Annotated in this window: 57 protein-coding genes, 3 tRNA genes and 2 pseudogenes (2 of these 62 only partly in view); 30 read left to right on the top strand and 32 right to left on the bottom strand. The window is 43.7% G+C overall.

Annotated features, from left to right (window positions below; genetic code table 11):
- The 4 genes from dnaJ to BMX02_RS01500 form a co-directional block, all read right to left on the bottom strand.
- A protein-coding gene (gene dnaJ, locus BMX02_RS01515) for a molecular chaperone DnaJ (protein WP_091688440.1) crosses the window boundary here: on the bottom strand, nucleotides 1–1,036 show its 5' portion. The gene continues 164 nt to the left of window position 1, outside the view; the window shows 1,036 of its 1,200 coding nt (coding positions 1–1,036); the start codon lies at nucleotides 1,034–1,036; the stop codon falls past the left edge of the window.
- A 66-nt stretch (nucleotides 1,037–1,102) separates the two neighbouring features.
- Nucleotides 1,103–2,962, bottom strand: a complete 1,860-nt coding sequence (gene dnaK / locus BMX02_RS01510; protein ID WP_091688438.1) for a molecular chaperone DnaK — start codon at nucleotides 2,960–2,962, stop codon at nucleotides 1,103–1,105.
- A gap of 96 nt (nucleotides 2,963–3,058) precedes the next feature.
- Nucleotides 3,059–3,625 carry a nucleotide exchange factor GrpE gene (grpE, locus tag BMX02_RS01505; protein WP_091688436.1) on the bottom strand — a complete coding sequence of 189 codons (567 nt, stop codon included), beginning with the start codon at nucleotides 3,623–3,625 and terminating at the stop codon, nucleotides 3,059–3,061.
- Nucleotides 3,626–3,778: 153 nt separating this feature from the next.
- Complete coding sequence (locus tag BMX02_RS01500; protein ID WP_091688434.1) at nucleotides 3,779–4,192, bottom strand: heat-shock protein; 414 nt, start codon at nucleotides 4,190–4,192, stop codon at nucleotides 3,779–3,781.
- A gap of 137 nt (nucleotides 4,193–4,329) precedes the next feature.
- Between BMX02_RS01500 and BMX02_RS01495 the strand changes: the two genes are divergently transcribed.
- The 11 genes from BMX02_RS01495 to BMX02_RS01445 all read left to right on the top strand — a co-directional run bounded on the left by BMX02_RS01495 (nucleotide 4,330) and on the right by BMX02_RS01445 (nucleotide 11,700).
- Nucleotides 4,330–5,253, top strand: a complete 924-nt coding sequence (locus BMX02_RS01495) for an ATP-grasp domain-containing protein (protein WP_091688432.1) — start codon at nucleotides 4,330–4,332, stop codon at nucleotides 5,251–5,253.
- Entirely contained in the window at nucleotides 5,250–6,227 is a 978-nt protein-coding gene (locus BMX02_RS01490) for a hydantoinase/oxoprolinase family protein (protein ID WP_091688430.1), read from the top strand. Before BMX02_RS01495 ends, BMX02_RS01490 begins: the two co-directional genes overlap by 4 nt.
- Before the next feature lie 16 nt (nucleotides 6,228–6,243).
- Complete coding sequence (locus tag BMX02_RS01485) at nucleotides 6,244–6,876, top strand: amino acid kinase family protein (RefSeq protein WP_091688428.1); 633 nt, start codon at nucleotides 6,244–6,246, stop codon at nucleotides 6,874–6,876.
- 101 nt (nucleotides 6,877–6,977) lie between these two features.
- The gene (locus BMX02_RS01480; protein WP_091688426.1) at nucleotides 6,978–7,142 is read left to right on the top strand and encodes an HVO_2753 family zinc finger protein; all 165 of its coding nucleotides are present in this window, start codon (nucleotides 6,978–6,980) and stop codon (nucleotides 7,140–7,142) included.
- Nucleotides 7,143–7,151: 9 nt separating this feature from the next.
- Nucleotides 7,152–7,421, top strand: a complete 270-nt coding sequence (locus BMX02_RS01475; protein WP_091688425.1) for an elongation factor 1-beta — start codon at nucleotides 7,152–7,154, stop codon at nucleotides 7,419–7,421.
- Between the two features lie 88 nt (nucleotides 7,422–7,509).
- A tRNA-Ala gene (locus tag BMX02_RS01470) sits at nucleotides 7,510–7,581 on the top strand.
- 230 nt (nucleotides 7,582–7,811) lie between these two features.
- Entirely contained in the window at nucleotides 7,812–8,786 is a 975-nt protein-coding gene (locus BMX02_RS01465) for a DUF4198 domain-containing protein (protein WP_244625116.1), read from the top strand.
- Nucleotides 8,787–8,907: 121 nt separating this feature from the next.
- Nucleotides 8,908–9,528: a cobalt transporter CbiM gene (gene cbiM, locus BMX02_RS01460; RefSeq protein ID WP_091688423.1), complete on the top strand. Its 621-nt coding sequence runs from the start codon at nucleotides 8,908–8,910 to the stop codon at nucleotides 9,526–9,528.
- A gap of 2 nt (nucleotides 9,529–9,530) precedes the next feature.
- Entirely contained in the window at nucleotides 9,531–9,977 is a 447-nt protein-coding gene (locus BMX02_RS01455) for a carboxypeptidase-like regulatory domain-containing protein (RefSeq protein WP_091688421.1), read from the top strand.
- A 38-nt stretch (nucleotides 9,978–10,015) separates the two neighbouring features.
- Nucleotides 10,016–10,777: a cobalt ECF transporter T component CbiQ gene (gene cbiQ / locus BMX02_RS01450; protein WP_091688419.1), complete on the top strand. Its 762-nt coding sequence runs from the start codon at nucleotides 10,016–10,018 to the stop codon at nucleotides 10,775–10,777.
- Nucleotides 10,777–11,700 (top strand): energy-coupling factor ABC transporter ATP-binding protein, encoded by a 924-nt coding sequence (locus BMX02_RS01445; RefSeq protein WP_091688417.1) that lies wholly within the window; start codon nucleotides 10,777–10,779, stop codon nucleotides 11,698–11,700. The genes cbiQ and BMX02_RS01445 overlap by 1 nt, the downstream gene beginning before the upstream one ends.
- A gap of 17 nt (nucleotides 11,701–11,717) precedes the next feature.
- Here the strand turns inward: BMX02_RS01445 and thiI are convergent, their stop codons facing one another.
- A complete protein-coding gene (gene thiI / locus BMX02_RS01440) occupies nucleotides 11,718–12,896 on the bottom strand; it encodes a tRNA uracil 4-sulfurtransferase ThiI (RefSeq protein WP_091688415.1) in 1,179 nt (392 codons plus the stop codon).
- A gap of 270 nt (nucleotides 12,897–13,166) precedes the next feature.
- Between thiI and BMX02_RS11750 the strand changes: the two genes are divergently transcribed.
- Nucleotides 13,167–13,304 (top strand): hypothetical protein, encoded by a 138-nt coding sequence (locus BMX02_RS11750; protein ID WP_167879302.1) that lies wholly within the window; start codon nucleotides 13,167–13,169, stop codon nucleotides 13,302–13,304.
- 9 nt (nucleotides 13,305–13,313) lie between these two features.
- Nucleotides 13,314–13,466 (top strand): hypothetical protein, encoded by a 153-nt coding sequence (locus BMX02_RS11745; RefSeq protein ID WP_167879301.1) that lies wholly within the window; start codon nucleotides 13,314–13,316, stop codon nucleotides 13,464–13,466.
- On the opposite strand, the gene BMX02_RS01430 is transcribed toward BMX02_RS11745, so the two are convergent.
- On the bottom strand, nucleotides 13,454–13,930 hold the full coding sequence (locus tag BMX02_RS01430) for a toprim domain-containing protein (protein WP_091688411.1): 477 nt from the start codon (nucleotides 13,928–13,930) through the stop codon (nucleotides 13,454–13,456). The two genes, BMX02_RS11745 and BMX02_RS01430, sit on opposite strands and share 13 nt — an antisense overlap.
- A gap of 147 nt (nucleotides 13,931–14,077) precedes the next feature.
- Between BMX02_RS01430 and BMX02_RS01425 the strand changes: the two genes are divergently transcribed.
- The gene (locus tag BMX02_RS01425) at nucleotides 14,078–14,284 is read left to right on the top strand and encodes a hypothetical protein (RefSeq protein ID WP_091688409.1); all 207 of its coding nucleotides are present in this window, start codon (nucleotides 14,078–14,080) and stop codon (nucleotides 14,282–14,284) included.
- A gap of 82 nt (nucleotides 14,285–14,366) precedes the next feature.
- Here the strand turns inward: BMX02_RS01425 and BMX02_RS01420 are convergent, their stop codons facing one another.
- From BMX02_RS01420 to BMX02_RS01380, 9 genes are all read right to left on the bottom strand, one after another.
- The gene (locus tag BMX02_RS01420) at nucleotides 14,367–14,657 is read right to left on the bottom strand and encodes an acylphosphatase (protein WP_091688407.1); all 291 of its coding nucleotides are present in this window, start codon (nucleotides 14,655–14,657) and stop codon (nucleotides 14,367–14,369) included.
- Nucleotides 14,658–14,678: 21 nt separating this feature from the next.
- Nucleotides 14,679–16,586 carry a threonine--tRNA ligase gene (locus BMX02_RS01415; RefSeq protein ID WP_091688403.1) on the bottom strand — a complete coding sequence of 636 codons (1,908 nt, stop codon included), beginning with the start codon at nucleotides 16,584–16,586 and terminating at the stop codon, nucleotides 14,679–14,681.
- 106 nt (nucleotides 16,587–16,692) lie between these two features.
- A complete protein-coding gene (locus BMX02_RS01410; protein ID WP_091688401.1) occupies nucleotides 16,693–17,787 on the bottom strand; it encodes an AI-2E family transporter in 1,095 nt (364 codons plus the stop codon).
- Nucleotides 17,788–17,864: 77 nt separating this feature from the next.
- Nucleotides 17,865–19,895, bottom strand: a complete 2,031-nt coding sequence (locus BMX02_RS01405; RefSeq protein ID WP_091689062.1) for a phosphoadenosine phosphosulfate reductase domain-containing protein — start codon at nucleotides 19,893–19,895, stop codon at nucleotides 17,865–17,867.
- Between the two features lie 157 nt (nucleotides 19,896–20,052).
- Nucleotides 20,053–21,423 (bottom strand): NADPH-dependent glutamate synthase, encoded by a 1,371-nt coding sequence (gene gltA, locus BMX02_RS01400; protein ID WP_091688399.1) that lies wholly within the window; start codon nucleotides 21,421–21,423, stop codon nucleotides 20,053–20,055.
- Nucleotides 21,414–22,265, bottom strand: coding sequence for a sulfide/dihydroorotate dehydrogenase-like FAD/NAD-binding protein (locus tag BMX02_RS01395; RefSeq protein WP_091688397.1), 852 nt, complete (start codon nucleotides 22,263–22,265; stop codon nucleotides 21,414–21,416). Before BMX02_RS01395 ends, gltA begins: the two co-directional genes overlap by 10 nt.
- A gap of 236 nt (nucleotides 22,266–22,501) precedes the next feature.
- A tRNA-Asp gene (locus BMX02_RS01390) sits at nucleotides 22,502–22,574 on the bottom strand.
- A gap of 79 nt (nucleotides 22,575–22,653) precedes the next feature.
- A tRNA-Tyr gene (locus tag BMX02_RS01385) sits at nucleotides 22,654–22,762 on the bottom strand.
- Nucleotides 22,763–23,017: 255 nt separating this feature from the next.
- Nucleotides 23,018–24,223 (bottom strand): methionine adenosyltransferase, encoded by a 1,206-nt coding sequence (locus BMX02_RS01380; protein WP_091688395.1) that lies wholly within the window; start codon nucleotides 24,221–24,223, stop codon nucleotides 23,018–23,020.
- Between the two features lie 316 nt (nucleotides 24,224–24,539).
- On the opposite strand from BMX02_RS01380, the gene hisG reads away from it, so the two are divergent.
- The 3 genes from hisG to hisB are packed head-to-tail and all read left to right on the top strand — an operon-like array spanning nucleotide 24,540 to nucleotide 26,747.
- Nucleotides 24,540–25,394, top strand: coding sequence for an ATP phosphoribosyltransferase (gene hisG, locus BMX02_RS01375; RefSeq protein ID WP_091688393.1), 855 nt, complete (start codon nucleotides 24,540–24,542; stop codon nucleotides 25,392–25,394).
- A 12-nt stretch (nucleotides 25,395–25,406) separates the two neighbouring features.
- Nucleotides 25,407–26,147 carry a 1-(5-phosphoribosyl)-5-[(5-phosphoribosylamino)methylideneamino]imidazole-4-carboxamide isomerase gene (hisA, locus tag BMX02_RS01370; RefSeq protein WP_091688391.1) on the top strand — a complete coding sequence of 247 codons (741 nt, stop codon included), beginning with the start codon at nucleotides 25,407–25,409 and terminating at the stop codon, nucleotides 26,145–26,147.
- A 24-nt stretch (nucleotides 26,148–26,171) separates the two neighbouring features.
- Nucleotides 26,172–26,747 carry an imidazoleglycerol-phosphate dehydratase HisB gene (gene hisB / locus BMX02_RS01365; protein ID WP_091688389.1) on the top strand — a complete coding sequence of 192 codons (576 nt, stop codon included), beginning with the start codon at nucleotides 26,172–26,174 and terminating at the stop codon, nucleotides 26,745–26,747.
- 50 nt (nucleotides 26,748–26,797) lie between these two features.
- Here hisB and BMX02_RS01360 read toward each other — a convergent pair whose 3' ends face one another.
- The 11 genes from BMX02_RS01360 to BMX02_RS01310 form a co-directional block, all read right to left on the bottom strand.
- Entirely contained in the window at nucleotides 26,798–28,900 is a 2,103-nt protein-coding gene (locus BMX02_RS01360; RefSeq protein ID WP_091689060.1) for a MutS2 family protein, read from the bottom strand.
- 23 nt (nucleotides 28,901–28,923) lie between these two features.
- Nucleotides 28,924–29,757 (bottom strand): DUF4130 domain-containing protein, encoded by an 834-nt coding sequence (locus BMX02_RS01355; protein WP_091688387.1) that lies wholly within the window; start codon nucleotides 29,755–29,757, stop codon nucleotides 28,924–28,926.
- Entirely contained in the window at nucleotides 29,754–30,893 is a 1,140-nt protein-coding gene (locus tag BMX02_RS01350; protein ID WP_091688385.1) for a helix-hairpin-helix domain-containing protein, read from the bottom strand. Before BMX02_RS01350 ends, BMX02_RS01355 begins: the two co-directional genes overlap by 4 nt.
- A 77-nt stretch (nucleotides 30,894–30,970) precedes the next feature.
- Nucleotides 30,971–31,486: an ArsR family transcriptional regulator gene (locus BMX02_RS01345; RefSeq protein ID WP_091688383.1), complete on the bottom strand. Its 516-nt coding sequence runs from the start codon at nucleotides 31,484–31,486 to the stop codon at nucleotides 30,971–30,973.
- An 87-nt stretch (nucleotides 31,487–31,573) separates the two neighbouring features.
- Entirely contained in the window at nucleotides 31,574–32,299 is a 726-nt protein-coding gene (locus tag BMX02_RS01340; RefSeq protein ID WP_091688381.1) for a sugar phosphate isomerase/epimerase family protein, read from the bottom strand.
- A gap of 161 nt (nucleotides 32,300–32,460) precedes the next feature.
- Nucleotides 32,461–33,660: a DUF7289 family protein gene (locus BMX02_RS01335; RefSeq protein ID WP_091688379.1), complete on the bottom strand. Its 1,200-nt coding sequence runs from the start codon at nucleotides 33,658–33,660 to the stop codon at nucleotides 32,461–32,463.
- A complete protein-coding gene (locus BMX02_RS01330; RefSeq protein ID WP_091688377.1) occupies nucleotides 33,653–34,078 on the bottom strand; it encodes a type IV pilin N-terminal domain-containing protein in 426 nt (141 codons plus the stop codon). Before BMX02_RS01330 ends, BMX02_RS01335 begins: the two co-directional genes overlap by 8 nt.
- A 10-nt stretch (nucleotides 34,079–34,088) precedes the next feature.
- Nucleotides 34,089–35,897, bottom strand: coding sequence for a type II secretion system F family protein (locus BMX02_RS01325; RefSeq protein WP_091688375.1), 1,809 nt, complete (start codon nucleotides 35,895–35,897; stop codon nucleotides 34,089–34,091).
- 15 nt (nucleotides 35,898–35,912) lie between these two features.
- Nucleotides 35,913–37,616, bottom strand: a complete 1,704-nt coding sequence (locus BMX02_RS01320; protein ID WP_091688373.1) for a type II/IV secretion system ATPase subunit — start codon at nucleotides 37,614–37,616, stop codon at nucleotides 35,913–35,915.
- Between the two features lie 75 nt (nucleotides 37,617–37,691).
- The gene (locus BMX02_RS01315) at nucleotides 37,692–38,201 is read right to left on the bottom strand and encodes a type IV pilin domain-containing protein (protein ID WP_091688371.1); all 510 of its coding nucleotides are present in this window, start codon (nucleotides 38,199–38,201) and stop codon (nucleotides 37,692–37,694) included.
- A gap of 1 nt (nucleotide 38,202) precedes the next feature.
- Nucleotides 38,203–38,826, bottom strand: a complete 624-nt coding sequence (locus BMX02_RS01310; protein WP_091688369.1) for a type IV pilin domain-containing protein — start codon at nucleotides 38,824–38,826, stop codon at nucleotides 38,203–38,205.
- Nucleotides 38,827–39,287: 461 nt separating this feature from the next.
- Here BMX02_RS01310 and BMX02_RS01305 point away from each other — a divergent pair, with 461 nt between their 5' ends.
- From BMX02_RS01305 to BMX02_RS01275, 8 genes and pseudogenes are all read left to right on the top strand, one after another.
- On the top strand, nucleotides 39,288–40,388 hold the full coding sequence (locus BMX02_RS01305) for an ABC transporter substrate-binding protein (protein WP_167879299.1): 1,101 nt from the start codon (nucleotides 39,288–39,290) through the stop codon (nucleotides 40,386–40,388).
- Nucleotides 40,389–40,416: 28 nt separating this feature from the next.
- Nucleotides 40,417–41,580, top strand: a complete 1,164-nt coding sequence (locus BMX02_RS01300; RefSeq protein WP_091688365.1) for a FecCD family ABC transporter permease — start codon at nucleotides 40,417–40,419, stop codon at nucleotides 41,578–41,580.
- Nucleotides 41,573–42,376, top strand: a complete 804-nt coding sequence (locus BMX02_RS01295) for a heme ABC transporter ATP-binding protein (protein WP_091688363.1) — start codon at nucleotides 41,573–41,575, stop codon at nucleotides 42,374–42,376. The genes BMX02_RS01300 and BMX02_RS01295 overlap by 8 nt, the downstream gene beginning before the upstream one ends.
- On the top strand, nucleotides 42,373–42,516 hold the full coding sequence (locus BMX02_RS11740; RefSeq protein WP_167879298.1) for a hypothetical protein: 144 nt from the start codon (nucleotides 42,373–42,375) through the stop codon (nucleotides 42,514–42,516). The genes BMX02_RS01295 and BMX02_RS11740 overlap by 4 nt, the downstream gene beginning before the upstream one ends.
- Nucleotides 42,517–42,672: 156 nt before the next feature.
- Entirely contained in the window at nucleotides 42,673–44,448 is a 1,776-nt protein-coding gene (locus BMX02_RS01290; RefSeq protein WP_135644026.1) for an outer membrane protein assembly factor BamB family protein, read from the top strand.
- Between the two features lie 59 nt (nucleotides 44,449–44,507).
- Entirely contained in the window at nucleotides 44,508–44,732 is a 225-nt protein-coding gene (locus BMX02_RS01285) for a hypothetical protein (RefSeq protein WP_091688359.1), read from the top strand.
- 389 nt (nucleotides 44,733–45,121) lie between these two features.
- A pseudogene (locus BMX02_RS01280) lies at nucleotides 45,122–45,317 on the top strand (ISL3 family transposase); the annotation flags it as partial.
- Nucleotides 45,302–45,769: pseudogene (locus BMX02_RS01275) on the top strand (transposase); the annotation flags it as partial. The pseudogenes BMX02_RS01280 and BMX02_RS01275, both read left to right, overlap by 16 nt.
- A gap of 173 nt (nucleotides 45,770–45,942) precedes the next feature.
- On the opposite strand, the gene BMX02_RS01270 reads toward BMX02_RS01275, so the two are convergent.
- From BMX02_RS01270 to BMX02_RS01245, 6 genes are all read right to left on the bottom strand, one after another.
- Nucleotides 45,943–47,289, bottom strand: a complete 1,347-nt coding sequence (locus BMX02_RS01270; RefSeq protein ID WP_091688357.1) for an ADP-dependent glucokinase/phosphofructokinase — start codon at nucleotides 47,287–47,289, stop codon at nucleotides 45,943–45,945.
- Nucleotides 47,290–47,298: 9 nt separating this feature from the next.
- Nucleotides 47,299–48,759: an ADP-specific phosphofructokinase gene (gene pfkC, locus BMX02_RS01265; RefSeq protein ID WP_091688355.1), complete on the bottom strand. Its 1,461-nt coding sequence runs from the start codon at nucleotides 48,757–48,759 to the stop codon at nucleotides 47,299–47,301.
- A gap of 38 nt (nucleotides 48,760–48,797) precedes the next feature.
- Entirely contained in the window at nucleotides 48,798–49,982 is a 1,185-nt protein-coding gene (argJ, locus tag BMX02_RS01260) for a bifunctional ornithine acetyltransferase/N-acetylglutamate synthase (RefSeq protein WP_091688353.1), read from the bottom strand.
- Nucleotides 49,983–49,992: 10 nt separating this feature from the next.
- Entirely contained in the window at nucleotides 49,993–50,457 is a 465-nt protein-coding gene (locus tag BMX02_RS01255) for a CBS domain-containing protein (RefSeq protein ID WP_091688351.1), read from the bottom strand.
- Between the two features lie 23 nt (nucleotides 50,458–50,480).
- Entirely contained in the window at nucleotides 50,481–51,494 is a 1,014-nt protein-coding gene (gene argC / locus BMX02_RS01250) for an N-acetyl-gamma-glutamyl-phosphate reductase (protein WP_091688349.1), read from the bottom strand.
- 158 nt (nucleotides 51,495–51,652) lie between these two features.
- Nucleotides 51,653–52,975, bottom strand: a complete 1,323-nt coding sequence (locus BMX02_RS01245) for a PGF-pre-PGF domain-containing protein (RefSeq protein ID WP_167879297.1) — start codon at nucleotides 52,973–52,975, stop codon at nucleotides 51,653–51,655.
- A 302-nt stretch (nucleotides 52,976–53,277) separates the two neighbouring features.
- On the opposite strand from BMX02_RS01245, the gene BMX02_RS01240 reads away from it, so the two are divergent.
- The 5 genes from BMX02_RS01240 to BMX02_RS01220 all read left to right on the top strand — a co-directional run.
- Complete coding sequence (locus BMX02_RS01240; RefSeq protein WP_091688345.1) at nucleotides 53,278–54,162, top strand: DUF1616 domain-containing protein; 885 nt, start codon at nucleotides 53,278–53,280, stop codon at nucleotides 54,160–54,162.
- Entirely contained in the window at nucleotides 54,163–55,140 is a 978-nt protein-coding gene (locus tag BMX02_RS01235) for a CPBP family intramembrane glutamic endopeptidase (protein ID WP_091688343.1), read from the top strand.
- Nucleotides 55,141–55,200: 60 nt separating this feature from the next.
- On the top strand, nucleotides 55,201–55,452 hold the full coding sequence (locus tag BMX02_RS01230) for a hypothetical protein (protein WP_091688341.1): 252 nt from the start codon (nucleotides 55,201–55,203) through the stop codon (nucleotides 55,450–55,452).
- Nucleotides 55,453–55,963: 511 nt separating this feature from the next.
- On the top strand, nucleotides 55,964–56,848 hold the full coding sequence (locus BMX02_RS01225; protein ID WP_091688339.1) for a DUF1616 domain-containing protein: 885 nt from the start codon (nucleotides 55,964–55,966) through the stop codon (nucleotides 56,846–56,848).
- A 1-nt stretch (nucleotide 56,849) separates the two neighbouring features.
- Nucleotides 56,850–57,671, top strand: partial view of a CPBP family intramembrane glutamic endopeptidase gene (locus BMX02_RS01220; protein ID WP_244625113.1) — the 5' portion only. It continues 9 nt past the right edge of the window; only the first 822 of its 831 coding nucleotides appear in the window; its start codon is at nucleotides 56,850–56,852; its stop codon lies beyond the right edge, outside the window.

Here is a 57,671-nt window from a genome sequence, read left to right as displayed (position 1 = left end):
GTGTCTCAACAACGACCTTCACAAGCTGGTCACCCTGGCCATGTCCATGAAGATGTGGCATTCCCTTGCCTTTCATACGTAGTATTGAATGTGTCTGGGTTCCTGCTTTGACCTTCATCTTGACCTTGCCATGAAGCGTCGGGACCATTACTTCAGAGCCAAGAGCTGCCTGAGAGAACGTAATAGGGACCTCATAGACAATATCATCACCTATGCGATCGAACTTCTCATGAGGTTTTATATGGATCACAACATAAAGGTCACCCGATGGTGCACCCGGACTTCCTGCTTCACCCTCCCCGCTGATCTTCAGACGCAGACCGGTATCAGCACCTTTTGGAACTCTTACTTCGATCTTGCGTACTTTCTTCTGCTTACCTGAACCTTTACAGACAGGACACGGAGATTCGATGATCTGACCCCTACCGTGACAATTGTCACATGTAGTAGTAGTCATGAAGTTACCAAGTGGGGTTCTTCGTGAATGGGTCATCTGACCGCTGCCACGACATTTCGGACAGGTGGTCGGACTTGTGCCCTCCTTCGCACCCGTACCTCCACAGGTCTCACAGTTCTCTGCTCTTGGAACATTGATCTTCACCTGTTCACCGAAAGCAGCCTGCTCCAGAGTTACGGCCAAGTCATATCTAAGATCAGAGCCCCTTGTCGGACCCTGCCTGCGACGACCTCCACCGCCAAAGCCACCGAAACCACCAAAGCCGCCTCCGAAGATACTGCCAAAGATATCACCAAGGTCTTCGAAACCGCCAAAATCAGCATTCCTGAAAATATCTTCTGTGCTATATCGACCGTCTATACCCGCATGGCCAAACCGATCATACTGTGATCTTTTCTCATCATCGGACAGCACAGCATAAGCTTCGGATATCTCCTTGAACTTCTCTTCAGCACCATCATCCTTGTTCTTGTCAGGATGGAATTTCATCGCAAGTTTGCGATATGCTTTCTTGATATCAGTCTCAGAGGCATCCTTGGCTACACCAAGTATTTCGTAATAATCACGTGTGGTCGACATTAAATCTCCTTTATGGATAAATTAAAGTGCAGATGGGAAGCATCTGCACCTATACCTTCAAGATATTTATTTGTCTTCGTCGACAACCTCATAGTCCGCATCGACAACAGTTTCATCGGATCCGGAGTCTGAAGTGGATGCCCCTGCATCTTCGGAAGCTTCAGCACCTGCAGCTGCTTCCTGCTGTGCCTTCTCGTACATTGCAGCGGAGACCTTGTAAACAGCTTCCTGTAATGCTTCGGTCTTAGCTTTGATAGCTTCGATATCTTCGCCTTCCAGAGCCTCTTTAAGATCAGCCATAGACTTTTCGATCGTGGCCTTCTGTTCGTCGGTTGCGACATCTCCAGCCTCTTTCAGGGTCTTCTCAGAAGCATTGACAAGAGATTCTGCATTGTTCCTGATCTCTACCTCTTCCTTACGTGCCTTGTCCTCTTCTGCATGGGATTCAGCATCCTTCACCATCTGGTCGATCTCCTCGTCGGACAATCCACCAGGCTTCTGGATAGAGATAGACTGTTCTTTACCGGTACCAAGGTCTTTTGCATTCACATGAAGGATACCATTGGAATCAATGTCAAAGGTCACTTCGATCTGTGGCATTCCCCTTGGTGCAGGTGGTATGCCATCCAGTACAAAACGACCAAGGGTCTTATTAGCAGAAGCAATTCCTCGCTCACCCTGCAGGATGTGGATCTCCACAGATGGCTGGCTGTCTGCAGCAGTTGAGAATATCTGGCTCTTCTTTGTAGGAATGGTAGTATTCCTTTCGATCAGCGGTGTTGCAACGCCTCCAAGGGTTTCGATACCGAGTGAAAGAGGAGTAACATCGAGCAACAGAACATCATGGACCTCTCCACCAAGTACACCTGCCTGAATGGCTGCACCGACTGCAACTGCCTCATCAGGATTGATGTTCTTGTATGGGTCCTTTCCAATGAAATCCTTCACAAGATTATATACCGCAGGGGTTCTGGTAGAACCACCGATAAGAAGCACTCTGTCAATGTCCTTTGGAGTTACTTTTGCATCACTAAGAGCCTGTTTCATGGAAACAAGTGTCTTCTCCACAAGATCTTCGGTCATCTTCTCGAACTGTGCCCTTGTAACATCAATATCAATGTGTTTTGGCTGGCCGTTAGAATCTGCTGTAATGAAAGGCAGGTTCACGTTAGTTGAAGCAACGCCCGAAAGCTCGATCTTTGCCTTCTCAGCAGCATCATTAAGGCGCTGGAGTGCAGCCTTATCATTTGACAGGTCGATACCTTCAGCTTTCTTGAACTCACCGATCAGGAATTCAGTGAGCCTGTGATCAAAGTCATCGCCACCAAGATGTGTGTCTCCACTTGTGGAAAGTACTTCAAAGATACCGTCTCCAAGCTCAAGAACGGATACATCAAAAGTGCCTCCTCCGAGATCGTACACAAGGATCTTGTGGTCGCCTTCCTCTTTGTCAAGACCGTATGCGAGAGATGCAGCTGTAGGTTCGTTGATGATCCTCATTACCTCAAGTCCGGCGATCGTACCGGCATCCTTGGTAGCCTGCCTCTGGGAATCATTGAAGTAAGCAGGTACAGTTATAACAGCCTGTGTGATGGTCTCACCAAGATATGCTTCAGCGTCATCCTTGAGCTTGCGAAGGATCATTGCAGAAACTTCCTGTGGAGTGTAATCCTTATCGTTCAGATTTACTTTATAGTCTCCCTCACCGATGTGACGCTTAATGGAGCTTACACTGTTATCAGGGTTGGCGATCATCTGTCTTTTTGCGACCTGTCCTACAAGCTTTTCCCCTTTCTTGGAAAAACCAACTACTGAAGGAGTGGTCCTTGCGCCCTCTGCATTAGGGACAACGGTAGGTTTTCCGCCTTCGATAACAGCCATACATGAATTAGTAGTTCCAAGATCAATACCTAATATCTTTCCCATGATAATACCTCACTTGTCTTTGATTATTAAATAGTTAATAGCAATTTGGTTTTCTTTATGATATTACTAAAGAGATATACCCCATAATATCAAATGTTAGTTCTCATCCGGATTATCTGCAATTGTTACCATTGCATGACGTATGACCTTCGAGTTCAGTTCATATCCGGGTTTACAGACATCAACAACATGGTTGTCAGGATGTTCTGAGGTCTGGACATGCATCATTGCTTCATGAAGGTGCGGGTCGAATTCTTTACCGGTGCAATCGATCTTTTTCAGGCCTTCCTTTTCAAGTATAGAGACGAATTGTCTGAATACCATCTCAACACCTTCAATAACTGAATTCACGTCATCAGCCTTTTTTGAAGATTCAAGAGCACGCTCAAAGTTATCATATACTTCCAGCATTTCGACCATCATATTCTCCAGAGCGAACTTGCGGAACTCTTCCTTCTCGCGCATGCTTCGCTTTCTGAAGTTCTCGAACTCAGCCCTCTGGCGAACCAGTTGTTCTTTAAGTTCCATGATATCAGAATCCGCAGGAGTGCCATCTTTATTTTGGCCACCGGCCAGGTTTTCCGACAAATCGTCGCCTTTACAGCCAGTACACGAATCCTTCTCTTCTTTAGTTTTAGATTTCTTTCCAGATTTACCTGCCATTGATCACGACTCCGCCATAATTTATCAGCGGTATAACATAACAGCAGATGATTGTTTGAAGTTCTATAAATACGTTACGGTTTTGTGTGCATGCTACACTAAAAAAGAACAGACCAAAAACAAGCTCCAACAAGCGCCTTTGGCCAAAATGGCTCAGGCATATTCTGCCTGCATCTTATAGGAAAGCAATTTGACAAGCAACATGCTTGCTATCATACAGATCGCAAGTGCTGACACCAGCCGATCCCATCCCAATACACTGAGACCGTCCTTCAGGACAAAATCAACGCCTCCAAAGAACGAAAAGATAGAGATGGTAGCTGCAAGTGACACGACACATCCACCGATAAGCGCACCGATCTGGTCGGCACCCCTCTTCTCAAAGAATACCGAACCCACTATGAAAACCACAGCAAAGATCAGCAATATGACAGAAGAAGGCATTGGACTGATGCCGCTAGAAAGAATGTTCATAACTCCAAGAGCCATACCTATCATAAAAATGGACATGGTACCTGAAACAGCAAGCGCCTGTAAAAAAGGATTATCTGAAATTTCCGCATTCATCCTTTGTATCCCTCGCGTTGTAATTTGTATTGCTGATATATATAGTAATTGTCGAGGACACACAATAAATAAAGAATATATTCAGGTCACCATGATCCACAGTAAATAACAAATAAGATGATAGAATCTCACCTTACATGAAAATACTTCTTTCGGAATATGCTGTCAGCACCGGCATGGGTGGAACCTACCTATTAGAAGGTAAAGCAATGCTCCACACCCTGGCATCAAGTTTTTCACGCCTTGGCCATGAGATGATATACACATCGTCCGGACCATCGATAGAATATGGCAGTTCTGTTGCTTCCAGCGAGGACAGTATCAATGAAATTCTGGAGAAACAGGCAAAAGATTGCGATGCAGCCCTTGTGATCGCACCTGAAGAGCTTTTACCCGGGATCACAGCCATAATCGATGATAACACACTGAACCTCGGCTGCTCCTTTGAGTCAGTAACTATTTGCTCGGATAAACTGGAATGTACCAGAAAACTGGAAGCCGCATCAATTGCGATCCCGGGAACTTATTCTGCTGACCAAGCAATACCAAAAGGTAAACGCTGGATCGTTAAGCCAAGATACGGCTGTGCATCAGAAGATACATTCGTATGCCACGACCCGAAATTGGAAGAAGGACAGATCGCAACGGAGTATATCGAAGGAGAACACCTAAGTGTCAGCCTAATCTGTGGAAAGGAGACACTCCCATTAACAGTGAACAAGCAGATGATAGATATCGATCCCGAGAGGGATGCATCTTCTGTTGTTTACTGCGGCTGTACGACGCCATACCCTACCGAAAGGGAGCAGGAGCTTTATGAAACAGCCATCGAGGCAACCAGAATACTTGAATGCAATGGATATACCGGAGTGGACATAATACTGGGAGACAGGCCATATATAATAGACATAAATCCAAGACCCACAACGTCCCTTGTGGGTATTACTAAGATAATGGACAGGGAGATAGCAGAACTTCTGATAGCTAATGCTCTTGGGCAACCACTCCCACAGATAAATATTACAGGAAATTACTCGTTCACCAAAGAGGAATTGATATGAGATATATTGGAATAGACATTGGTGGAGCTAACACAAAGGTCGCCTCCTCTGATGGAGAAATCAAAGAACTGCTCTACATCCCTTTATGGAAGGACACCACACTTCCATCAGCCCTTAAGGACCTATCAAAAAGACTCAAACCCGATGCTCTGGCTGTTGTGATGACAGGAGAACTTGCAGACTGTTTTGCGGACAAGGATGAGGGGGTCAGCTTTATTATGAACGCTGTGAACAACGCTTTCGACTGCAAGATAGAATACGTGAACAACAGTGGACACTTCCAGGACACCACCCGGAACACAAGGGACCTTGCTGCTGCCAATTGGGCTGCATCTGCCCGCCTGATAGGAAAAGAGGTCGGAGATTGCATTTTTGTGGATGTGGGTAGCACCACCAGTGATATAATTCCTATTAAGAACGGCAAACATGTGGCAGGATATACCGATTTTTTCAGGCTGCTTCGCAGTGAGCTGGTATATGCAGGAACCTTGCGCACGAACCTTGCGGCCCTGCTTAAGACCGTAGAACTGAAGGAAGGAACATGTCGCGTCTCTTCCGAACTTTTTGCCACCACTGCTGATGCATACATGCTTCTTGGCGATATAGACAGGGACCTGTTCACATGCGAGACCTCAGATGGTGCCGGCAGGGACAGAATCGACTGCATGCGAAGACTTGCACGTGTCGTATGTGCCGACCTTGCAGAGATCTCTGAAGAAGACCTGCTAATGATAGCAAAAGATGTGAAAGAAACACAGATATCCCTGCTTTGTGAAGCTATATCCACCGTGGCTGAGAAGAACGGTCTTGACACTATTGTCTCCGCCGGACTGGGAGAATTCATGATAGAAGAAGCTGCAATGCGTCTTGGCCTTGATTGCTTCTCCACTTCCGACAAGTGGGGACCGGAGATCTCAAAGGTTTTCCCTGCTTACGCTGCTGCAAAGTTGCTTGAAGAAGAAAATGTGAACTAAGATCCTGCGATAAGAAATGAAAGTAGTCCTTAAGATCGGTGGAAGCCTGATAGAACAAGCCGATGGTCTGTTAAAAGCAGTCACGGAACACATTGCCAGCACAGGAAGCAAAGTAAAGATAGTGGTCGTGCCAGGAGGAGGTATCTTTGCCAATGGCATTAGAGAAGCAAGCAGGACACATTCGATCGGTGATGAGGCTGCCCACTGGATGGCTGTGGCAGCAATGGAACAATATGCATACTTTCTTATGGACAAGAGCGGGGTGCCTTTGATAGATGATACGGATGATGTGCCTGAAGGAATATCCATCCTGCTGCCATACCAATTGCTAAAGACCACTGACGAACTCGAACATTCATGGGATGTCACATCAGACACCATAGCTGCGTGGGCTGCGCATCGAATCGATGCAATACTTGTCAAAGCCACAGATGTTGATGGCGTGCTAAATGAAGGTGAACTTATCGAAGAGATCACTGCTAAAGAACTTGAGAGCATGGGTGAGACATGCACTGACCGGATACTACCACATATATTGGACAAATATGGTATGGACTGTGTCATCGTTAACGGAACCTGTCCTGAAAGAGTGGTTGCTGCTATCGAAGGGAAAATGGTAAGGAGTACACACATCAAGGGGAATATTTAAATTATATACCGCGTATGTACAGAAACCGTTATAGCTTATCGCGACACGAAGCGTTTCGTTCAAGCATTATACATATTTACAGAATCAAAAGGAGTATTACAATGGCAAAAGTTGAACAATGCACATCATGTGGAGTTCGCCTTGTTGAGAAGGGATTCACAAGATTCCCATGCCCAGCATGTGACACCGAGCTTGGAAGATGTACCAAGTGCAGACAACAGAGCAACCCTTACACATGCCCTAAATGCGGCTTTGTAGGACCCTGAGGGACCAATATGGGAGAAGTAGCAGCAACAATGAAGATCATGCCAGCAGGCGTCGAGACCGACCTGGATGACCTGAAGAACAAACTCGAAGCAGCATTGCCAGAAGGTTCATCGATCTATGCATCAGAAACAGAACCAATTGCTTTTGGATTAAAGGCACTTAAGGTAGTAGTTCTTGTAGGCGACCTTGAAGGTGGCACAGAACCTGTAGAAGAAGCTTTTGCAGCTGTCGAGGGTGTCGAGAGCGTGCAGGTTACCGAATTGGGCAGACCTGTATAATCGCAAAGAACTTTTTCTTTCCTCTTTTTTCTTTTTTCTTTTCTTTTGATTTCCCTTAATTTCTAGTAATTTCTTTAAATATCATCACGGGCTCGTAGATCAGGGGGAGATCGTTACGTTCGCAACGTAAAGGCCGCGGGTTCAAATCCCGCCGAGTCCATCTTGGACTAGCATAAAATTTCTGCATTAACAAGTTAATTTTATTTTTTTATTCAATAGCTGTTTTATACTATAGATGTGGCAAATACAATACTTCAGAATTTAAAAAAGTAAAATAATTCACATGAAATGATAACAAAATAAACACATATTGGGCTAAATAATCACAATTTATTTAAAGTTCGTGTTACTTCATGTTTATGAGGATTCATACTAAAAGGAGGATGAAACATGAAGAAAACAATAATTATCGGATCAATTATTGCACTTATCTGCCTTACAGGCCTTTCAAGTGCACATTTTACGATGATATTTCCAAGTGACAGTGAAGATAGTGTATGGGATATCACCCCGGAAGACTACATTGCAGAACTTGGCGATACAAAGACCATCTATGTAATGTGGGGACATCCTTATGAACACATCTCATTTGACATGTCAGACGTACCTGAGATCAAGGTAACAAAACCTGACGGTGCAGTCGAAGTTCTCACTCCGGAAGAAGTCATGATGGACAGCATGGATGAGGAAGGTAACATGGGGACTTTCCTTTCATACAAAGCATCATTCACAGTCGACCAGTATGGCGACACTGTTGTATCAGTCAAGTATAAAGATGCGGACGAAGACATGATCGATTACACCAAAGCAGTAATCCACTGTGGAGAAGAAATGTGGTTCGGCTGGGATTCAATGGTTGACCAGCAGACAGAGATCATCCCATACATGCGCCCATATGGTATGGAAGAAGGATTCGTCTTTGCAGGAAAAGCACTTTACAATGGTGAACCCCTGGCAGACGCCGATGTTGAGGTTGAGATATACCACGACCTTGAAGCAGGAATTGAGATCGTAGAACAAGCAGAAGAACTTTACCCATATGATGCGCCAATGGTATTCACAAGGCTCACAAGATCTAATGCTGACGGAGAGTTCATGTACACTCTCGATGAACCTGGCATCTGGTTCGTTGGTGCTACCATGGAACCTGAAGAAGGACAACCTGTAAGAGGAGTGTTCATAATTCCGGTACTTGAAGAATTCCCTGCAGAAGAGACAGAAATTGCAGTTAGCGAAGAACCTGAAGAAGAAGAAGAAGAAGAAGAAGAAGAAGAAGAAACTACACCAGCCACACCCGGATTTGAATCTGTGTTCGCAGTTGCCGGACTTCTTGCAGCATTGTTTATCGCAGGAAGAAAATTATAAAATTAATCATGGGGATGACTTCCCCATCAATCTTTTTTTATATTTGATTATCAGTCATCCATATTAAATTAGATAAAACACAAAACTCGTTATAACAAATATTACAAAGGAGAAAACAAGTATGCATATATCTGACGGCGTACTATCCCCCGCAGTGATAACTGCAGGTTGGGCAATAACGGTCCTTCTGCTTCTTGCAACCCTCTGGTGGGGCAAAAGGGATGTAGACATCGCCGAGGAGATACCAAAGATCTCTGTCATGACAGGAGCTTTCTTTGTGGCATCTCTGATACATGTATCCATCGGACCTACCAGTGTACACCTTGTGCTCAACGGGCTTCTTGGAGTGGTCCTCGGAACCCTCGCATACCCTGCGATCTTCATTGGTCTTGTCCTTCAGGCGCTATTGTTCCAGCATGGAGGCATAACAAGTATTGGTGTCAACGTCATCAATATGGGCATACCTGCACTGATCGTCTACGGGGTATTCAAAAAAGGGTATTCGACTGGGATCAACCCCTCCATACTTGGCACAATTTGCGGTTCAATGGCAGTACTGATCTCTGCAATAATGCTCGCCATCGTGCTCATATCCACAGGAGAAGAATTCACAGAGGTTGCCTACGCGGCTGCTGCTGCCAACATACCGATAATGATAATCGAAGGAATATTGACAGGATCTGTAGTCACATTCCTCCTGAAGGTCAGGCCTGAACTGCTACCCATCAACAAGGAGAAATAAAAATGGCCAATTATAAGATAATATGGGCACTGGCATTTGCATGTGTTCTTTTAACAGTAATTGCACCTGCTGCGTCCGCACACCGCGTCTATGCACAGGAGCAAGTAACTGAGGTACAAATACGATCATGGTATGGAGGCGGAGACCCAATGCCAAATGCCGACATCAACATTTATGCCATAAAGAACGGCGAGGAAGATCTTTATATCACAGATGTGACCGATGAGGAGGGACTATACTACTTCGAACCAAAACTTGGTGTTGTAGAATATAGAGTAGTGGTCTCCCAAAGCGGACACCAGAAAGAGATCACTTTCAACGTTGCAGGTTCTGAAGGCTCTGGAGAAGAAGCTGAACTCCCACTCTCAGCAAGAATTGTAGCAGGGTTTGGGTACCTTGTGGGGCTTGCTGGTTTTGGAATGTACCTGTCAGCGCGCAAAACAAAATAAAGAACAACTACTAAAAAACGATACAGGAGAATAACACATTGGACTACCCCGAAATAGACAGGTATGCTTCAATTGATTCACCCATACATAATTTCGACCCGCGTGCTAAGATCATTACGTTCATGGTAATGATATTCTCCTTTGTTTTTTTGGACAGCATTACAAAAGCCCTTGTTGGCCTGGGGATAGCCAGCCTGATATACATTATAGCAAAACTTCCAAAAGCATTTGTAATACATCGCCTGAAAGTTGTTTTCCTGTTCCTGTTCCCCCTACTTATTATCATGCCACTTACCGTTGACGGACAGGCCATCGCACAGTATCACAGCATAACGATCACACTGGAAGGATTCCAGTACTCCTCCCTGGTCATAATAAGGGCACTTTCAGCTGTTACACTTGCACTTATAATGCTTGGGACCACACGTTTTGACATCACGATCAAGGCACTCTATATGCTCAAGGTACCGGGAACGCTCATACAAATGTTGATGTTCACTTACAGATACATATTCGTGATAATGGATGAGTTCCAGAGAATGTGGAAAGCCATGGAATCAAAAGGATTCAAACTTAAAGCGAACAGGTATGGGCTATCCGTTCTCGGGAACATGATAGGGATGCTGATCATAAAAAGCTATGACAGAGCACAGCGTGTTTACCAGTCAATGATATCCAAAGGCTATACTGGTAACCCCGGGACAATAGTGAACTTCAAACTGCAAGCAAAGGACTATGCTATCGCCCTGCCCATGATCCTAATTGCACTTTTTATGCATACCTATCACCTGGTGTTATAATGAAAGAAGCGATTTGTGTAAAAGGACTTACATATTCATACCCTGACGGAACCCCTGCACTGGGAGACATTAACATCACCATCAATGAAGGGGAAAAGATAGTGATCATCGGACCAAATGGTGCTGGGAAGACCACTTTCTTCTTACATCTTAATGGGACTCTCAAAAGCCAGGATAACAGGATACTGATAAAAGGAAAAGACATAAACGGAATGAGCAATAGTGAAAGGATCCGAAAAGTAGGGATCGTATTCCAGGATCCTGACGATCAGCTATTCATGCCAACAATATTCGATGATGTTGCTTTCGGACCCATAAACATGGGGATGCCTGAAGAAGAAGTTAAAGAGAGAGTAAAGAAGGCACTTTCGAAAGTAGGGCTTGAAGGATTTGAAGAAAGAGTTCCACACAACCTGAGCTACGGGCAGAAAAAAAGGGCAGCACTTGCAGCAGTCCTTTCAATGGAACCGGAAATACTAATCCTTGATGAACCTACTGCAAATCTTGACCCGAAGAGCAGGGCAGACTTTATCAAAGTTATCAACAACCTGAACAAAGAAGGAATTACTACAATGATCGCGATGCATGATGTTAATGCATTACCCGATCTTGCAGACAGGGTCTATGTGCTCAACAAGGGCATCATTGCTGAAGGTTCACCAATGGAAATATTCTCTGATTGGGACCTGCTGAAAGATAATAACCTCGAGGCTCCGGATATTTTTAAATTCTTCAAGGTTCTGGGATGTTTCGGATACAATTGCGAAGACCTGCCACTCTCACTTGATGAAGCTGTAGAGGTACTTGCCAGAACCATTGAAAAAGAGAACGGACATGTGCATCTGCATATCCATGAGCATACACATGCAGAAGTAAAGGATGTTATGCACTCATACAACCATCATACAACATGGCATGAGTGAAAAAAAATAAAAGCCGGTCACTCATCGCCTATGAAGAAAGATCTTGCGTTCGTAACCGCATCCATTACCATTTCTTCAATATCAAGCTTTTCTTCTTCCCTGACAATTAGATCGAATGCAGCATTGATCTCCGGGCGTGCAGGAACTGCACCACATCCGGATGTCGGCATAATGGAGACATCATAGGTACCAATACGCCTTGCAAGATCAATGATCTCAGTCTTGTCAAGTCCGATCAAAGGATGATAAAGAGGTATTCCAAGGCCGTATATCTCAGCATGCATGTTAGCAGCTGTCTGTGAAGCGACCTGCCCGATGGAAGAGCCAGTAACAATGCCGTCAGCGCCTTCTTTTTTCATTATTTCATATGCCATGCGATACATAGTGCGCTTGCACAGAAGGCAGGTGTTCTTCTCATTACATTTTTTAATGATTGTGTCAAGATTCTTGCCATGTGGAACATCATACATCTTGATACGATCTGCAGGAGACCACCTCTGTAACACTTCCACACATTTCCTCGCCCTTTCATGCGCACTTTCCTCAGCAAAAGGCTCATTGTTAGCATAAACAGGTATTATCTTCACACCCCGCCTCATCATAAGCCAGGCTGCTACCGGAGAATCAATGCCTCCAGACATTAGAACGATCATCTTACCCTGAGTCCCAAGAGGTAATCCACCCACACCTTTCACGATGTCAGTGAATACATATGCCCTGTTCTGCCTCATTTCAACGAAGATCTCACGATCCGGATCAGAAAGGTCCACTTTCGGAGTCCTTCCAAGAGATTCCAGGCGACCCCATACCGCATCTCCACAAAGGCGTCCAATATCAGTGGATGAAAGACCAGTTTTACCCGAGCGGCGTGCACGAATGCCGAATGATTCGCCATCTTTGATCCGATCAGCACCAATATCGGCACACACCTTTGCCGCGACATCAATATCAGCTTCGACCTTTGCAGCAGACGAAGCGGACACGACTCCAAAAACATCTGCGGCTGCCTTTGCGGCGGCAGGATCATCAGATTCGATAAAAATACGGCCCCATTCCCTGTAGACCCTGGAGAACGATATATTCTCCTGCTTCAGCATGGCTTCAAGGTTACGAACCAGAACCCTCTCATACAGATTCCTGACACCCGGACTCTTGAGAGCCAATTCGCCATATCTTACAATAACCACGTCATACATGAGGCATACTTATTCATACATCTTTTTTAAGCTATTTGGTAAAGGCAAAAGTGACCAAAAAAATCAAAATGCCGAAAACTATATATATTGATGAGATGATTATATAGGTTTACTGTCCTACCAGAAATGTGGGGCACAATGTCAATTTCGGCATCAGAAGAGATATGGGCGTGTTTGGGGAGTGGGAAACTCAACACAACATTTAGAGTAATCTTTGTAGATCAGATCCTGCGGTGTGAAATGAATTTGAAATTAGGGGGAAAACGTAACATGAAAACATTACACAAATGTCCAAAATGTAGTTCAAGATTGGAATTGAAAGGGGAAAACATACAGGTTTGCAGTGTCTGTAAATACTGGACAGAAGCAGGAACTGCAAGACTTGACTCCATTACAATTCTTGAGTGAGGTGAGATCTTGGAAATTACTTTAAAATGCCACATGTGTGATGTTGACCTGAAGATCATGAGGATTGGCGACAACGCAATGTATTATTGCCAGAAATGTGGAAGAACGACATCCATTGACGCTACCTACAATATTTCAGAACAATCCGCTTATACCGCCTGATGTGAACTGCCTGCGATCTTCCTCAATTTCGTAACATAGGAATAAAGGCTTTCCACATCTTTAATCTCTTTTTTTACCATTGAACTCAAGCGTTCACGCATATACATATCTACATCAATACCAAAATACCGGAGGTCTTCCGAGATCTTTGATGCCAGTAAGTCACCACGACGATCCCAGTCGGTCAGGATTATTACCCTTTTACCAGTATTAACGATCCTTGCAGAAACCTCTGTAAGAGGCCGGTGGGTTGCAAGTTCAATAGCCCCATGAAAGCCTAACTTTCTCAAAGAAATGACATCCCTTTTCCCTTCAACAACAATAAGATCACCTTTATTCGAACATTCCAGCATCTCATCAATAAGTTCCTCGATCCGTTCAAGCTTTCGTTGGTATACAAAAATAGGTGCTTTCAGGTGAGGCCTGCCCACTGGCACATTTCCAGTCTGCTCATGTTCTGACATTAAGATAGAATATTGGAACTCAAACCTAAATAACCATCCCACAAAAATAAGGCTCCGCACACCATACACATCGATAATGTTATATACAAATGTCTATTAAACTTTATACAGATGGTATGATCGACCAGGCCATCAAGGAGTGTATACATGGTTTGCATCTTTTGTGGAAAGGTTTGTACAGAAGCCGGAGTGGAAGGCGAATATGGGAAAGAGGTTGCTGAAGGTCGCATCGTCGGGCATACTCACATTTGCCTGGATTGTCTGGCAGAGTTAAAAGAGATCCTTGATATTGAAGAAATTGAAAAGAAGCTCGCTGAGACCGAATACGAAATTTTTGAAGAGACCACACACTGAAAGACATTAATTGCTTAGCATAAATTAATAAAAAGAAGACAGTCCAGGCAGTTTCAACTGTATGGAACTATCAAGAAGAAAATCATCTTTTAATAAAGAATTCAGTGAATTCATCAGAAGCATCGATCCAGTCAACATCGATGCCTTCAACGTTGGAAAGCTCAGGTCCGATACTCAGATTGTCCAATAGCTCCGATATAAGAGATCTTTTACCCTGTGCAATGACCTTTACACGCCCATCAGGTAAATTCTGGGCGTATCCGACCAGACCCAATCTGGTCGCCACCTTCTGAGTAAAGCCCCTGAAATACACACCCTGAACCCTGCCGGAAACATACATCTCCGCACAGACGTTATCACTATTTTCTGACATAATTCACTTTCTATTACTGTCTTAGAGGAACTTCGGCCTCATGGAAAGCAACTTCGCAAGAGGTAAACTGCGGTATGGCATATCGCCTATCTCGGAAAGAACCCGTTCATTGAGCTCCTCAGCAGTCATTTCGACCTTCTTTGGCTTCTTTGGTTCGGACTCAGCACGGATGGTCACGTTGACATTACCACTTTCCACTTCAGAATCACCGATAACTGCTACGTATGGAACCCATTCCCGGCCTGCATCGCGTATCTTCTTACCCACGGTTTCCTCACGGTCATCAATATCCACACGACACTGAAGAGCATCTGCAACCTCATTGGCAAATCCCATATGCCTTTCAGCAATAGGAATAACACGGACCTGTGTTGGGGACAGCCATACAGGGAAGTTTGGAACCTTACCAGCTTCTGTATCCATTGCTGCCTTTTCAAGGAGGGCATATATACACCTCTCAATTGCCCCGCTTGGGCAGCAGTGGAGGACAACAGGATGCTGCATCTCACCATTGGAATCAGTGTAATTGATATCATAGCGCTCTGCATTTTCCACATCGATCTGCACGGTAGACAATGCACTTGCCTTTGCTGTAGCATCCACGAAATTGAACTCGAACTTAAGGACGAAATAGAAGAACCTTGTATCCCACATTTCCACAAGGACAGGCTTGTCAACCTTTCTTGCAAGGTCTGTGATAAAGTCCTTGTTGCCTTCATAGAAGTCACGTGTAAAGCGGATAGCAACTTCAAAGTCACTTACATCAATACCGATCTTGTTCAGCGTATCAATGCACATGCTATACTGCTCACCGAACTGGGACACAGAACCTTCCATGTCCGGACAGAGCGTGTGCATGTCCGGCATTGTGAAAGCACGCAATCTTCGAAGTCCCACGAGCTCACCACGCTGTTCCTTCCTGAAACTGTATCTGGTAAGCTCGATCATCTTAAGAGGAAGATGCCTGTAGGAGATCGTCATGTCATGGTTCATCAGGAACTGACCGAAACAGGCAGCAAACCTGAGGAACATGTGACGTTTGTCGGACTCAATAGAATACTGACGTGCAGGGAACCTGTCAAGATACTTCTTCAAAGTAGGATGGTTCATATCATACATCAGCGGGGTTTCTACCTCCATTGCACCGATCTTTGCAGACTCATCGAGAACGAAATTCTCGATAAGTGACTTCATCAACCTTCCCTTTGGATAAAAACGCATATTACCGGAATCAGAACCTGGCTCATAATCTGCGATCTCAAGCCTGCGCATCAGCTCCACATGAGGTGGGGCCTTATCGATATTCCTGTTCTTGGTAATTTCATAATCCACAAATTTTTTGAGATTATCGTAGCCAGTAAAATCAAAGCCTTCTGCTTCATGAAGCTCTCCATCAGGAGTAAGGATGCGCCAGTAGGACTTTGCGGTGCTTTCTGCTTTCAGTGCTTCAGAGACAACTTCATCCTTCTTCTCTTCAACTACAACCGCTTCACCGCAGGTCGCAGACTCTTCCGGCCTGATAGTACGAGAAAGTTCAGAGAGCGGATGGCCTTTACAGCTGATACTGAATGCCTTATACCAGCCGAATGGGGCCCTCATGACATTATACTTGCCAGAAAGCTCTTTTTCGATGCTCTTGAGCACAGAGACCGCTACCTTCGGAGATGAAAGATCGGAGCTCAAGTGTGCATAAGGATAGACCATCACACTTTCAGCTTTTACCTGAACTGCTACCTTCTCTATTTCAGCAACAGCACGCTCAACTACCTGCTGCGGATCAGCCTCATCGAAACTCTCAACGGCCATGAATGCCGTAAGTGCTTCCTCAAGACGGCCCTGCTTGAAGGACTCCTCGATCTTTTCGGCCACAGGAGTGCTCTTTTTTACCTCATATTCAATGTAATCTGAATGGATAAGTAATAACTGCATGATCTCACCGGTTGAATAATCCTGTGCTTTAATTAAACCAATCCTTATTAACCTTTTTCAAGTAAGTGGCTCGGAAACAAAACTTGAATAAAAATTAAAGATGGATTTACTCTTCTTCTGTCTGTTCTTCTTCAGCTTGCCTTATGCCTACTTGCTCAGCTTCAGCCTTATCCTGACACTCCACATAGACGCGGTAGGCTGCCACCAATGAGCCCAGAAGTATCGGGGCTGCAAAGAAACCGGCAATTCCCCCGACAAATGCACCACCAAGGAATGTAACCATAATAAGGAACGGATGAATGTGAGATTTTATACCTGCAAGATATGGACGCAGGAACAATTCAGGTGGTACATAGATGACGATCGAACATATAACAAAGAATGTCAGAGCACTCTCAAGTCCAAGGTTGAAATAGCGTACAATGGAAAGAACTACCAGTACCATGTAACCGGCAAACATAGGTATCGCAGATGCAACGAAGATAAGGGTTGCCAGCGCAAGAACATGTGACAGACCAAATGCATAGAACACGATAACAGAAAGCGTACTTACTGAAAGTGCAGCATACGCATTGCCAATGAACACACCGCTAAGGATCACATCCATGTGATGGACATACCTTTTGACAACATTCTGATCCCCGTCCGGAACGATCCTGAGCATTGAACGGTAGAGCGCATCACCGTCTGCAAGAAGGAAGAAGCACATAAAAATCGCGATCAAAAGATTGATCATGAACATAGCGATCCCACGCGCATAGGAAACAAATACAAGATTGCCAAGAAGAGGCAGGACAGAGAGAGATGAATCCCATATAGTCTGCTGTATCTGTTCATAGTATGCCTGAGGTATATTGAGATTGCGTACAAAATCGAACAGAGATCCAAGTACAGCAGATTGATTCTCGGTTATCCAGATTATCTGGTTAGCGATCTCGACAATACCCATACCAAGTATCAGAATAATAGGTGCCACAATGAACATCGTAGCAATGAAAGCACCCATATGACGTTTCTTCTTCAATGGCATATAGATAGGACGTGCTATATATGCAAACACAAGGCCAAGCATTATACCATCAGCAAGCGGCAGTAAGATATAAACAAAAGTGGAAAAAAGTATAACTAAAGCTATGATTACAAGGACCTTCCATCTGGAACCGATCTGCCGGGACAGCTCATTCGATATATCTGTGACCATCAAACACACGTACAGTAATTTTAACGAATAATAATATTATTTAGCATATAATATAACTGTAACACACTATTAATACTTCACTCAAAAGACGTTCTTCTTGCTGACCTTCCATCCAGTTTAAGAATATCGGAGAGAAGCCTGTCCGAATATTTCAGGACAACACAGGCATCCGTACACCTGCCACACCGTATGCAAGCATCACTTATGAACAACTTCCCCTTTTCAGATCCAAGAGTAATGGCATTCACAGGACAGACCTTCAGGCATATGCCACATTCCGTGCACTTGTTTATGCGCATCAGTTGTTCTGCTGTCCTTTTGAGATATTCCCTTGCATCATCCTCAGTTCTTGCAGTAACCTTGAGACTTCCGGAAGAGAAGAATTTTATCGAATCCCTGCCCGTCCTGACAAGCAACATGCCAAGATCTTCTGAGAGAACTGTGGTCCCAATTATATTCAACACTGCAGCAGCCTCGCTTAAAAGCACTCCACTGACAGCTGCTTCAACGGTGTAACCGCCTTCCCTGCAAGGAGAAAAACCTGAAGTGAGAATGATAGCAAAATCCTCATCCACCCGGACCTGTTCAGTCTCAATTCCAAGCTCCTTAGCAAGATTTACCATCTTAGGTGGTAACTCCTTCCAGCGCCACAACCCATGCTTCACATAATCGTCCGAAAGGCCTCTGGAACGTGCCCATTTCAATAGATAGTCGTTCCACCTACCATACATCGAGGGATGGATCTCACGCAATCTTTCATACTCTGCAGAAAGTTCCGCAGGGCACAGGTAGCAGCCCACCCGCTCAAAGCCTGTATCGTAGAGAGGATTGTACTCCAGCCCGCGCCAGTGTATGTAGAGCCATACCTCAATAGCACGCCAGTCCCTTATCGGGAAAATGTTCAGCTGGTCGGGAACAAAGGGATTCTTTTCACTGGCAGCAATATTGGCCCTTGAGAACGACTCATGTTTGCGCTTTCCATCAATGGTCAGGCACACACTACCATTTTCAGTACAACGATCGATTATACTTCCGGCAGGAGCAAGTTTACAGACCTTGCAGCACCAGCGGAAATCTTTTGCAGGAGGACCGAAACTTTCAAGATTGTCCCAGAAAGCATTTCCTGCTTTTGCTTCGATAAGTTCGATACCCCGTTTTTCACAGTGGTCGTGCACAAAATCTACTGTTTCCGGAAACTCTATCCCCGTGTTCAGGAAGAAAGCGCTCACATCCCGGTTCTTAAGAGCACTCAATGTAAGGTCCAGGACCACAAGACTATCCTTTCCTCCACTGAAAGACACATGTACAGGTAGATCGCGGTATTCTTTCTGGTTTGCAATACCCTTGATGGTGTTCATTGCATTTTTCCCAAACTGCCTGAGGTGAGGCAGATTGGCCTTTATCACATCATCCATCACGGATATCCTTTGATTCAGCACCATAGTGTTGGTCAGGATCTTTCTTACCCGAATAACCGGACCTTCGATATGCCCCATGTCATCACTGTTGCACAAAGCAATACCAGAACCAACGAGATTACCTGACACCACAATGACAGGATCGCCTTTTTTGATGTCATTACTAAAGTGCTCCAGCATCTCTGCCTGCACTTTCTTGCCATTGAGATGGGACCTCGTCTTCTTCAGAATAACCGTCCTGCTACCGGTCACCGAATGCAGTAACTGTGCACCAGTTGCAGATGGCTCGAATCGATAAGCCATCACATGCATGTCATAGAACAACACACCAATTTTCAGCCCGTCAACGATCACCTCATCAGTCTTATCGTCCCCGGGGATCTTGTTCAAAAGGACCATATGAAGACCAATGGGATCACAATCATATTCGGACAACAGCAGACCCCCAAGTACCTCACGTTCATAGGGCGAACAGAAACGTATGTCACCTGAACCTGAAAGTTTCACTTCAAGTATCTCACCATCACATGAATCACATTTTGGTTTGATAAGGGGTATATTACATTCCTTACACCAGAAGATACGAGGATTATCGTGCCCGGCAGGTTTCCTGAAACCCTTTTTATGATCTCGAACACCTTTTTTAGAAGGACTTTTGTGCATCCGGGAATCGGCCTTTTTTAAGTGCATTGCCATAAAAATAGGACTTGATGTTCATAAATACTTCCATGAAATATCCATAAGATCGACACTTGAAAGATATCCAAATCTACAATTCTCGATCGTTGACAATGACAGAAATTAAAAAGAGAAAATGCAGATCAGTATGACCTGCTGCAAATTTTCCTTATTTTGAAAGGTGATCGTCGATGGTCTGTGCAGCCAGTTTGCCTGCACCCATTGCACTGATAACTGTAGCCGCACCGGTCACAGCATCTCCACCTGCACATACACCTTCAAGGGATGTCATACCAGCCTCGTTCACAACAATGGTACCCCATGGGGTGACCTCGAGACCTTTTGAACCGTCGAAGATTATCGGGTTAGGTGAAGTACCGATCGCAATTATCACGATGTCTGCATCGATCACATGTTCGGAACCTTCCACCGGCACAGGTCGCCTGCGGCCTGATTCATCCGGCTCGCCAAGCTCCATCTTTATACATTCCACACCATTGATGGACATGTTCTCACCCTCAAGGATGCGAACAGGGTTGTTCAGAAGACGGAAGACGATACCCTCTTCCTTTGCGTGCTCGATCTCCTCGCGCCTTGCAGGAAGTTCTTCATCACTGCGCCTGTAAACAATGCTGACCTCATCAGCACCAAGTCTTAAAGCACTGCGTGCTGCATCCATTGCAACATTACCCCCACCTACTACGATGACATGGCTGCCGCACTTGATAGGAGTGTCAAATTCAGGGAAACGGTATGCTTTCATCAGGTTCACACGTGTCAGGAACTCATTTGCGGAGTAAACACCATTCAGGTTCTCTCCTTCGATACCCATGAACTTTGGAAGACCTGCACCGGTTCCAAGGAAAACTGCATCAAACTCATCCTCGAGCTGGTCAAGGGTCTTTATGCGACCGATCACATAGTCGACCTTAAGCTCTGCTCCGAGCTTCATGATGTATCCGACCTCTTCCTTCACGATCGCCTTTGGAAGCCTGAATTCAGGGATACCATAGATCAATACGCCGCCGGCCTCATGCAAAGCTTCGAACATGGTTACAGAATAACCTGCCTTTGCAAGATCTGATGCTGCAGTAAGCCCGGCAGGACCGGTACCTACGATAGCCACTTTCTTGCCGGTTGGCTCAGCAACAACTGGATCCTTTACACCAGACTCACGTTCACGGTCCGCACAGAACCTTTCAAGGCGTCCAATAGAAATAGGTTCGCTCTTCTTGCCGAGGATGCAAAGCTTCTCACACTGCTCTTCCTGAGGGCAGACACGGCCGCATACTGCAGGAAGGGTGTTCGTTTTCTTGATCACACCGATAGCTTCCTCGAAATTACCTTCTTTCATCTTTGAGACAAAACCAGGAATGTCGATGTTCACAGGGCAGCCTTCCACACACTTTGGTTTTTTGCATTCGAGGCAACGTTCTGCTTCAAGGATAGCCTGCTCTTCGGTATAACCTAATGCAACCTCCTCAAAGTTATGGATGCGCTCATCAGCAGGCTGCTCCGGCATTTCCTGTGTTACTGACATTTGCAATCATCCCCGCAACCTTTTTTGTAATTCTCAAGAGAGTCCATTTCCTCTTTGCGATACAGTGACAAACGGCTCATGAGAAGGTTGAAGTCCACATCCTTTGCATTGAACTCAGGACCATCCACACATGCGAACTTGGTCTCACCGGCAATGTTCACACGGCATCCGCCGCACATACCGGTACCGTCCACCATGATCGGGTTAAGGCTTACAATGGTCTCCACATCATAAGGATCGGTGACACCTGCAACTGCACGCATCATAATAGGAGGACCAATAGCTACTATCCTGTCGATCTTCTCATCACCGTCGAGAAGTTCCTTGACAAGGTCTGTGACAAAACCGTGGTGACCTTTAGAACCATCGTCCGTTGCCACAAGAAGTTCGTCACTTACAGCCTTCATCTCATCTTCGAGGATAAGCAGGCCCTCATTGCGTGCGCCAATTATGGAGATCACCTTGTTGCCGATCTCACGGTATGCCCTGGCCTGAGGATAAACAGGAGCAATGCCAACTCCCCCACCTACAAGAACTACAGTGCCGATCTTCTCGATCTCGGATGCTTTTCCTAAAGGACCTACGAAGTCCTGAAGCTCATCCCCTGCAGCCATCTTAGCAAGCTGTTTTGTTGTTTTCCCCATCTCCTGGAAGATAATGGTGACAAAACCCTTGTCGGTATCATAATCTGCAATTGTCAGAGGGATCCTTTCGCCCTCTTCATCAATACGAAGAATAATGAACTGACCGGCCTTTGCAGCCGCAGCCACATCAGGAGCCTCGATGTTCATCAGGTGCACATCCGGCACCAACTGACGTTTCTCTACTATTTTGTATGCCATTAGATCACTTTCATAATACAATAGGAAGTACGCGTACTTTTCACCAATATATTAATGTTACCCAAGAAATATTCATCTTATTTTAAGTTTTCGGTCCAAAACAGAAAACATAACCAGAAGGCGTGTTCTTGAGAGAATTACAAGATGAGCTGGAGTTAGCTAACGGTCATCTAAAGTTAATAAACATTTGTAAAAATTAGAAATTTTTACCGGCATAATTTGCCGGTAAAATTGTACGCCCGAACCGGGATTCGAACCCGGGTCGGAGCCTCGACAGGGCTCCATGATAGGCCTCTACACTATTCGGACATTGCGTTTGATTGCTGTTGTGAGCACACCCTAATACGCTGCCAGGTATATAAGCCTTTCGCGATTTTAGGATGTTTAGTCCCGCCTCCCAGACTCGAACCGGGGACATCGCGGTGCCTGCGCGGTATGTGCGACAAGTCGCATGAACCATACTACAGCCGCGCACTCTACCACTGAGTTAAGGCGGGCCTTCCGCTGAATACAGCATCCATTACACCCCACCACTGTGAGATGCAACCCCTCCATATCCATAATGATACTTATTCTTTTCGCCGCCTGAGCAAAAACAAAGCAAAGAATGGGGTAAATAGCAATGAAAATTACCAAAAAAGAGTGTTAAGTACAAAAGAAAAGAATGCAAAATACAAAAAATGAAAAAAAATGGCAGTTACAAAGCCTGTTCCCGGTAACTGCCCACTTGTAAAAGACTTATCCAGTCCTTCTCAGAAGGTCATGACGTCGCCGTTGACGACCATATCAGTGATCTTTGTGATGTTCTCAAGCCAGTCATCAATGACAACTTCTGCCTCAGACCTTATGTTAGCGAAGTTTGCACCTTCTTCAGGGATAATACGGGCATTTGCAACCAATGGCTGGTCAATGGGCTGCCCTATCTGAGAGAGCAACTTCACATGAACATCGCTGATCTCATCCACTGCACTTACGACATCTCTTGCCATCTGTGTGGACAGGATGTTGTAGATCTTACCAATGTGATTGATCGGATTCTTACCACTTGTTGCTTCCATGCTCATTGGCCTGTTTGGAGTGATAAGACCGTTAGAACGGTTACCACGTCCTACTGAACCATCATCACCCATCTCTGCAGATGTTCCTGTAACGGTAAGGAAAACACGATCGCATCCACCTTTGACATCATCTGCAGTATTGATCTGGGCGAATACATTCCTTTCAGTGTACTTGGTAGCAAGGTCCAGCACATACTCGGTCATCTCTTCCTTTGCACTGATATAATGGTCCATGTCATCAATATGCTTGCCCACCATACCACAGCAGATGGTAAGGGAAATATCGTCTTTGTCCCTCAGGCCCATTACCTTGATATCCTCTCCGATGCCCGGGATCTTCTTCCTTTTGAGATCTGTAAGAAGCTGCCTCTCGGTATTGTAAACGATCTGCTCAAGTTCTGAAAATGGAGCATGCCCTACACCAAATGATGTGTCGTTCGCCATAGGCACGTGGTCCCTCTGGAAAACGTCCCTGAGATCAGAAGAACCGGTTCCAAGCTTACAGTCGATGATCATATCGCGCTCCATATCCATATCAACGATAGTGTTTCGGACATAGTCACGAGCGGCTTCAAGAGCAACTGCCTCAACGGGGATCTCCATACCATCGAATGTCTTGGTTGCTCTTCCTACAAGGAGAGTGTAGATCGGCTTGGTGACCTCTCCACCACCGAACTGAGGGTTGGCCCTTCCTGCAACGATCTGCGTCTCATCGGTGTTGTGGTGAAGGACTGCGCCACACTTGTTGATGTATTCTTTACAGAGGGCACGGCTTACAGCCTCTGCCAGACCGTCACTGATACTGTCCGGATGGCCCATACCTTTTCTTTCTACAAGCTCGATTTCCTGCTTCTCGATGGGGGTCTCGTGAAGGTGTTCAACTTTGATATTTCGCATCATTTTTAGCCTCATTTAATAAGTTTAAGACGAACAAGATTGAGATCCATATAAATTGAATGGTCTTTGGAATTAGCCTATAAGATGAATAAATTATATATAATCGTTACTACTCGAGTTTCATTTAATTACCTCCAGTTATAAAGTCGCGCATGTACAAGAATTATAACAAATGAAAGAACCAAGAAAGGAAGGAAGGAAGGACCATCCATGCAATACTTATAAAGGATAAATGTATTTCAGAACATAATTCCAAAAAAGTTAGACTAATCATCGGCCATCAAAACACCGATCGTTCTGATCTTCAGAAGGACTTCAAATGATACGCATTGCAATACCCAACAAAGGAAGATTACACGACCCCACAGTGGAACTGTTCAAAGAAGCAGGCCTTCCGGTACTCGGAGGATCTAACAGAAAACTGTTCGCAAAGACCACAGACCCGGAGATAACATTCCTTTTCGCAAGGGCTGCAGACATCCCCGAATATGTACAGGATGGTGCCGCAGACGTAGGTATCACCGGACTGGACCTCATATCAGAGACAGATTCCGATGTCGAGATCCTGCTTGATCTGAAATATGGAGGAGCAGACCTTGTACTCGCGGTTCCGGAAGATTCGGAGATCGCATCTTCAAAGGACCTCGAAGGTATGCGGGTCGCAACCGAGTTCCCTGTGATCACAGCCAGATATTTTGAGAACATGGGAGTAAATATAGATATTGTAAAGGTTAGCGGCGCCTGTGAAATGACACCACATGTCGGCATCGCAGATGCAATTGTGGATATTTCAAGTTCCGGAACCACACTAACCATGAATCATCTGAAGATGATCGAAAAAGTATTTACTTCATCCATCTACCTCATAGCCAACCATAAGACTCTGGAAGCAGAGGAGAAGATCCAGCACATCAAGACAGCTCTTGAAAGCGTTCTCCATGCCAAGCAAAAGAGATACCTCATGATGAACGTGCCTTCTGACAAACTTGATACCGTAAAAGAAGAACTTCCGGGACTTGCCGGCCCTACGGTGATGAAAGTGGAATCCAAGAAGGATATCATGGCAGTCCATGCTGTAGTCGATGCCGACATAATATTTGCCACCATAACCCGGCTCAAGGCAGCAGGTGCGTTTGACATACTGGTCGTGCCTATTGAGAGAATGATCCCCTGATGAGGTTACAAGATGAGCTTTGAAGTTATCCCCGCAGTTGACATGAAAGGTGGAAAATGTGTCCAGCTTGTCCAGGGCGTTCCTGGAAGCGAGATGGTTTCCCTTGATGACCCCGTACAAGTTGCTCTTGATTGGGTATCACAGGGTGCAAAGACACTGCACCTTATCGACCTTGACGGTGCGATCGAAGGAACGCGCACAAATGCGCCCATCATCAGGAACATCGTGGAAAAATGCAAGCCTCAGGGGATCTATATACAGGTTGGCGGAGGCATACGTTCCTTTGAGGACGCTGCTGCACTACTTGAGATCGGTGTTGACAGGGTTATCCTTAGCACTGCTGCATTAAAGGATCCAGAACTTATCAACAGGCTTTCCAATGAATTTGGAAGTGATCGCATCAATGTGGCTCTGGATTCAAAGAATGGAAAGATCTCAATTGAAGGCTGGACAAAAGAATCCGAACATACAGCAGTTGAGATGGGATCCATGTTCGAAGATAAGGGAGCAGGCACTATACTGTTCACCAACATCGACACAGAAGGGCTTTTGAGCGGAGTTGACCCAAAACCTACTGAAGAGCTTGTAAATACAGTTAATATACCAGTGATCGCGTCTGGCGGGGTCACAACACTTGAGGACATCGTGACCCTTAAAGACACAGGAGCCAGTGGGGTTGTTGTCGGAAGTGCCCTCTACAAGAAAAAGTTCACATTGACGGAAGCAATAAATACGATCACTGATGAAGTTTAAATACAGATCGGCAAGAGGAACACTATGAGAAATGCAAAGATCGCACGAAAGACAAAAGAGACGGACATTCGGATGGAACTTGACCTGGACGGTAAAGGATCATCAGAGATCAATACCGGGATAGGATTCCTTGATCACATGCTCACGTCCTTTGCAAGGCATGGAAACTTTGATCTGAAGATCGATGCAACCGGTGATCTGATAGTTGATGAGCACCACCTCATAGAAGATACTGCCATTGTTCTGGGCCAGGCGATCGCAAAAGCACTCGGCGATAAGAACGGGATCGCAAGATTCGGAGAGGCACGCATACCCATGGACGAAGCCTTGGCAGATGTGGTCCTTGATCTGGGCGGTCGAAGTTACCTTGTGATAAATGCTGAATTTGGATCACCACGCGTGGGTGAGATGAATACACAGCTGGTCAGGCATTTCTTTGAGTCTTTAACAGAGAATGCAAAAATGAACTTGCATGCAACTGTTACAGGCTACAATGATCACCATAAGATAGAGGCACTTTTCAAAGCCTTTGCCTATGCACTACGCCGTGCAGTAAAAATAGAAGGCGAAGGCATCAAAAGCACAAAAGGTGTGCTTTAAAATCTAACTATTAAGATTTAATTTCCGGGTAAGCCCTGAAGAACAGAGGCTTACTGGAACTTTTCCTTTAACTTTCTGTAGAACTCCTGTTCAATACCCTCGGACCTTCTTGACAGTCTTTCAACTATGAGCTCAGGGGTGCTCTTTGCCACATAGTTATATCTTGGAGTCCTCTCCACGATCAAATTAAGGTCCTTGTCAAGACCACTTGCCTCAATTCCATCAACACGCACAGAGCATTTTGTATTCTCAAGAATTAGCTCCGATAGATGGGATACGAATATAGAGGTACTATTGCTGTTCTCTGAAAGGACCTCAAGAATACCGCCTATTATCTTTGCAGAAGCACCCGGCTCGGTAATGGATTCAAGTTCATCTGCAAGCACGATCTTTGGAGAATCGTTAGCTACTACCGAAAAATCAACAAGTGTGGTTTCAAATGCACCTGCATCCAGTGTTCCCTTGGATTTTCCGAAATAATAGAAACCTTCTGTCAAACCGATCTCAAGATACTTTGCCGGAGTTGGGAAACCCATATGAGCCAGAATTATGCATTGTGCCACCAACTCGAGCATAGACGTCTTTCCACCGGAATTCACACCACTCAATAATACAACACCGCTTTTGTTCCCATCGGGATCACGTGTGGTCCCACCAACTGAATAATCGATAGGAACTACCGAACCATGCCGTGTTTTTATGAAAAGGTTCGTAGCATCTTCAAAGGCAATACCGGAACTGTCGATCAATTCCGGCATCTGGAGATCGAACTCCCTGGCAAAACAACCTATGGAAAAACCAACATCGAAATCCAGGGCTTCACGCACCATTTTTTGTGCAATATCATGATAAGTTGAAAGTGCCTTTGCAATATTGCGTTTGTGTTGGACTTTCTTTCTCTGTATCTGGTTGGATATCTGCTGCTTAAAGGCATAGAGCTGGTCCTGCTGCACTTCCAGCGGATGTGATATCTCATCCGGGAAGAAAGATTCCAGAAGCAATAATTCCCCTTTCTCAAGACAAAGCTCACTTGCAAGCCTTCCCTTTGCCTCCTTTACAACAGAATTATAGGAATGATAAAGCTCCTTTTCAAGCAGGTCCTTTATCTCTATTTTACCATTCATGACCTTCAGCATATCCTGGCCGCTGAGCGTAAGTTTGCTTTGTTCAAGGCAGGAATCAAGGGTCGAGTTTGCATCGGATATTACTTTCGAAACACACTCGTCCACCTGATCAGAGATCAGAACAAGGCGATCGATCGCAGCATCCGACCCGGATTTCACATCCCCGCTACTATCAATAAGAGAAAGTGTGCTTTTGAGATCCTCAAGATCATTGCCCCCGATTTCCTCCACAAAACCGATCCCTGATGTACGCAACATCTGCGTCATGAGGATAGTGCTCTCCAGGGAACCAAGATTCTTTGCGAAGAATGCGATCTCAAGTTCCGGCACCATATACCACATATCAACTTTCTGAATATCTGTCAGAAATTCAGGATCAATGTCTTCAGGGAGATCGAAAAGCATGCACTTGTCATCTGCTGCTACAACATGTGAATAACCTCTTGCGACATCCACAAATTCCCCGCCCCCCTTAACAAGCTGTACATCCATCAGATCACCATATATCTGCTTTGCGACCTCATACTGTTTGCTCTCGGTCGTCAGTATGGCACGATCACGTATCTTTGGGATCGCATATTTGCATTCGAGGGTCTTGATACAAGACAGCAGGGAAATCAGATCCTGATTATCGCCCATTATACGAGCTGTTCCCATATAGCCTGCTGTAGCATTGCGTACTTCCTCGATCTTATCCTTTTTACTTTCCGGATAGGGTATATAGACATGCAGCTTATCCTTTGCATACCTTGTATGGCTGAACTGCTTAATGATATCAAGAAGACGTTCATAGATATCAACACCCTCTTTTGTCTTTAGAAAATCATTCATGGTAACCCCTTCGAGCTGCGCCCGAACCTCATGGACAAGAGAGATAGCATAACGCTGACCGACACCTTCAACTTCGGATATACCTGCAATATCCCCACCCAGAATAGCTTCAAGAGCAGCATCTTCACTGCCAAAATGCTCTTCAAACCTCTTTGCCATCTTCTCCCCTATACGCGGAATATCCTGTAGACCTTTCATAATTTCACCTTGTAGCCCATCGATCATGCAAAACTGTCAAGCCTGCAATTTGCTATACCTCTCTCGACCTTGTATCGATCCCTCTTCGCCATCTTGCTCATGGAAGCTGAGAACTTTGGCTGCATCTTCTTTGCAAGACCGATATTTCGACGTGATTCTATCATCTGTGAATCATAATAGATATCCCACAGATCATCAACATCATCGGATCCCGATGTTGACTGGAGACTTTCAATAAAAGCTGCCGTTATTTTTGCAAAACGATCAAGTCCTATAAGATCACCATTGCCCACCCATGCCGTTGAATTCACTATAACAGCAACAGGAACATCGGGGTTCTTCCTTGCCAGCCAACCGCAAAAAAGCTCGCCTATATCATGTGGTGGATCGATCACAACAGACAGTATCCCACCTTTGAGATCCGGTCGTGAGAACATGCATAGTCTTTCATATGCCCTTGATACATCGCGCATGTAATTGTAGTACCTTTTTGCAAGCCTCCCCTTTCCGGAATAAAGTTGATCAGTATCCCCATTGCATGAAACGATCAACTGTACCAGCTCAACCGGGTCACAGTCCTTGTGCCTGAGAAGAAGGTCCACATAACGTAAGGGGGTCGGATCGAAACGTGCCATTCGTGCTTTTCGCTTGCCGAAGATCTCTTTTGAAAGCGATTCGGTCCTTCCGTAAGGGAGGAACCCTAATCTCTGGACTTGCCTATTAGAACCTGAAAAACTAAGTTTGCGATCAAGTTCCTGTGCATCCTTTGCAAAGACCAGTTCAGCACCAGGATAGTCCCTAAAACAGGAGCATGCAAGCAGGATGCCATCCACAGTAGGACTGAAAGCTATTATCATGAACATGCCCCCATGAAAGATGCCAGATTTGCCTGCCTTGAACCGTTTATCGAGATGTAGGGCCGTGCATGGGTTACAACAACACCCATACGTGCGAGTTCCTGCTCAGAGGCTATGGGACGCGTACGTATGATCCTGTTTGCACTTACCGGACCGATCCCGGGTACCAAAAGCAGATCGGACATATCCGCAGAATTGATATCCACCGGGAATCGGTCAGGTTGTGATTGCGCGAGCATTACTTTAGGATCATAATTACCAAGAAAACCATGTTCATCATAGACATCATCAAAATCATTTGCCTTCAACCCATAATCCTTCAACAGGAAAGACATCTGATACAATCTCTGTTCACGCCATTTTGGAGAAGGTTTACCATCCTCTAACGGAGTATCAGGAACCGGGTCAAAACTCATAAAATACGGTCTTCTAAGTTCGTATTTGTCCATGAACTTATCAACGGTCCTCACAATTTCCTTATCCGATTCTGACACTGCACCAACTACGAACTGAGTATCGTTAGCTCCGACAAGCCGACCCATTCCCCCATACTCACTCCTCTTCTTCTGGATGAGGTCCTTTGTCCATTTGAGTCTCTGGAGAACATCGTTCTTGTAATCGAAATTCGGACATATCTCCGAATAGTTCACTGAATTTGTGGTCTCTGCATTTACACCGAACTTGTTTGCATGTTCGGCTATCTGCTCAAGTAAGTATTTAGGAGTGCCTGGCATCACCCGTATGTTGATGTAACCCTTGAATCCCTGCCCTCTCAAAAGCTCAACAACTTCCAATTGCTTCTGTGAGGTCTGCTCGGCATCACCCATTATGCCGGAAGAAAGGAACAAACCCTCGATAGCATTCCTTCTGTAAAAGGACCAGGTGATCTTTGCGATCTCCTCGGGATCAAGTGTTGCCCTCATAGTATGTCGTTCGCAGCGGTTCGGGCAATAAGCACACTCCCCTGCACAGGAATTTGATAATAATGTCTTATAAAGTTGTATGCATCTTCCATCGGGACCGAACGCATGGCAGACTGCACTCTGGTTGCAACTGTCATATTTAGTTCCTGAGGAGAGTAATTTCATTCTCTCCGATAGTGTCAGGTGTTGTTCGTTCCTTCGTTCAGCAATCATCAATTGATAGATTGCAGCGTAGCTATATAATCGCCAGCCAAGCGGAGTGAAAGTATTATTTCCAAAAAAAGAGAAGATCATTCCTTCACATGTATGTCAAGCTTGATCTTTGTGACAGGCTCCAGCTTCTTCCATTCTATTGTCGTATCTTCATCAAGAACACAGTTCTGAACGGATTTTTCCGAGAACTCGCCGTTTATCTCATAGACATAAAGACCTTCTTCGCCATCGGTTGAAACGATAACTTCCCTGTCGCCTTTTTTCTGGACCTTGATAGCCGCAACCCCTCGAAGAGCGTCAAGTAACGTTGTACCTTTTTCTACCTCTATTGATTTTGTAGGTGCGAACACATTCATAGCGAGATAGATATTTTCCCTGTTCGGCTTCAACACATGTGTTTTCCCGAAGATCTTTCGCTCAACAAGGTCAGCCTCTTCTAATATCTTAACGTGTTTTGCAGCCACAGGTACGGAAATACCCAACAGCCTAGCAAGTTCAGATATGTGCTTCTCCCCTTCATCAAGCAATTCAAGCATCCGGACACGTGTATCGCTTCCCAGGGCATGGAATACTTTATTATCTAACTGACTCATAAGTAAAAAGGTAACTTCATGATATATAAGTCTTTGTTTACAGTGTTAACGGGTAGCCTAATTGTATAATTCAGTGAGAATGCAGATTTATTTAATACTCATTCTATGAAGGGCTTCCAGACTTTTGAGAACATCCTCTTCACACTTATTTTCGATGATCTTAGTTGCTTTACTTTTGTTAAGCAAACCGGAAAATGATGGAAAATCAATATTTCCTCCACCAATAAAGAAATGGTCATCGATTTCCCCATTATTATCGTGCAAGTGAAAATGCGAGATCGAGTCCCCCATTTCCAGGAAATCATTAAGGTTCCCCAATGTGTTCGCATGCCCAACATCAAGAGTAAAACCATTCCCTCCAAGATCAAGCTCGGGGTGCCTGAGCAAAAAACAGTCCCATTTTGGCATGTTCTCAATACACATCCTGACACCTGTATCTCTTGATATCCTCTCAAGGTCAACAATTGAACTCTCAAATGACGTCTGTGCATGCATCATATCCACAGGATAGGAAAAATATCCGGGATGAACCACCAGAACATCGGAATCCAGCTCATTGCATATGTCAGCCATCTCTTCGACCAAATTGATAGCTGCAAGCCGGATAGGTTCCCTCAGGCTGGACAGATTCATATCAGTGCTTGGTGCATGGACAGTATACTTCAGATCATAGGAAAACGCCAGTTCTTCCTCACGAAAGAGGTCATGCGATCCTTCAGAGAAGATCTCTGCACAATCTGCTATCGGTTCAATTTTCTCCAGTGCTTCCGAAAGTGGAAGCTCGTGAAAAGCAAAGGATGATACACCTATCATATGGTCAACTCCTCTATTTCATAATAATATTTCATGTATTTTTTCCTTTAAACTGAACACTAAAGTATCTGAACATATGATTCCCAATTTCCCCAAATGTGCAAACGATACCTTTTATTTTTGACATGAACAAACCTATCCTGCCATAATGGGATAATAAATTATACAAAGCTTATCGACATATCCGATTGAATTATCCTTACCGTCTTGTTCTCAAACCATGCTGTAATCGTGTCATTGTTTCTGTATATGTTCCCTCCGGAAAGGTCATACATATAAGTCTCAAAAGCATCAGGAGCATAGGAATGCATAGTTATACTGGTGTTCTCCACATAAGGATAGATCAATTCACGATGATTTTTAGACTCCATTGTAACAGTAGCCATACCGTTACCACTAACACTTTCTTTTTCTCCGACCAGGTCAAAGAACCATAATGTGAGTACACTACCATCTTCATCCAGTTTGATGAAAGGGTTAGAACGGACCGCAGAACAACCACCCTGACCAATTATCAAAGCACCATTCTCAAAGATAAGTTCCTGATCTATCCAGAAATTATTGCTTGCCCTGTACCTGAAATATCCTGCAGAGAAATTGAGTGATACGTTCCCGACCGATGACCCCCGGTCTTGCAAAGTATAAGCCGGTTTTTCATAGAATACATGGAACATACCTGAGGCAGGACCATCAAATGTAAGTGTGAATGGACCTGTATTTTCGGCATCTTCAAGCATATATTTAAAGCCAAATGCAGGATTCAATAGGTCCAGAACAACATTACTACCCGGAGGAGATGTCGCAGCAGATATTAGTTTTGACGTAGGGAATGTGGAATTCTTATGTAAAGTAACGTTTACAGTATCAACCGATCCAACCTGAACTTCGATCGTGTCGTTAGTGCTGTTATCAGGACTTATTGTAACCGAATATTGTCCCGTATTATCAGATTCAAGGACCAGATCAGAAACTGATAACACGTTAACGATCGTTTTTGGATTGCCATCAAGGTATATCTTTTCCTTTTTCCGGGAAACATTTGTCAACATAACCTCTGTCCATCCAGCATCCGGATCCATTGTGAGAGTTCCGCTTGACGAAAGGGAAGATAATAGAGGAAGCCCACCGTCACCAAGAGGAAGGCTTATCATATCTACAGATGATTCAGATACTGCTATGGAAGATATTTCACTAAAACTTCGTTTCACATCCTGCATATGCTGCACTTCATGATCCGCAGCAAGAGAAGGAATATAATAAGCTTGAAGAGCTGTCAAAAAAGTGGTGAGCACAGCAAGTACCAATATGGCACCGATGACTGTGGATACAGCACGATCATCAATAGAAAGACCATTATGCATTCGAACTCACCTCGGAAGTGGCAAGTACTGCACGGCGGTGCACTACAGATACTTCGGTGATGTTCATAACATCAGAATTAACATGGATCCTTTCAGGAAACTTCCATATCGGTATCTTCTGGTCCGGGTCTGGCACTCTTGTCGTACTATTATACATCCAGATAGTATTATTATCAGGAAGTTCATAGATGAACGAACCACTTGCATTTTTTATATGAATTGAGATCTCATTAGCCTTTAGCACATCACCACCCACATGCGAGATGTCAAGGCTTGAGCCGTTCACGTTGATTATCTCGATCTCTACGTAGGGTACACGCTCCTCGGGAAGCATCTCGAAAACACCGATAGAGAAGAGTGTTACAAGTACTACCATTATCGAAAGCTTAAGCATTTCACCAATTATTTCAGAGACCATGTATACTACCTCAGTAATTCATTAACAATGTAAACGTTGCATAGGTGAGCAGTAAACAGATAATAGAGTGCTTCAGACCCGACATTATACGCCCCTCAGCCATCTGCCCTGTAACAAGACCTGCAAAGAAGCCCAGTACACCGCATGTCAGGAACATTGTGGAGACAACCTCTTCAACATTCATGAGGGATTCACCCATGCTGACAACCGATGGCAGGAATTCCATGGAAATAGAATAGCAAACATAGAGAAAAGTACCAAATGCGATATATACGGTTGACAGGTAGATAAAACTCGTCTCAAACCGCATTGCACGCATGGACATCATGTTCTCAGCGTCTTCAGCAGCTATTAAGAGCACATCCTTTGTACTATTATTGACTTCACTGGCTTTGACTATAAGTGTGACTGCACGTCTTAGAGCAGGAGTTCCCACGCGATTCTCGAATCTTACGAGGGCTTCTTTCATTTCAGTTCCCCATTCAAGATCCAACCAGATGCGCTTGACCTCTGTAGAAAGGATACCGATATCGGATCTAAGGATCATGCCTATTGCATCCTTTATAGTAAGCCCGATTTCATTGACCTCAGCAAGACGACGAAGGAAATCGGGAATGGACTTCTCCATCTTTGAGAGGCGTCTGAGCTTATATTCAAACGCCGCTGAAGTTGGTAAAAGCACAAGCACTATTGATAGCATTGCCTGTTTATCAAATGCTTCGTCCAACAGGTAAAAAGGAAGGAGCATCAATGGCACACCTATGATCAAAGCATAAAGCGGTTGTTCTACCATAGGTGCAAATGGATTTTTCAATATTCTGGTAATGCTCTTGAGTCGTTTTTTCTTTTCGTATCCATTTACCATTTTTTTGAATTCGTGATATGGCATTTCTTCCTCTGTAATAGAGAAGCTCTTTTTGAGAACATGCTGTGTACGATATTTCATTCCAAGATCTTCTTTGGGAGAAATAGCATCAATTATCACGAGCAATGCAATAGACCCGACAGGCAGACCAATATACAGCATCTGATAGAGGAATGGGGATTGTGATGCATTCAGCATTCCGATTGTGATAAGAGTGATAAGCAGGAAGATAGGAACTGCTACGAAAGCTACTACGTAAACTTCACATATCAGTTCAAGTGTTTTTATGAAAAGTTCCTGTGTTTTTTTAGCATGATCAAAGTACTGGTCCATCTTGACGGCAAAAAATTCATGTATGTTAGTTCCACCTTCTGCCATAGGTGCCAGGTTTACCAGGAATTCTCTGAATGTCGGAGATGGTGTTGTGCGAGAGGTTTCCCTCATAGCTGTGATCAGATCACTGCCCAGCATTTCCACATCCCTTACAATATATCCGGCCTCGATAGCTACCTCCCCGTATATGTGAACCTTGCCAGATAGTTCCTTGAAAATATCATAGACAGTACTACCCCCTTTGCTCATACCATAGCAAAAGGAGGCGACATGAGGTAACATTAAGTCGATATTGGTCTTACGGGAGGAGGCTTTGAACTTTGGAGAGTATATATAAAGAGAATATGTAACATATCCAGTTATTAGTGGAACGATCAAATAAACAAGGGGATAAGACAGAACATGATCCAGAAGCGATAGAACTGAAAAAGCAGGTAATTTCCCCACATAAGGTATCAGGTACATTATTACAGGCGTAAGAACCATGATACCTACGGCATTCAGGAAAGCCTTCTCAACGTGCTCATCATAGTATATATCCATCCGCGCACTTTTGAGGTTCTTTCGAAGTTCAGTGTACTTCTCAGGATGTTTTCTTGCATAATCCCTGATAAACTTCAAACTCTCTACCCCCTTTCATGCATCTTCCACTAAGCTAGATCCTTTTTGCGACATTTTGTGCAATGTCAGTGGGACCATCACTTTCATGGGGTCTTTGTAATAGTTATTAATCCATTCGACAATATCATAGTAGTCACGGACACCCATATCTATCAGGGTTTCCAATGCCAGGCGTCTTCTGTCAAGTTCATCCTGCAATTCATCTTCAGACCATCCGCGCCTATGACGAATGTCCGTAAGGATAGCAGAACCATGGTTGGCAAGGCCATCTATCTTCGAGTCCCATAGAAAACAGTCTTTTAGAATAACACCGTCGGAATCAAGACCCATGACCTCTGCGACCTGAATTACCTTTCGTTTTACCACACCCATATTATAGGAGTTATGTAGCATGCAAATTACGTCCAGAGCAGAGAACATGGCAGATGGGACATCAATTGGAGCATTGGTGAACCTGTTGATGACCTCAGTTGCTGTTCCAGCGTGGAATGTGCTGCATGTGGCATGCCCGGCATTCATGGCCTGGAACAGGATCTGTGCTTCGCGGCCCCTCACCTCCCCCACAAGGAGGTAATCAGGACGTTGCCTGAGGGAGGATTTTAGCAGGTCTTCAAGTTCAATACTTCCCACTTCATCACGGTTGAAGCTCTCCCTTGTGACGGTGGGGATCCAGTTCACATGAGGTAGCTGGACCTCACGTGTGTCTTCAAGTGTAACAATACGGGTACTTGAAGGTATGAACATACAGATAGCATTCAATGCGGAGGTCTTCCCAGTAGCAGTCCCACCACACATGAGAATATTCTTTCCATTCTCCATGTAAAGCCAGAAATGCGCCATAACCTCAGAAGAGAATGTTCCCCATGCGATAAGGTCCAGAGGAGTCAATGGCACCTTCTTTTGCCGTCGTATAGAAAATGAGCTTCCTTTAGGACTGATGTCGTGACCGAATGTGATATTGATACGTGAACCATCTCGCATGGTAGTATCCAGTATTGGAGTCGATTTGGAGAGGGAACGGGAACTTTGCTGTGATATACGCATAACAAAGGAATCAAGCACCTCATCATTGTCGAAGACAACGTTAGTGTCAATGTTACCGTATGCTGCGTGGTGCACGAAGACAGGGATCTGTGGCCCGTTACAGAATATATCCTCGATATATGGATCACGCATTATCGCACTTATCCTATCATATTCCACATAGTTCCGCTTGACGTAGTAGAATATCTTTTCTATGGACTGTGCATCCAGTTCCGTGTAGTAATCCAGCAACTCCAAGGTCTGTTCCCGGATGATACGGTATTTTTCCTGGACATCCATATTATCGATGTCCGAGACACCTTTGATGCTCAGGACATCCTGAAGCATCATATATATCTCCTCGAGCAGAAGCTTCTCAAATTGAGTCAATTTCGGCTCGACCACATGATAGCTTATGTTATGTTCCCGCAGGTCACGAATAATACATACGAACGAATAAGGCTCATCCGTCCAGTACATTTCCAGCTGTTCACAGTTATCAGGTAAATGAAAAGTCGCTAGATCCCCATCAACATCAGGATCATAAACCCGCCTCTCATTCCCACCTTTTGAAAAAAATGGCAACCTCGAAGAAACAGACCGTAGACTACCCGATGATCCACCATCATCAGAACTCGTTTTATTCTTCTTGAAACCTGAAGAGATTGCCTTCATCCTGTCCTTGAACCCAGCCATGATAATCTTCCGAAGTAATGTTTTTTGATATTTATACTTATTGACGTTTTTAAAAAAAAGGAAGGATGGACCCGATTATGGGTCCACGACTACATTCGTAGAGAAAATTGTCTGACCTGAGTCTGCGTCAATCAGGGTAAGCCTGAATGAATCACCGATAGCAACTGACTGCTTGATATCATCACCAGTAAACTTGATACCAATTTTATCACCAGTTGACCAATCATTGTAGTCTTCTACACTAAGCTTAGCTACGCCACCGGCTCCCAGATAATCAACATTTGGTGTGAAATCGACATTTGACATGTTCGCATATCCCGACATTAAGGGAACTCCAGATGCGATTTCTATTTTCAAATTACCCTGATACACATTATCCCCTCCAAGAGCTTCAATGAAGATTAGGTTATCAGAAGCGTCGGCGGATACTGCAAATGTTGCCTGAGGAGGAAGTTCCTGAGTCTTAATGCTCCCTGCATAGGAACTCACAGCAGCAGCAAGAATTACAGTCACGACAATCATCAGCATCACCCCAATAACAGGTGTTACTCCTTTCTCGTTTGAAAATAACCTCTTAAAGTTCATTTCAGATCACCTCGACATTAGTCTGGAAAATAACCTTCTGGCTAGGAATGTGTACAATCTTGACGTTCACGAAGTCACCTTCTTCTACATTTTCCCAGTCACTGAACATTACATCCATAGGTGTAGTTGGATCTGCGACGTAGTTGTCATATGTAGCAGCACTCATTGTAACACCTGGCCTAAGCGTGTAATTTCCGAAATTTGTTTCTGGAGAGCCAGAGTAACCATATGCCGGGTTGTTCCAGTGAGGAATTCCAGCAGTCTTATCATATACAGTACCACCCCAAACATAGTAATACTCCGCATTAATAACATTTGGAAGGATTTCGGTAACTGTTCCATTTGCATCGATGGTCATTATTTTTATGTCCTTAGTCTGCATAGAATCGCCTGTAACATGTTTAATTTCCATGTAAGAAACAGGTGTCATACCACTAACAGGAGCTGCATCCTTTTCAATTGTGACATCGAAAACTCCCATTGGAGCAGCTTCTGTTGTTTCAATCATACCACTGCTGTAAGAACTTACAGCTGCTGCAAGGATCACGGTCACCACTACCATCAGCATTACACCGATGACAGGGGACGTTCCTTTTTCATTATTGAACATATTCTCTATTTTCATGTATTCACCTTTGAGTCGACCCGTTTCTCCACTGAACACATCAAGTGTATCTCATGGATCGAATTGTGTTGGGTAAAAGTAAGCATACTTGATTTGAATTCAGCTTCTTAGCCAAACAGTGATGGGCATATTCCAAAGTACTATATAAATATTGGCTTTTGGATAATTAATATTAGTAGAATAGATTACAATCTACTGTATATACAACGAATATCTTGTTGAACCACCCTCATCATTATCATGATAAACCTCAAAAATCGGCATTTGGTATATAAATTGCATGTAAAAAAGAAAAGGTGTAAATTTGTTTCCAATTGAATAATAATTTTTTTAAATGACATATGTATGGGTTGCGGCATACAATAGATCTCCATAAAGATTATAGACATAAGTATACTGCACAAAGCTTTTATACAGATATTTTATTAGATGGCATCATAAATGATTATGAGGAAAGAGACATGTCAAGAATAACTCCCATTATACTATTCATCTCTATCTTGTTGCTGATATCGAACGTACAGGCAGCATCAGGCAGTGCAGTGGAATATCCGATAACAATCACGGATTCTTCCGGTGCCAGCGTGACGATTGAAAATGAACCTGAACGGATCGTATCCCTGATGCCAAGCATCACAGAGATCGTTTTCAGTGTAGGCGCTGGTGATAAGCTCGTTGGCGGGACCGGGGATGACAACTATCCACCGGAAGCCGAGAACCTGACCAAGGTTGGCAGGTACACCACGGTCAACTATGAAACGGTTGCTGATCTTGAGCCTGACCTTGTTCTGATCGCTGAAGGCAACGGGGAAGATACTATCATCCGTCTTGAAGAGCTCAACATACAGACAGTAATGATCGAACCAAATACAGTGGACGAGATCATGGAAACCATACTCCTTGTGGGGACCATCACGAACAATGAGGACAACGCACAGGAAGTAGTAGATGGAATGGAACAAACCATCAGTGATGTCACTGACAGTACCAAAGGAATTGCTGATGAAGAAAGACCAAGGGTCCTGTACATAGTATGGGATAATCCCACATACGCAGCCGGAACAGACACATACCCAAGTGATCTGATCATCATGGCCGGAGGACAGAACATAATCGAAGCAGACGGCTGGCCTACCATAAACCTTGAAAACATCGTCAGTGCTGACCCGCAGATAATAATCTGTTCAGGAATGGGGGGACTGTCCTACCAGATAGCGAACAACACAAGGAACAACGATGCTTTTGAAACCGTATCTGCTATTAAGAACGACAGGGTTTACCCAATAAAAGATCCGAACACCATCGAACGGTCCGGTCCCAGGGTAGTTCAGGGGCTGGAAGTGCTCCACATATACATGGGAGCCGACTGGGAGCAGAAGGACTATACCAGCCTTTCTGAAGCAAGCCAGACACAGGCAGATGCAGCAGATGAAGGTCCTGAAGACGAGGAAATCGTGCAGAATGGCGAAACTGATAATTCAAGTGCAAACGCACCCGGGTTCGGAGTGTTGCTTGCCGCCTGCATGATGATCCTTGGGTGTATAGGAATCAGACGAAACTAAAGCATCACATCTACAGGAAACAGATAACATGCCTAAATACAGTGGTTCCATAAGAAGCGTAATTATTGCACTGGCAGTGATCCTGCTGGTCGTGGTGGTCAGTAATACCGCAATTGGAACCACCAATATTTCACCGGTCCTGACAGCTAAGATAATCTATATGGGTCTGCTTGAATGGGTCAGGGGAACAATATCATGGACTCTGTCCCTGATAGGCATCCCTTTTGACAGTTCAGCATTGTTCAGCAGCATCGTACCTGATAACACATGGACCGACGGTCAGGAAAAGATCATAATGGGTATCCGCCTTCCACGTGTGATTCTTGCAGCACTTGTTGGAGCAGCACTTGCCACAGCCGGCTGTTCCATGCAGGGTCTTCTCAAGAACCCTCTGGCAGACCCTTACATAATAGGAATGTCTTCCGGTGCAGCCCTTGGTGCAGCCATTGGGTTTACACTGATGCTGCCAACACAGCTCATATCATTTATCATTGCCACCATCACAATATTTGTAGTATATAACATATCAAAGGTTGGCGGGAAGGTTCCTGTCGACACACTTCTTCTTGCAGGCATAGCTATCAGTTTCTTCCTGTCAGCACTAACATCCTTTTTCCTCTTCTTCTCGGAATCCCTTCACCAGATCATCTACTGGATGATGGGAGGTTTCTGGAATGCAAGCTGGGATAAAGTGAAGATCACCATGATCATAGTGCTTGCCGGGATCGGATTGTCACAAAGACATGCATGGAACCTGAACACAATGCTACTTGGAGAAGAGCAGGCACAATCCCTGGGAGTGAATGTTGAGAGCGTTAAAAAGCAGGTTCTGGTGATCTCTGCATTGATCACCGCTGCAGCAGTATCTGTCAGTGGGATCGTAGGATTTGTGGGCCTTATCATCCCCCACATCATGCGCAACATAATAGGACCGGATCACAGAGGTCTTCTGCCTGCCTCGACATTGATGGGAGCCACGTTTTTGGTGCTCTCTGACACATTTGCAAGGACATTCCCCTCCAAGGTGCAGGCAGTATTAGAATCAAGCGACATTATGCTGTTCCAGGTAATACTCGAAAGGGTCGGATCCCTGCAGGGAGTGGACCTTCCGGTAGGTATAGTTACCGCCCTTTTTGGTGCTCCTTTCTTTGTATATCTTCTAAGAAAAAGGAGGAAAAGCCTCTATGCTTGAAGTAAATGGTATAATCGTAAAATATGGGAACCGTCAGATACTCAATCAGGTGGACCTCCATGCAGAAGAAGGAAAATTTGTAGGGATCATTGGCCCGAACGGTTCAGGAAAGACCACACTGGTAAAAACGATCAACAATCTCATAAAACCAACTGCAGGAAGCATAACGATCGATGGCCAAAGTCTGGATACGATGAGCAGTATCGAGATCGCAAAGAACATAGCCATGGTCTCGCAGGTAATATCCATTAACTTCGAGTTTACCGTAGAAGATGTGGTCCTGATGGGTCGCACCCCATACATCAAAGGTGCTGAGACTCATGAGGACATGGAAATTGTGCAGGATGCGATGAAAAAGACGAGAATACTTCATCTGAAGGATAGGTTCGTTACACAGTTAAGCGGTGGAGAACTGCAAAAAGTCATCATTGCCCGTGCACTTGCACAGGATCCAAAGATACTGCTTCTGGATGAACCAACCTCCCACCTGGACATCACCAATCAGATAGACATATTGAATCTCGTAAAAGATGCTTCCAGAAAAGGAATGCTTGTCATAGCGGTCATGCATGACCTGAACCTTGCAGCTTATTATTGTGACAAGATCTACCTTATCCGGGATGGAGATATGATATCCAGCGGGACTCCCAAGGAAGTACTGACACCATCCAACATAAAGACCACCTATAACATCGATGTGGAAGTGATCAATAATAGCATCACGAATTCCCTCTATGTGATCCCTCTGCTGGAACCACTGGGCAATCATGAACCTGCTTTTTCAGAGGGGATATGATGTTCACATCATATCCAACAAAACTCCTGTTCATATCATTATTGCTCGTTACTGCTGTATGTATAAGCGGATGTCTGGAAGAGAAAGGTGAACAGACCACGATCGAAATAGCAGATATGGCAGAATCAAAGATAGAATGACATAAAATACAAAGTTATTATCGGCATCTGCAAAAGGGAACTAATCGAGTTGAAAGGATCATCCAGATGAGATGATCACTTCCTAATTCCAATACTTAATAATTACCATCAAAACATAAGATCGAGCTGACCCGGAGCATAGTGGTGTTGATAAAGTTGAAGAGTGAAAAAAGACAATCTTCCCGAAATAAAATAGCATATCTATTGATAGCAATTCTGATAATTTTTCTCTGTCCATCAGCAGCCCACGCAGATGACTGGAACATGTGGGGCCATGATAGTAATCATACAAGCCATTCAAAAGAAGATATCGAGCTCCCCCTTGAACTTTTTTGGAAAACTGAAGTAGAGGGCTCAATGTACTCATCTCCAGTAGCATCTAACGGCCTCGTTTACGTAGGTTCAAAGGACAGTTATCTCCATACATTTGATGCTAAAACAGGAGAGGAGAGATATAACTATGAAACATTTAAATATCCACTATATGCCACAATTGCATCAACTCCCTTGGTAACTGACAGCTCAATATTCATAAGTTCATATGATGACAGATTATACGCCTACCAAAACTCGGGAAAACTGAAATGGAAATGTTTTGCTGGAAGAGTAACATACTCATCACCAACAATATACAACAATACGATCTACATAGGTACAGGAACCGGTATTTATGCTCTTGGAAAAGATGATGGAATTTTAACGTGGGAATACGAAACCAATGGAATGATATATTCATCCCCGGCAGTTTCAGAGGATGGCGTCTATGCAGCTTCTTCAGAAGGATTCATATATGCACTGAACATGAGCAATGGAGAGCTGATCTGGAAATATACGACATTAGGAAAAATAACCTCATCCCCTGCTATTGACCAACGAGCAGCATACATCGGTTCATTTGATAAAAATATCTACGCACTGGACATAAGAACCGGAGACCTTAAGTGGAAATATGAGACGGGGGGCGAAATCCGATCTTCACCTGCAATAAGCAATGATTCGATCTACATAGGGTCAAACGATGGCTATGTATATGCTCTGGAAAAAGACACATCCAGACTGAAGTGGAAATATAGAACCGATGATGAGATAATCTCATCTCCTGCTTTAGCCGGCAATTACCTCTTCATCGCTTCAATGGATGGAAATCTTTACATTTTTAATGCTGAAGATGGAAAGCTGGAAGATAAGATCGAGATTGAAGAAGGTATAAAAGCTTCATTGGCAATCACGGATAATATCGTATACCTATTATCAGAAAATAGCGAGCTATATGCTTTTAAGTCCAACACATCCAAATACCATATCCAGAAACCCCCAGAAGACTATGCGGATGCAGATACTAATGAAAAAATGCCTAAGATATACATTATAAGTGGAATCATGTTTGTCTTACTGGCTGCAATAACTGTATCCACAATAAAGAAAAAGAAAGTTTTCCCGAAAAAGAAAAAAACGGATGAAAAAACAGATAGCAATGCTAAAAAAGAAACTAACGAACGGGAAATCAGAATTGCACACCAACCCGTTAGAGGGTCGCTGCCAGTTAAATTGGAAGGCTCAAAAGATGAAGTTCCTTTGAGCAACAACTACCAAAAACAACTGGAAAGCCTTCAGAACCATAAATTGTTGGAAGGCGGTACCTCCGAAACAATACTCAATGAAGCACAAATCAAAATCAGCTCTGCAAATCACGACAACGCTGAAAAATTGCTTAAAATAGCTGATGAACTTGTTGAGAAAGAAAATAATCTATTAACAGATATTGTGACCCTTCAGGTCAAAATAACAGGCAAGGACCCGTCACAGTATCAGAAAATAAGTCACCTTCTGGATAGCGCTTTGCATGATCTTAAAGAAGGTCTTTTCGAAGACTCTCAATTGTATCTGGAAAATGCTAAAAAGGACTTTGAAGAACAAAAGAAGAAATCCTAAAAGAAAAGAAGTAGAAGTAGAAACGCAAACATCCTAAAAACTGCAAGGCAGCTGAAAACATGGTTGAACACCAAGATGAACTTTGTAATGTTGAAAGAAAAGAGAGAATCGATCTCTACAAAGAAGCATTAAAAGAAAATTCAATTGACAAGGATCTGTGGTTTGAGATTGGTGTGAAACTTGAAAATATTTCAGAGTTCAAGCATGCACTAAATGCCTTTGAGAAAATAATTGAGATCGACTGCAATGATGTTGACGCCTGGTATTGCAAATATCTATTATAGACCTCCTTCTGCGCAGAGGTGAAGCGATCTCTGCTTACAATATACTAAAAAATCTTCCATGCAGTATCAACTACTTAAAAGTAAAACGGCTAAAAATTGCTAATAAAAGTAACAAAAGAAGGTTCTCTTTAACATCGAGTGGGTAATTTTAACGTCCTGCAAGTAAATATTCGCAATTCTAAATCATCTCCCTGCACAATCCTTTAATTGTGATGTGGTGTTTTTGCTCATTCGATTGTGATTTGCATTAGTTCTTTGAATTCCATGACGCTTGAAAGGTAGATGTAAATAAATTTAGTTACCCACTCGATGTTGAAGAGATCCCAAAAAAAGGATTACCTCAACATTGAGTGGGTAACTTAATATTTGTTTTCTCCAATTCAATTGATATGGAAGATAAAGAACTCATTCAAATTGCATTAGGTCTGTCATCTCCTTGGTTTGTAAAAGGTATCAATCTTGATACATCTAAAAAAAGAATGGACATTTATCTTGATTTCATAAAAGGTTCTAAATTCCCTTTGTCCAGTTTGTAACAAATTAAGCGAACTCCATGACACAAAAGAAAAAATATGGAGACACCTCGTGGAAATGATGCAAAGACCAGAAGATGTAAAGATGGTACATGGACAAAAAAGGCATCTAAATCACATTTTGGATATAAGCTACATACCATTGAAGATACTGATGATGATCTGATAAGGAGATTTAAGACAACTACTGCCTCAGTTCATGATAGTCAGGTGGAGCTTTCTAAAGAAGGAGAGGTTGTTTACAGAGATAGAGGTTACTTTGGTGCAATTTCAAAAGGATATGATACAACTATGCAAAGGGGAGTACGGGGGCATCCTATTGGTATTCGGGATAAGGTGAGAAACAGAAGGATCAGCAGTAAAAGAGCAAAGGGAGAAAGACCTTATGCTATTATCAAAAATGTGTTTACGTCAGGATTTGTAAGAGTAACAACGTTGGCAAGAGCAAATGTCAAAATGGCAATTACAGCATTCAGTTATAATCTCTATCAATTGAGGCAATAAGAAGAAAATCTTAAGGATGAATAGCGGTAGCTATTCAAAAAAGTTGAAAAATACATAAACAGATACTAGGAAATTACTGGAAATAAAGAAAAATGCTCAAAAAATTAGTCAAAAAATTTGCTTTGAAAAAATCAGCAGTTAATCGCAAATCTCTACAGAGTAATAACTCCAGGTTACTGACAAACGTTATACAACTCCAGCCACCTCAAAAAAGTAGCTGAAGACACAGTGTCCCCAAGCCCCACAGTGGACACCGGCTTTTCACAGATGATGGTCGGCAGGATACACACCGAAAGATCCCTGTACTCCCCGCATACACCGCTCTCTAACTCTTCACCAGCGATAAGATCCTGCAACTTGGTGGTCTGCTTCATCCCTTCTTCACTTCTGGCAAGACCTCTCACTGAATCTTCAAGTTGTGATCGCTCAGGCAGTTTTCCTGATGCTGCAAAAGCTGCCGCACACATCACGCCGAACTGCATGCTCTGCATCTCACGAATCGGGCTGGAAGTTCCTTTCCTGAAAATGCTCATCATGAAATCACGGGTATGCAGGATGATCTTCTTAAGGCCGGTGGATGAGGCACATCTAACACAGGCATCCATAATAGAGCAGGCATCCATTTTTTGTATCATGTCCGAGGGAACACCATGCAATTCAGTAAGCATTGCCAGTTCATCCTCGTTCATTCCGATACTATCCACAGTACCGGAAAGTCCGGTGAAAATGGAAACACCCATATCCATGCTCATGAAATGCCCCAACTCAACATGGATCGGCAGATCAGGGTATCGTTCTTTCCATTCCTTTAATTGTGAATGTGCCTTTTCAAAACGCTCAGTATATCCGGAACCATCAGGATAGCATTTCTGCAACTGATTGAAACCGGAAATGATCGCTCCATCCATCTCAGTTACATGCTCAAGACTGTATTCTTCGAATTCAGGAGTGATCGTAAGTTCCGTATTGATATCATCATAAGTGGCAATGAAACGATTCTCCCTGGCCACTATTACCTCTGTACCGAAAAGATCGAAACTGGTCCCACTGCTAAAATCAAAAACGAAATGGATTATCTCATTAGCGTCTTTGGAGGTTGAAGCATCCTGTGGAACGGACTCTCCCGAAAAAACAATGTTCCCACCTGACATCAATAGTTTTATAGTTTCTATATCACCAACCGCATTCATGACGACCTGATCTGCACCCATGTGAGACATGACGTTTGCCATTATTCCCATATTCCCCCCAAGGCGTATCTCACTTTTTTCATAATATCGTCTTTTCAGGAAATGAAAAACATCACCAGAATAGATGAACCATTCCGCACCTGTGCCTTTCTGCATATGCAGGACCAATCCTGCCACAAGATCAACGAGTGACCTTATCTCACCCGGAGCATCGTGTATCTTCTCAAGCAGTTCCTCCTTATCAACCCTCTTCAGGAGATATGAGATCTCCTCCCCGGTTATCGTATACACAGCATCGAGATTCACATTATATCCACAAAGGACCTTCATGGGAAAACCTCACTTAAGCTTTGAAAGAAATGCCACAAACGCAGTAGCTGATATCGCATCCCCGATACCAACAGTGGCAACGGGTTCACTTACGACCTTTGTAGGGATGATAAGAGCATCATACTGCGGTGTGCATATACAACCATTCTCGAAATCTTCCATGCCACATATTCCACTCCTCACAAGATGCTTTTCGAGCTTTTCAAGTTCCTTGTGACCTTCATCGGAGATTGGAACATCAAGACCTGACTCTGTACTTTCAAGGGAAACTATCTCACCGTGAGATGCCTTTGCAGCTGCAACTGTTGATCCAAAAAGCAGGGCTTTGCGGTGGTCCTCAACAGATACGGGGCAGTTCTTCGACACAAGGCAGATGTAAAATCCAAGGGAATGGATGTGCACCCTTTCAAGTTCAAGCTCCTTCAAAAGCTTCACAGCGCCCTCATAAAGTGAAATGATAGCATTCTCGCCCTTATTGATGACAGAATAGGCCAGTTCCTCATAACCAAGAACGTTCAGGGCATTTGCAACCTCAACGGTGTCAAGGCCAAGGGAATGGACATGCTGCCGGACTATATGTTTGAGTATGGCCTTCCTGATGACCTTGTTCTGTATTGAAGTGAATTCCACGTGTATACGTATGTCAGGATTGCCTTCCTTGAGCTCTTCGATGACATTTACGGCCTTCTCGACATAGTCCATATAGGTAGAGCCATCCTCATACTCCTCTTTTATCATCTGGTAGCCTGCCAGTATGGCACCGTCAATGTCAGCCTGCAACTGGGGAATCCTCTCGTAAAGCTCAGGATCCATCTCGATACGGATCCACTTTGGCCGGGAAGAGATGATCAGACGATTATCCCTTGGAATGACAAAATGCTCTCCAGCGAACTTCACCTCCATTCCCTTTGAGAATTCCAGTATCCAGTTGACCTTTGGTCTGTTATCAGGATCAAATGCCTGTTTAGGATGCTTCAGCACAAGCTCCCCATCCTCTACCACAGGGAACAGCAGGTTCTCGGAATCAACAAAGTATTCTGCCTGCTCCTCAGAAAGCCATGGGACATAGGTAATTACTTTCTCTATTCCCATGGATGCCAGAAGGTTGGAGATGATGCCAGCCTGGCCGCCCATTCTTGCAGAATCAAACACCAGATGGTCAGTAAGCCAGTCATGGATATCGGTTGTATTCGTCGGCACCTCGGCGGCCTTTCCATCACGCATAGCGATGATAAGTCTTGCAACAAGGTCAGAAGGAGAATCGATCTGGCGCGGATACTCGAAAACCTTCTCCCGAACCTCTGAGATATCCACATTCATCAGCAGATGCTCAATATCCTCCGCGCCTATGTGCTTGATGGCATCGATATTGCTGTTATATGCAACAAATATCCCCCTGACATTTCCAATAGACGAACGAATGTCCTCATAGGACTTATGATAAATAGAATCCCACTCCCTTATTTCCATAAGATCACCTTCAAATTCAAACTGCCAGATCGGCCATTTTACGTAGTATATTCAGCATTGATCCTCACATAATCGTACGTCAGGTCACAGCCCCATGCTGTCGCACAGGAATCCCCCATATGGAGATCCACCTTGATAATTACCTCCGGGCTACCCATGATCGAACCCAGCTGTTTTAGCAGCTCACTGTCCTCTGATACGATCTTCCCGTTATCAACCAGAACTGCAGAATCCGAGCCATTGGAAAATGCAAGCGAGATCTTACCCTGGTCAACATCCGCACCGGAATAACCTGCTGCTGCCACAACCCTCCCCCAGTTGGGGTCCTTGCCGAAAACCGCGGATTTGACAAGCGGAGACCTGACAATAGCCTTTGCAACAAGCCTGGCATCGTCCTCTGAAGCTGCACCCCTGGCCTGTGCCTCGATCAGCCTTGTAGCGCCTTCTCCATCTTTTGCGATCTGTTTTGCAAGGTCCGTCAGGACATGCTCAAGTCCCTGCTGGAACTCGTTCATATCAGGCTTTATCCCGGAAGCACCTGTGGCTGTAAGCAACACCATGTCATTGGTACTGGTATCCCCGTCCACTACCACCATATTGAAGCTCTTGTCCACTGCTTTTTTCAGGCAACTGTCAAGAACATCGGTATCAACTTCAGCATCCGTGTAGACAAAACCGAGCATAGTACCCATATTCGGTTCGATCATTCCTGAACCTTTGCCAATACCACCAATACAAATGCCGGAACTAAGTTCAACAGCAGCCATCTTCGGAACAGTGTCCGTTGTCATAATAGCGCGTGCAGCATGGCTGTTTCCCTGAGGTGATGATGTAAGCGAATCCATAACTTCATCGATGTTGTCATTTATCCAGCCAACATCAAGTTTCCTTCCGATCACACCTGTGGATGCCACGCCAATAAGCTCACTGTCAACCCCAAGTTTCGTCGAAAGAACAGCTGCCATCTTCCTGGCATCAGCCAGACCTTCCTCGCCGGTAAAAGCATTTGCATTGCCACTGTTAGCGATTATAGCAGCCAGTTTTCCGTTCTTCTGAAGTACTTCACGGGTCACGACCAGAGGAGCAGCTATCACTTTATTTCTGGTAAAAACACCTGCTGCATTGCCTTCACCTACGATCACCGCAAGCCCCATCTTGCCCGGCTTGATTCCGTAAGAACGTACACCTTTTACTGAACAGATCCCACCATCTATAATTTTCATTTAAACCACATTAAATACCTGCAAGACCTCGGATTATATCCCCACGTGTGATTATACCCACAAGCTTATCGCCATCGAGAACCGGAAGCCTGTTAACTTTATGCTTTGTCATTAATCTGGAAGCATCTTCAACTGAACTTTCAAGGCTCACAGTGAAAATATCTTTCTCCATGATATCACTGACCGGTTTTGAACCGACATCTGAAAGCATCTTCTTGGTATCCTCCCAGCTGATAAGTTCACGTATGGGTATCTCTATGACCTCAAATGGACTGGGAAGCCACAGACCACCATGTTCCGGGATCTCCAGAAGTTTCAGCAGGTCACCTTCTGAGACAATACCCATAACATTACTGGCAGAAACCACAGGAACGCCACTTATATCCTCTTTCTTCAGCAACTGTGCAACACTACTGATGGAATCTTCAGGACTGCATACAATGACGCTACTGCTCATAATATCCTTTACTTTCATAATCATATCTCCTTTTTCTTTATTTACGGTGAAGTTGCCGGCATCCAGATACCAGTGGTCTCATCAATCCCACACATCACGTTCATGTTCTGGATCGCCTGCCCTGAAGCACCTTTCACAAGATTGTCTATCGCTGAGATCACAACGATGCGACCATTATTAGCATCCACTTCAAATCCGATATCGCAGAAGTTCGAGCCCCTTACAGCACCAAGGGACGGGATGTCTTCCAGCACCCTGACAAAAGGTTTGTCCTTGTAGAAATCTGCATAAATGTTCCTGACATCTTCCACAGACAAGCTGTCGTTTACGAACAGGTGGGCTGTTGTCAGAATTCCACGAATAGATGGAATAACGTGTGGTGTAAAGCTTACATCCGTCAGTTTGCTGTCCAGACAATTCAGTTCCTGGAAGATCTCAGCCCCGTGCCTGTGGGTCGTCAGCTTGTATGCCTGCACATTCTCCGCCATGTTAGGATAATGGGATGCCGGTGTTGGATTGATCCCTGCACCTGTAATTCCTGATTTGGAATCGAAGATCGCTATTTTGAGAAGCCCGGCAGCAGCGAGCGGCGCTGCAGAGAGAGTTGCTCCTGTGGGATAGCATCCCGGATTTGCGATGAATGACTGGTCCTTTATTTCAGGATGGAGCTCGACAAGACCAAAGACCGCATCTCTGGGATCAGCGTGTTCCATTCCATAGACCTGTTCGAAAATATCGGTCTTCAAACGATAATCTGCGCTCAGGTCAATTACCTTCACGTCATTGTCAATTAGCTCAGGAACTATGTTCATTGCGGTTCCATGTGGTACGGCCACAAAAACAACATCACACCGCTCTTTGATCTCTTCCGGATCAAGATCTTCGAACTTAAGGTCAACAAACCCACGCAGGTGTTTGTGAGTGACACTTATAGCTTCCCCTGACAGACGGCGGGACGTTGCTGCTTCAATGTTAACGTTCGGATGGTTCAAAAGCAGGCGCATCAGTTCGCCACCTGTGTAACCGGAGGCACCGACTATTCCTGCATTGATCATATCGGTCATGCATTTATGTATAGTTCCAAGATTAATTAAGGTTGTTATTTTTACGAGAAATTATGTGAGAAAGAACCGAACTATAGGTGAATAGAAGAGTTCATGGATCAGCCTTAGTAAAAGAGAAATTGATCAGATTTTTAAGGTCTGGTCCAAAATTATTTTCTTGCCTTGAAGAAAAGGAATAATCCCAATATTGAAACTGCTACAATAGAAAGAAGGGTTATCCCACTTTTTGATTCTATAAGGTCATCTATTGAGGAAGTTTTGGTGTCATCAGTATTCACCTCAACTTCAGTTGCCACATCATCATCAGTAAGCACATCAACATCATTTGGTAGATCTTCCACATCTTCAGGAATAATTTCCTCCATTCCAACGATAGCGAAAGGCGAGAATGATTCAGGAAGTGCCTTATAGTATGCATAGCCATCACGAACTTCGATCAATTCAGTAGATACTGCTTCCCAGCCATCATTGGACGCATTATAATGCATCAACACCACCCCACCCAGATCAATGCTATTCTCTTCAAGCCAGGTAGAATCAACTTTGAACTTCAAAGATGCATTCAGTATATTTTCAGAAGATGAAAATCCAGTGTAACCTAACCAGATATTAATATTCTTATATGCAATACCTTCAGGGGACTCCGAAACAGATGCAGAAGTATGCTCCAATATTTCGATGGTTATTGGAACATTCCTTGATGTTATACCGGATGTAAAACCAATATAGGTCACCGGATTCAAAGGGTCATCGAAATTGCATCCTGCAGGCATGCCACTAACAACCCTGAGATTAGTAGATTCCGAAGTTACAACGTTCTTTGCAGCCATATCCGGACTTGTTCCAATACTACCACCGGACCCGGAACTTCCTCCACTGCTTCCGGAAGGAGTGGAAGTGCCAGCAAGATATATTGTCTTGCTTTCCCCATCGACGGTCAAAGTGAAGTCACCTTCAGGCATCGAACTGGTGGAATATTCATATTCATAATACCCATCTGTGACATCAATGGCACTTGATGCTGAGATCTTTATTTCCACGTTGCTTTTATCAGGTTGTGCTTCACCGCTCATTTTCACAGAATATGTGTGTTCAGGCACATTAGATGCTGATACGGATGCTATTCCGTTGGAAGCAGATGGATGTCCCACCGTCCACCAGAAAACAGCCTTTATTTCTACTTTAAGATCATTGACTCCGCTGGCCTCCACTAAAAAACTGTTTGGACCTGAGGGTATCTCCACGCCGCTGACAGTATATTTATAGGTACCATCATTTACCGGCACATCAGAAGTAAAAACAACTTTAGCAGGAACAGAACCAGTCCTATCCGTGTAACCACTTACAATAATGTGATCACCAACTGTTGGGTTTGAAGGATAGACTTCAAAAGCACCTGCCATAGGAACCAACAGGAAGATAAGAATAACTGCAAAGACCACAAGACCTGATTGAGATAATTTTTTTGTCAAATGCATCACCATGGCAACAACCGGATATTTTTGTAAATTAATTCATTGAAAAACATATTAGAGCACAGATTTTTTCACAAAAATATACACTAATCTGTCAGCTACTTTAGAGTCAGTTGCAAACTACATAAGGATTTCCGGACTGATTCTCAAAAATATTTAAAATGGTTGTTATGAAGAATTTACCAAAGGATAAAATGTAGTCTAGAAAGTTGAATACTGTATAAAGCCTTCCTAACATATTTATAAAGCATCGCATATATTTAGGAATGTAGCAAAACATAAACTGTTGAGAAATAACAATGTCCCATAGGAATAAGATTCCCTCCGATATTCAGGTTGTCATAGCACTTGTTCTACTTACCTGCATATTCATAACGATCCCAACCTTGAGTAATACACCCATACGAACAGCCCTTGGGCTTCCAATGGTCTTGTTCTTACCAGGTTATGCATTGATAGCAGCACTTTTCCCGGGCAAGGATGACCTGGACGGGATAGAGCGATTAGCACTTAGTTTTGGTCTTAGTATTGCAGTAGTTCCCCTTATTGGCCTTGCCCTTAACTATACACCATGGGGAATAAGGCTTTTTCCCATACTGATATCACTTTCAGCTTTCACCGTCATAATGTGTGCAGTAGCAGTGTTCAGAAGGAATAATCTTCCGGAAAATGATAAGTTCACTGTTCCCTTTTATTCAGCATATATTTCATTAAAAGAAGAGATCTCAAAGAAACCGGAGAATAAACTTGATAGAATCCTTACCATTCTTCTGGTGCTATCAATATTAGCTTCAATAGTAACTCTTGCATATGTTGTCGTTACACCAAAAGAAGGTGAAAAATTCACTGAATTCTACATCCTCGGACCTGAGGGGATGGCTGATAACTATCCCACATATCTCCAGTTTGGTCAAAACGGTACCGTCATCGTTGGGATTGTGAACCATGAATATGCAGATACTGAATATTCCATAAAGCTAATGCTTGAGAATGATTCACAGATGATGGAACAGGATCGACATCAAATAATACTTCAACACAACCAAACGTGGGAGAAAGAAGTAACGTTCACACCTGCAGCTGCAGGGGAAGACATGAAACTGCAATTCTTGCTCTACAAAGACAAAAACATGACAGAACATTATCGAGACCTTCATTTATGGATCGATGTGGAGGAGATGTAAATGGAGAGCGAAACTGAAGCTGAAGATGTTGTCACGGAAAATAATCCCTTCAACAAGATAAGGAGAATGGACCAATTCAAAATAGACCTTCTAGCTATAGCCATCCCTTCATTAATGATAATAATTGCAGAGATGTCATTATTTGCCGGCAGGACAAAGTTCGCGATAGGGACACATTTGATCCTGCTAATAATTTTAACCTTGTCTACAATGATATTTAATGACAAGAACAAACAGCATATATTACATGCATTCATTCTCCTTTCCTTGCTAAAGATCCTTAATCTGTCAATGCCAGTGTTCTTTGAGATGACACTTTATTCCTATGCATTCATCTATGCCCCGCTGGCAATTCCAATATATGTTCTTGTAAAGGATCAAAACCTCTCACTTTCAGATATTGGCATTGCCAGGAATATAAAGTACTATGACCTTCCTCTTGCCCTGATAGCGAGTATTGTGATCGCGGCAGGGGAATTCCTTGTCATCGAACCCAGCTACCTTATACCTGACATATCAATATTGAATTTACTTAAGTTATCCATCATTATGATCTTTTTCGTCGCCCTGTTTGAAGAACTTGTATTCAGATCAATACTGCAAACGAAACTTGAAGAGATTATAGGCAAGTACCAGGGACTTCTCCTAGCAAGTATCCTTTTCGCTGTTATGCACTCTGGATATGGTACACCATATGATACATTTACTGGTTCTGCAGGTATTATACTTGGAGCCATGTACTTAATAAGAAGAAATCTGTTACTTGTGACGTTAACACATGGATTTGTAAACATCATACTCTTTGGAGTACTCCCCCATATAGCAACTCCCGAATTAGCTATGGAATTAGCTATGGAATTAGCTATGGAATTAGCTATGGAATTAGCTATGGAAAATGGAAAGTTGATCGTTGGTTTCATATTTTTAGTCTTATCCATCGTCGCAATCAGATTTATTGAACTAAGGAAAAATAGATGAATCAAGAGAAAACATTTCCTTTGACCCAGCTTCAGTACCAATTAAGGGAGAGGGTAGCAAATGCTAACTAACATAATTTCAACTATTAGTGCTGCATCATCCACTGCAATAGCAATGAGGATAGATATAGGGTTACCTGGATATGGTGTACTTACATTTATTGTTCTTATATTTCTATTGTCTGCAAAAGAGATTTTATCTGCTTCAAAGTACTGGACGAAATCGTTAGGTACGTCTCTTAATATGAGCATATTCGCACTTCTCGTAGTCTTTGTAAGCATTGTGATCTTCAAGATTACAGAAATAATTTAAAATAAATATCGAAAGCAGGAAAAGTTTTTCCTTTGCCCACTTCCATCTTTTTTAGCGTTTTTTTCCTTGCATATAAGCATCTTGAGAAATAGTTCCTACAGGTACATCTTCAAGGGTGATCTCTAGAATAACTTCAACCCTATTTTCAACTGGATTTCAACTTCATTGGAAACACTAACCTTGTGAAAGGAAGGCGGATTAATAACATCAGTGATCAACTAAAACTGACAATCGGAAATAGAACTTATCACCAAAAGTTCAACTACAGATATTAAACACAGATATTTATTTCTGAACTATCCACTAATATGTCAACTACTTTTGAGTCAGTTGCAAACTATACAAGGATTTCCAGACGGAGTCGTAAAAATATTTGAAATTGTTTATTGTGAAGGATCTAACAAAAATGTATCAGAAACCGTTGAATGCTGTACAAAGCCTTTCAAACATATTTATAAAGCATGACATATCTTTAGGGATGTACCAAAGCATAAACAGTTGAGAGATAACAATGTTCCATAGGAATAAGATTCCATCCGATATTCAGGTTGTCATAGCACTTGTTCTACTTACCTGCATATTCATAACGATCCCAACCTTGAGTAATACGCCCATACGAACAGCCCTTGGGCTTCCAATGGTCTTGTTCTTGCCAGGTTATGCATTGATAGCAGCACTTTTCCCGGGCAAGGATGACCTGGACGGTATAGAGCGATTAGCACTTAGTTTTGGTCTTAGTATTGCAGTAGTTCCCCTTATTGGCCTTGCCCTCAACTATACACCATGGGGAATAAGGCTTTTTCCCATACTGATATCACTTTCAGCTTTCACCGTCATAATGTGTGCAGTAGCAGTGTTCAGAAGGAATAATCTTCCGGAAGATGATAAGTTCACTGTTCCCTTTTATTCAGCATATGTTTCAGCAAAGGAAGAGATCACAAAGAAACCGGAGAACAAGATCGACAGGATACTGACAATTCTTCTCGTAATATCAATATTAGCTTCAATAGTAACTCTTGCATACGTTGTCGTTACACCAAAAGAAGGAGAAAAATTCACAGAATTCTACATACTCGGACTTGATGGAATGGCTGATAACTATCCCACTGATCTCCAGTTTGGTCAAAACGGTACCGTTATCGTTGGGATTGTGAACCATGAATATACAGATACTGAATATTCCATAGAGCTAATGCTTGAGAATAGTTCACAGATGATGGAACAGGATCTACATCAAATAATCCTTCAACACAACCAAACGTGGGAGAAAGAAGTAACATTCACACCTGCATCTGCAGGGGAAGATATGAAACTTCAATTCCTGCTCTACAAAGACAAAAACATGACAGAACCATATCGTGACCTCCATTTATGGGTAGATATGAAGGAGATGTGAAATGGAGACAGGAACTGAAGCTGAAGATATTATCGTGAAAAACGATCTCTTTTACAAGATAAGGACAATGAACCAGTCGCAGATAGATCTTCTTGCTATAGCCATTCCTTCATTAATGATAATAATTGCAGAGATGTCATTATTTGCTGGCAGGACAAAGTTCGCGATATGGACACATTTGATCCTGCTAATTATTTTGACCTTGTCTACAATGATATTTGATGACAGGAACAAGCAACATATATTACGTGCATTCATCCTCCTTTCCTTACTAAGGATACTAAATCTTTCAATGCCTGTGTTCTTTGAGATGACACTTTATTCCTATGCATTCATCTATGCACCGCTGGCAATTCCAATATATGTTCTTGTAAAGGATCAGAACCTCTCACTTTCAGATCTTGGAATTACCAGGAATATAAGATACTATGAACTGCCACTTGCCCTGATAGCAAGTACTGTGATCGCAGTAGGGGAATTCCTCATCATCAAACCCAGTTACCTTATACCGGATCTTTCAGTATTTAATTTGCTTAAGTTATCTATCGTTATGATCTTTTTCGTCGGCCTGTTTGAAGAACTTGTATTCAGGTCAATACTGCAAACAAAACTGGAGGAAATGTTAGGTAAGTATCAGGGATTGATCCTTGCAAGTATTCTTTTCGGTGTTATGCACTCCGGATATGGTACACCATATGAGATGGCATTTACTGGTTTTGCAGGTTTTATAATGGGAGCCATGTATATAATAAGAAGAGATCTGTTACTTGTGACGCTGACACACGGATTTGTGAACATCATACTCTTTGGAGTACTCCCGCAT

Source organism: Methanococcoides vulcani, from assembly GCF_900111645.1.
Lineage (GTDB): Archaea > Halobacteriota > Methanosarcinia > Methanosarcinales > Methanosarcinaceae > Methanococcoides > Methanococcoides vulcani.
The sequence above is the reverse complement of the archived record's forward strand: the minus strand, read 5'-3'. Positions and strand labels throughout refer to the sequence as shown.

Excerpts from the sequence above, each read along its gene's own strand:
- BMX02_RS01380 (WP_091688395.1), bottom strand. The coding sequence starts at position 24,223 with ATGATGCGAAATATCAAAGTTGAACACCTTCACGAGACCCCCATCGAG.
- BMX02_RS01455 (WP_091688421.1), top strand. The coding sequence starts at position 9,531 with ATGGCCAATTATAAGATAATATGGGCACTGGCATTTGCATGTGTTCTT.
- BMX02_RS01500 (WP_091688434.1), bottom strand. The coding sequence starts at position 4,192 with ATGAATGCGGAAATTTCAGATAATCCTTTTTTACAGGCGCTTGCTGTT.
- gltA (WP_091688399.1), bottom strand. The coding sequence starts at position 21,423 with ATGTCAGTAACACAGGAAATGCCGGAGCAGCCTGCTGATGAGCGCATC.
- thiI (WP_091688415.1), bottom strand. The coding sequence starts at position 12,896 with ATGTATGACGTGGTTATTGTAAGATATGGCGAATTGGCTCTCAAGAGT.
- BMX02_RS01495 (WP_091688432.1), top strand. The coding sequence starts at position 4,330 with ATGAAAATACTTCTTTCGGAATATGCTGTCAGCACCGGCATGGGTGGA.
- BMX02_RS01255 (WP_091688351.1), bottom strand. The coding sequence starts at position 50,457 with ATGAAAGTAAAGGATATTATGAGCAGTAGCGTCATTGTATGCAGTCCT.
- hisA (WP_091688391.1), top strand. The coding sequence starts at position 25,407 with ATGAGCTTTGAAGTTATCCCCGCAGTTGACATGAAAGGTGGAAAATGT.
- BMX02_RS01310 (WP_091688369.1), bottom strand. The coding sequence starts at position 38,826 with ATGAAAATAGAGAATATGTTCAATAATGAAAAAGGAACGTCCCCTGTC.
- pfkC (WP_091688355.1), bottom strand. The coding sequence starts at position 48,759 with ATGGAAATAAGGGAGTGGGATTCTATTTATCATAAGTCCTATGAGGAC.
- BMX02_RS01285 (WP_091688359.1), top strand. The coding sequence starts at position 44,508 with ATGGTTGAACACCAAGATGAACTTTGTAATGTTGAAAGAAAAGAGAGA.
- BMX02_RS01315 (WP_091688371.1), bottom strand. The coding sequence starts at position 38,201 with ATGAACTTTAAGAGGTTATTTTCAAACGAGAAAGGAGTAACACCTGTT.
- BMX02_RS01420 (WP_091688407.1), bottom strand. The coding sequence starts at position 14,657 with ATGTCAGAAAATAGTGATAACGTCTGTGCGGAGATGTATGTTTCCGGC.
- dnaK (WP_091688438.1), bottom strand. The coding sequence starts at position 2,962 with ATGGGAAAGATATTAGGTATTGATCTTGGAACTACTAATTCATGTATG.
- BMX02_RS11750 (WP_167879302.1), top strand. The coding sequence starts at position 13,167 with ATGAAAACATTACACAAATGTCCAAAATGTAGTTCAAGATTGGAATTG.
- BMX02_RS01445 (WP_091688417.1), top strand. The coding sequence starts at position 10,777 with ATGAAAGAAGCGATTTGTGTAAAAGGACTTACATATTCATACCCTGAC.
- BMX02_RS11740 (WP_167879298.1), top strand. The coding sequence starts at position 42,373 with ATGATGTTCACATCATATCCAACAAAACTCCTGTTCATATCATTATTG.
- BMX02_RS01425 (WP_091688409.1), top strand. The coding sequence starts at position 14,078 with ATGGTTTGCATCTTTTGTGGAAAGGTTTGTACAGAAGCCGGAGTGGAA.
- BMX02_RS01305 (WP_167879299.1), top strand. The coding sequence starts at position 39,288 with ATGTCAAGAATAACTCCCATTATACTATTCATCTCTATCTTGTTGCTG.
- BMX02_RS01230 (WP_091688341.1), top strand. The coding sequence starts at position 55,201 with ATGCTAACTAACATAATTTCAACTATTAGTGCTGCATCATCCACTGCA.
- BMX02_RS01335 (WP_091688379.1), bottom strand. The coding sequence starts at position 33,660 with ATGCATAATGGTCTTTCTATTGATGATCGTGCTGTATCCACAGTCATC.
- hisB (WP_091688389.1), top strand. The coding sequence starts at position 26,172 with ATGAGAAATGCAAAGATCGCACGAAAGACAAAAGAGACGGACATTCGG.
- BMX02_RS01480 (WP_091688426.1), top strand. The coding sequence starts at position 6,978 with ATGGCAAAAGTTGAACAATGCACATCATGTGGAGTTCGCCTTGTTGAG.
- grpE (WP_091688436.1), bottom strand. The coding sequence starts at position 3,625 with ATGGCAGGTAAATCTGGAAAGAAATCTAAAACTAAAGAAGAGAAGGAT.
- BMX02_RS01320 (WP_091688373.1), bottom strand. The coding sequence starts at position 37,616 with ATGGCTGGGTTCAAGGACAGGATGAAGGCAATCTCTTCAGGTTTCAAG.
- BMX02_RS01350 (WP_091688385.1), bottom strand. The coding sequence starts at position 30,893 with ATGATTGCTGAACGAAGGAACGAACAACACCTGACACTATCGGAGAGA.
- BMX02_RS01490 (WP_091688430.1), top strand. The coding sequence starts at position 5,250 with ATGAGATATATTGGAATAGACATTGGTGGAGCTAACACAAAGGTCGCC.
- BMX02_RS01485 (WP_091688428.1), top strand. The coding sequence starts at position 6,244 with ATGAAAGTAGTCCTTAAGATCGGTGGAAGCCTGATAGAACAAGCCGAT.
- BMX02_RS01225 (WP_091688339.1), top strand. The coding sequence starts at position 55,964 with ATGTTCCATAGGAATAAGATTCCATCCGATATTCAGGTTGTCATAGCA.
- BMX02_RS01355 (WP_091688387.1), bottom strand. The coding sequence starts at position 29,757 with ATGATAATAGCTTTCAGTCCTACTGTGGATGGCATCCTGCTTGCATGC.
- BMX02_RS01395 (WP_091688397.1), bottom strand. The coding sequence starts at position 22,265 with ATGGCATACAAAATAGTAGAGAAACGTCAGTTGGTGCCGGATGTGCAC.
- BMX02_RS01405 (WP_091689062.1), bottom strand. The coding sequence starts at position 19,895 with ATGCACTTAAAAAAGGCCGATTCCCGGATGCACAAAAGTCCTTCTAAA.
- BMX02_RS01300 (WP_091688365.1), top strand. The coding sequence starts at position 40,417 with ATGCCTAAATACAGTGGTTCCATAAGAAGCGTAATTATTGCACTGGCA.
- argC (WP_091688349.1), bottom strand. The coding sequence starts at position 51,494 with ATGATCAATGCAGGAATAGTCGGTGCCTCCGGTTACACAGGTGGCGAA.
- cbiM (WP_091688423.1), top strand. The coding sequence starts at position 8,908 with ATGCATATATCTGACGGCGTACTATCCCCCGCAGTGATAACTGCAGGT.
- BMX02_RS01465 (WP_244625116.1), top strand. The coding sequence starts at position 7,812 with ATGAAGAAAACAATAATTATCGGATCAATTATTGCACTTATCTGCCTT.
- BMX02_RS01410 (WP_091688401.1), bottom strand. The coding sequence starts at position 17,787 with ATGGTCACAGATATATCGAATGAGCTGTCCCGGCAGATCGGTTCCAGA.
- hisG (WP_091688393.1), top strand. The coding sequence starts at position 24,540 with ATGATACGCATTGCAATACCCAACAAAGGAAGATTACACGACCCCACA.
- argJ (WP_091688353.1), bottom strand. The coding sequence starts at position 49,982 with ATGAAAATTATAGATGGTGGGATCTGTTCAGTAAAAGGTGTACGTTCT.
- BMX02_RS01345 (WP_091688383.1), bottom strand. The coding sequence starts at position 31,486 with ATGAGTCAGTTAGATAATAAAGTATTCCATGCCCTGGGAAGCGATACA.
- BMX02_RS01475 (WP_091688425.1), top strand. The coding sequence starts at position 7,152 with ATGGGAGAAGTAGCAGCAACAATGAAGATCATGCCAGCAGGCGTCGAG.
- BMX02_RS01360 (WP_091689060.1), bottom strand. The coding sequence starts at position 28,900 with ATGAAAGGTCTACAGGATATTCCGCGTATAGGGGAGAAGATGGCAAAG.
- BMX02_RS01240 (WP_091688345.1), top strand. The coding sequence starts at position 53,278 with ATGTCCCATAGGAATAAGATTCCCTCCGATATTCAGGTTGTCATAGCA.
- BMX02_RS01430 (WP_091688411.1), bottom strand. The coding sequence starts at position 13,930 with ATGTCAGAACATGAGCAGACTGGAAATGTGCCAGTGGGCAGGCCTCAC.
- BMX02_RS01330 (WP_091688377.1), bottom strand. The coding sequence starts at position 34,078 with ATGGTCTCTGAAATAATTGGTGAAATGCTTAAGCTTTCGATAATGGTA.
- BMX02_RS01340 (WP_091688381.1), bottom strand. The coding sequence starts at position 32,299 with ATGATAGGTGTATCATCCTTTGCTTTTCACGAGCTTCCACTTTCGGAA.
- BMX02_RS01270 (WP_091688357.1), bottom strand. The coding sequence starts at position 47,289 with ATGAAGGTCCTTTGTGGATATAATGTGAATCTCGATGCTGTGTATACG.
- BMX02_RS01295 (WP_091688363.1), top strand. The coding sequence starts at position 41,573 with ATGCTTGAAGTAAATGGTATAATCGTAAAATATGGGAACCGTCAGATA.
- BMX02_RS01235 (WP_091688343.1), top strand. The coding sequence starts at position 54,163 with ATGGAGAGCGAAACTGAAGCTGAAGATGTTGTCACGGAAAATAATCCC.
- BMX02_RS01415 (WP_091688403.1), bottom strand. The coding sequence starts at position 16,586 with ATGCAGTTATTACTTATCCATTCAGATTACATTGAATATGAGGTAAAA.